This window comes from Nitrosomonas europaea, assembly GCF_900167395.1.
In the GTDB taxonomy this organism is placed as follows: domain Bacteria; phylum Pseudomonadota; class Gammaproteobacteria; order Burkholderiales; family Nitrosomonadaceae; genus Nitrosomonas; species Nitrosomonas europaea.
Genome location: NZ_FUWK01000009.1, coordinates 1 through 57671 on the forward strand (window position 1 = coordinate 1; position 57671 = coordinate 57671).

Here is a 57671-nt window from a genome sequence, read left to right on the forward strand (position 1 = left end):
TACCATCAGGATGGACTTTGACTATCGTACTATCCAGCGACATGTGATCCACTTCCAGCTGTATCAGCTTGTTTTGCTGAAGCGCGAGGAAAACCCGATCCAGGACGCCATTCCTGGCCCAACGGTTGGCGCGCGTGTAAATGCTGTGCCAATTGCCAAATTTCACAGGCAGACCACGCCACTTACAGCCGTGCTCTGCAACATACAGAATCGCGTTGAGCACTTCCAAATTCGAAAGTGTGACGTTACCCCGTTGTATCGGCAGTAGATTTTCAATAAGCTTGAATTGCGATGCGGATATTTCCATTCGGTAATTTTAATACAAATAGTGTTAACAGACCCTAGTCTTGTTCGTGGTGGTGGCCCCTTCATACCCACACCACCGGTTCATCCACTCCGGGACTGGCAACCCCTATCCAAGAGGTCTGGCTGAATCCGCCGAAAGAACATGCTACGTCCGTTGAGAATCTAAGCTACGCCGTGTGAAAAATCGGATATCTTTGTTGACAAATACTGGTTACCTGGATTTATGACGGTGGATCCAGGAGTGCCGGTGTTCGGTGTTCTGGAGGGCTAAAACACATCTATTCCGGATGAAAATTCAACCCTGCGGGCGATGCGTAAATTATGCGGAACATCTCTAAAACCCCGTCAAATCAGGCTGCGACAATATGTCACATTCTCAAGCAGAATGTTTGAGGGCATAATCGACTCATTATCTGTACCACCTCTGACATCCGGATTCATGTTTGCAATATGAAATAGATTCGTGAGAAGGAATGCAGGTTTTTCTTTCGGATCTTGTCTGGATAAGCAGCGTGCTCTACCGGTAAGTAGTTGCTTCCTCCTCTACTTCTGCCTGTCTTTTTACAGCCCTTTTGTAAATTGACAGGCATCCTTTTTTCTACTTTGTCTGGTCTGTATTTCATCGTTTCCCGATGATCGTCATCAAATTTCTGTTAGTTAGGTATTTTCTCTGTGATTTTCAGGAAAGGTTAGTGTAACTGTCAGACCACTATTTGCCGGTCTGGAAAAAGTGATAGTGGCAGCATGCAGATGGGCAATTTCCTGAACGATGGGCAGGCCCAGGCCGCAGCCGCCACTGATCGATCCCGGAATGCGGTAGAAGCGCTCGAATACCTTTTTGTGTTCTTCAGGTGGGATACCGGGCCCGTTATCTTCCACGGCCAGGCAGGGCCGGCTGGAATGGACGCCGCTGCGAACCGTGATCGTGCTACCGGCAGGGCAGTAGCGTAGTGCGTTATCGATCAGATTACCCAGGGCTTCACGCAGCATCCAGGCAATTCCTTCAGCGACTGCCGGTTGGATTTCGAAGCCGAGGTCGATATCTTTGGCAAGGGCACGGTCGATGAAGGTCGAGGCCGCGCTTTCCGCCAGTTCGTGCAGCGCTACCGGGTGGAAAGTCTGGTTGGCGGAAGCTGCCGGCTCAGTCTGGGCATAGATCAGCAACTGAGTAACCAGATGGGCGATACGTTCTGCTGCTTCCTCGATACGCGCCAGCCGTTCATCGTTGCGCACATATTTTCCTTCGGCCGCTACCAGTTCGATCTGGGTTTGTAAACCGGCAAGGGGCGTGCGCAGCTGGTGGGCCGCATCGGCCAGGAAGCGCTGTTGGGCGGCTGCCGCTGTACGCAGCGATTCGAACAGTTCATTGAGCCGGGTAAGCATCGGGCGAATTTCGCGTGGCGCGTGTCCGATGTCGAGCGCACGCAGATCACGGGGTGAGCGGCTGGCGATCTGGTTTTCGACATGTACCAGCGGTGCCAGCCCGCGTCGCACGCCAAAGTAGATCACTAGCAGCGTTGCAGCGATGATGATCAGATTGGGAATGATCGTTGCTGCCAGTATCCGGTTGCTGGCGTGCTCGCGTTCTCGCATGGTTTCAGCCACGGTGATGGTGATCTCATTGGCATCGACCATGATGAGCTGCGTGGTAGCGCGGATTTTTTCGCCTTGGTAGACATCATCGATGAATACCGGTCGTTTGTGGATCGCTCCGGGGTAAGCCGGCAGCTGGGCATCACCGATCAGCAGTTGTTTATTGGAGTCGCGAACAGCGAAGAAGATTTTGTCCACTGCGTCATGACGCAGCATGGCTTCTGCTTCCGGCGTCAGGCGCAGTTTGGGGCTCAACCCGACAGTCTGAATATAAGCCGCAATATCCAGTGCTGCATTATTCAGGGAATGGTCATAGGCGGTATCGGCAGTTTCCTGTGCCAAGCGGTAATCGAACAGGATGCTGCCGATGAAAACCGCGATCAGAGGAAGAAGTATCCATAGCAGCAATCGCTGCCGTAAACCCAGTGGGTGGGAAAAGCCGGATTTCATGAGTGACTCTGGTCGATACGATAGCCGATGCCGCGAACCGTGCGAATTTCGATCCCGCCCGGGGCGATCTTGGCGCGCAGACGTGATACGTGGACTTCGATGGCATTGGGGGTAATGTTCTTGTCCCAGCCTGTCAGGTTCTGCAGTAGTTTGTCCTTGCTGACTACGCGGGGAGAGGCCATCAGCAGGGTTTCGAGGATTGTCCATTCGCGCCGGGTCAGCAAAAGCGGCTGATCGTTCAATGTCGCTGTATAGCTGCCGGTATTGAGAACCAGTCGGTCATGCTGCAATTCGGTACTGGTGATCGAATGGGCGCGGCGGATCAGGGCGCGGATACGGGCGATCAGCTCCGGCAGGCGGAATGGTTTGGTCATATAGTCGTCCGCACCGATATCGAGGCCGGCAATGGTGTCTTCCATGCTGCCGCGTGCCGTCAGCACCAGCACGGGCAGGCACATTTTCCGGTGACGCAGTCGTTGCACGAGGGTCAATCCATCGATATCCGGCAGACCGATGTCTACCACGGCCAGATCAAAATTCTCTTCGCGGAGATGGCGTTCAGCACTTGCGGCGTTTCGTGCCACATCCACGGTATAGCCCGCGTTGGTCAGTCCCTGTTTGATGCCGCTTGCCACCAGAGAATCATCTTCGACAACCAGAATACGCATTGCTTTCCTCCAGTCAGCTCCATGGTAACACCCGATGTTTCCGGCAAACTGTGAAAAAATTGCGCCTGATTTGTCCTGGCCGGTTCCTTAAGGTTGTGTATGTTTGGGCCGTGCCAGCCGGTTGAACATCAGCGGCAGCAGCATCAGCGTGAAGAAAGTGGCGGAAATGATACCGCCGACGATGACGACCGCAAACGGGCGCTGGGTTTCCGAGCCGATGCCGTGAGAAAGTGCTGCTGGCAGCAACCCGAGGCCGGCCATCAGCGCCGTCATCAGAATCGGACGCAAACGCAATACCGCACCCTCCCGTACTGCTTCAGCGAATGATCGTCCTTTATGAAGCAGGCCAACGATTTCTTCGACCATGATCACGCCGTTCTGCACGGCAATACCCGATACCGCAATAAATCCGACGGCAGCCGAGATAGAGAGATGTAACCCCGACAGGGCCAGTCCGGTGAGGCCACCAATCAGCGTGAGCGGGGCGATCAGTAAAATGATGAAGGCCGAGCGCAGCGATTTGAATGCCCAGAACAGTAATACGAAGATGCCAAGCAGACTGGCGGGAACGATGATCATCAGCCGTTTCATCGCGCGCTGCTGGTTCTCGAACTGTCCACCCCAGGTGATGCGATAACCCGGTGGCAGGTGCACATGCTCGGTGACCTTTTTCTGGGCTTCACTGACGAAACTGCCCTGGTCGCGTCCCATCAGATTGGCTTTGACCGAAACGGCACGGCCGCCCGCCTCACGCGCAATACGGGAAGCGCCCTGGCGCACGTCGATACGGGCCAGTTCCCCCAGTGTCAGGAATGCACCGGTACTGCCCGGAATGGCGATCTGCAGGTTGGCAATATCGGTGATGGTGTGCCGATAATCCGGGGCCAGCCGGAGATTGACGTTGAAGCGCCGTTCACCTTCATAAAAACGGGTGATTGCACTGCCACCGAATGCAGTCTGAAAAAGAGTGTTGATTTCTGCGATGCTGATACCGTAACGCGCCAGCTTTTGCCGGTCCGGCGTGACGGTAACCTCGGTCTGGCCACCGACCTTGATGGCTGCTACATCGACTGCGCCACGGATATGATTGAGCAGGGTAACGATCTGTTCAGCCTTATCCTCCAGGATTTCCAGATCAGGGCCGAATACCTTGATGGCGATTTCACCTTTGACGCCGGACAGGGATTCTTCGACGTTATCCTGGATGACTTGTGAAAAATTGGTCGGCAGGCCCGGAATGGCCTTGAGCGAGTGCGACATGTCGGCCACCAGTTTCTCTTTGGAGCTGAAACGCCAGCTGCTGCGAGGATTCAGATCAGCCAGAATTTCCAGATTATTGGCTCCTTTGGGATCGGTGCCATCGTCCGGCCGGCCGACCTGAGCTACGACAGTCTTGACTTCCGGATAGGTGATCAGCTTGGCCCGTATTGCACGCTCTACTTCTTTCGATTGCTCCAGGTGGATGGAAGGAGGGAGTGCGATTGTCAGCCAGATGTTTCCTTCATCGAGCTTAGGCAGGAATTCCGTACCGATCACCGGCAGCAGGGTGAGTGCCCCTGCCAGTGAAGCGATGGTAATTCCGGCCATGATACGGGGACGCGTGTCCGTCCAGTCGAGCAGTTTCCGGTAACCGGTTTTCAGCCGTTCCATCCAGGTGAGGTGGAGTTCGGATATGGAACTGCGCTGCAGCAGGTAGGAGAGCAGCGCGGGAACCAGCGTAAGTGTCAGGATGATGGCGCCGATCAGCGCGAAAGAAAGGGTGAAGGCTACCGGAGAAAAGATTTTGCCTTCCACACGCTGGAAGGTGAATATCGGTACAAAGGCAAGAACGATGATCGCTTTTGAAAAAAGGATGGGCTTACCGAGATTGATGGCGGTCTGCCGCAGCGCATTGATGCGCCATTTGGCGGTATCCTGCCCGGATCCGGGCTCTTGCCGCAGCATCAGCCGTACCATCAGCGCTTCCACCAGCACTACGGCGCTGTCAATGATAATGCCGAAGTCGACTGCACCCAGTGAAATCAGGTTGGCTGATACGCCGCGTGCATTCATCATGATGAAGGCAAACAGCAATGTCAGTGGAATGATGCAGGCAACGATCAGAGAAGTCCGCCAGTCACGCAGGAATACGATCAGTACGGCCACTACCAGCAGTGCACCGAGAAGGAGATTTTCACCGACGGTAGCTACTGTGTGGTCCACCAGCTGGGTACGCTCGTAGATCGGGCGTATGTGCACGCCTTCAGGGAGCTTGGCTTGACTGTTGAGTTCATCTACCCGGGTCTTGAGCGTCTGGATGATCTTGCTTGGATCACTGCCTTTTATCATCAGCACGATCCCTTCGACGATTGAATCCTGGCTCAGGATCTTGCCATTATCGCCCTGTTGAGCGAGGGAAACGATGCCGGAGAGAGGGGTGTGCCCGCTGATTTCGATAGTAGCGACATCGCCCACGGTAATGGCTTTACCCTCGTGTGACATGATGACGGTGGCCGCTACATCTTCGACCGTATGGAAGAGACCGATGGCACGTAGTACCAGCCCTTCACCGCCACGGCGGATGATGCCACCACCGGTATTGGCATTGTTTTCACGGAGTGCCTGGCTGACCTGGTCCAGTGTCAGCCCGAATTTGCGCAGCGCATTCGGATCCACGTCAACCTGGATTTCCTTGACTGATCCACCAAAGCCGACGACATCTGCCACACCCGGTACACGTCTTAATTCCGGCCGGATAATCCAGTCCTGGATCGCACGGACTTCATACAGCGGCAGATTGGGTGGAGCATCTACCACATAGCGGTAAATTTCACCCACGGCAGTGGTAAGTGGCCCCAGAGTGGGCATTACGCCATCCGGCAGGTCGACAGTTTGCAGTTTTTCCAGGACTTGTGCACGTGCAAGACGATCCTCGGTACCATCGGCAAAAATCATGGTGATGACCGATAATCCGGTGATGGAAACCGAACGTAATTGGGTCATTTGAGGGATACCGCTCATTTCCCGTTCGATCGGGATAGTGACGCTGCGTTCGACTTCCTCTGGCGCCTGACCGACAACTTGGGTGATGACCTGAACCTGCACGTCCTGCACATCGGGAAAGGCCTCGATCGGCAGTTCGATGAAGGCTCGTATGCCCGCTATCAGCAGGGCGCCTACCATGACGAGAATGAACAGTCGCTGTTTGATCGAGAATGAAATAAGACGGCTGAGCATGTTAGTTACCGGCGGCAAGTTCAGAAGCAAGCAACATGGCGCCGTCGGTCACGACTTCTTCACCGGCTTGTACGCTGCTATTCTCCGGTTCGAGCCAGACAGATTCGGCATCCTGGAAAGCGATACGGATCTGTCGCTGGACGAATTGACCAGGAGCCGTTTCAATGAAAACCGTAGGATAAATTCCATGGGTGATCACCGATACCGCAGGCAGTCGGATGACATTGACAGCTTGTGAATCGGCCAGTCGGGCGCGGGCAAACATGGCCGGGCGAAGGCGTCCATCCGGGTTGTCGATTTCGGCACGTACCTGGACGCGACGAACATTTGGATCGAGCTGGGGCGCGATGCGAGTGATGGTGGCAAAGAAGGATTCGCCAGGAAATGCATCGAACGAGAGTAATAGTGGATTGTCGGTATGTACCCGGCCAATCAGGTGTTCCGGTACATCGACTTGTACCCACAGGCGGGACAGATTGGAGATGACGAACAGCGGCACACCCTGATCCGGGCGGACTTCCGTGCCCGGGTTGGCCTGGCGCTCGACTACGATGCCTGCAACAGGTGCACGCAATACGAGTTGTTCATTTTGAATTTTACTGTTGGGAGACAGGTTCCTGATTCGTAATCGGGCACGTTCTGTTTCCGCCGCCGCAATCTGCCATTCTGCTCTGGCACTTTCAACGTCACGTCGGGCGATAGCGTCACCCGCCAGCAGTTCTTGTGCTCGCTTGTAGGTAAGATGTTTTCGTAACACATCTGCTTCTGCTTTATGCAGATCGGCAAGGGCGGTACCAAAATCCGGCGAGTCCAGTGTCGCAAGGGGTGCACCCATGCTGACCTGATCACCAATTTCAGCGTGCAGTTGCAAAATACGGCCGGCGACTGCAGGAATGATACGGGCGGTATGATTTTCAGCCAGTGCCAGCCGGGCGGTCAGTGGTTCGCTTGCCGGTAACGGTGAAATGACGGCCCGGCTTGTCTTGACGTAGGCGAGCTGGGGGGCATTGGCTGGAAATACCAGATGGTCGGGATTGTGACTGGAATTGGTATTGTTGGTTTCCGAGTGGACAGCAGCTTGCCGGGAATGAAAATAGCCGGAGATGCCTGCGATTGCACTTCCCAGAATGAGGGCGATAGCAATAATTATTTTTTGATATCTGTGTTTCATCATGTAATTCATTGATGAATTGATTGATCTCGGCCTGGATGCGGGCGCGCCTGGCTGCTGGGCGGTATGACCTGCAAAATGAGGATGAACAGGATTGAACAGCGCATGACAGTCGATCTCCGTATGGGATGAATATAGACCGCCTCGACTTGCGTTTGCCTGACGAACAGCTGAAGTTGCGGTTTTTTTCCTGCTTGTGAGCGGGTTGGCCGGATCGGCCGTTGAATTACTGGAGAACCATCGGATCGATGGATTTATAGATTGGCGATCAAACCGAGTGCAGCAGTACGATCGTAAATGATCGCTTCATGTCTGTATCAGCTTGAGCTTGCCGGCTTCACGCGGATCCAGATTGATGTCATCCAGGCTGTTCCCATCATCGATCGGGTAAGCTGGTTCTGACAGCAGAGTCTGTACAAAAGGGGGCAAATTCAGCAGGGCGTGATGGGTACCGCCGCTGTAGAGTTTCAGATCGATCAGGCCGTTCTGCGTAAGGCGCGCATCGATCTCGGTAGCAGACAACGACAACGGATCTGCAGAATCAGATGCCATCGCCATTGCCCACAGGGTGCCATATAGCGGCACATATTGCAGATACGGACGTACTACACCGAATACATCGCGTAATGATGCCAGCAGGCGTGCCATTATCGGGCTGCGATAGATTGGTGACTGGATATGCAATGACAGGACACCGCCCGGTTTGAGTGCACGCCGGCAGGCACGGTAGAAATCACGTGTATACAGAGATATGGCGGGACCGAAAGGATCCGTGAGGTCCAGCACGATCTGGTCAAACTGGTTTTTACAGTTTCCAGTGAATGCGCGTCCATCCCCCAGATGCAGTTCCAGGCGCGGATCCTCAAAAGCCCCCCGATGCACTTTGGGTAACCATGTACGCGCCATATCGATGACATCACGGTCGAGCTCAGCCAGTACAACGCGCTCCATGTTCGGGTAACGCAGGAGGTTATAGGCTGTCCCCCCATCGCCACCGCCGACGACCAGTGCCTGGCGTGGATCGCCGTGGGTAATGGCTGGCAGGTGTACCATCGGTTCATGGTAAAAGAATTCATCCTGTTCCGAAGTCATGAAGCAGCCATCGATGCGCATGGCGCGCCCGAATAGCGGTGTCTGCACAATTTCGATGTGCTGCACGGGCGAATGACGTTCAGCCAGTAATTCTGTGGTGCGTAAATAAAAACCGAAATCCGGTGAGAGAGGTTCGACAGCAAAATCCTCTGCCATACTGGAAGGCGAGGGAGGTCGTTCAGAGGTGCTCATGCACGTACGACGCGGTGCAGATGGGGATCGGCCGGCTGAAATGCCTGCATCAGTGTTTTAAACAGACACTCGGCCTTGGCAGAATTATCACAGCTGTAACTGCATACGTATACATCGAGAGTGACATAATTATCTTCTGGCCAGGTGTGCAGCGCCAGATGTGATTCAGCCAGCATGATCGTGCCGGTTACTCCTTCACCTGGGCCAAAGCTGTGGAACAGACTGCCGACGGCGGTCAGGCCGGCATCGGCTACGGCTTGTTTACAGAAAGCTTCAAGTGCAGCAGTATCCGTCATCAAATCGGCGCCATTACGACAGCCGAACAGGTCACCGATGAGGTGCAATCCCGGCATTGCGCGTGTCACAAGGTGTTTACCACGCGGCGATACAGTAGCATCAACTACAGAGGTGGAATGGATATAAGGCAGAACACGCATGACGCATCTCCACGAAAAAGTGGTAAACAGGACATACCGTCCGAACAAGCCAGATCGAGGGCGGCTATATGAAAGCCGGCAGCCTGATCCTGACAGTGAAAATCAAATAAAAAGAAAATAAACGTACCTAACTTATCTGAGCGAGAAATCTTGCGGGTACGATCGTATTCGTATCATATCGCAGCAGGTTTGCGGAAAAAGAGGATATTTGAATATAACCTCTAAAAAACCTGGAATTTTAACTTTAATTCATCATGAGGGCAAATTGCCAGACGGAGGTTCCCTAAGGTGAGCAATCAGCGATCAGTATGCCGGGCGTGTTGATCTGGCCGATCGCAAGGCGATTGCCTGGCAGGGCGACAGCGGTTGCTACTGAATGACCATGTTTCCATCCGCCTTCCCATAGTAAGGTAGGTACGGTATCAGGGCCGAGCGACCGGGTATCGATGGCGTAGACGCCGGAAGGGGAGGGAATGTGTGGCGATACCAGCAGGTTCAGTGCGGTGAGATCGACCCGGCGCTGGCCTGCAATAAGGATGCGTTCACCATCGAGCCGGAGATTGTCGGGCCGTATGGGGAGTTCTGCCGAGGCATATTCACCGATTTCACCATTTTCTTTTGAGACGAAGCGGAGTCTGCGTTCCCAGTAGCTGGCAATGACCAGATCGCAACCGGCACAGGGCCGGATGATGCCATTGGCGTTTCTGAAATCCTGAGCCGGGGGAGGCTGGATCACTCCATTGTTGATTCGTACCAGGGCGGGCCAGGGAGTTGGCCTGAATGGCAGCAGGCCATATTCATCAAACCGGGTGATAGTAAGATGAAAACTCCTACTATCATCATTGCGGACGGCCTGAAGGCTGTTGGCTGCGGTAAGTCGGGCGCCGGTCTGGGTATCGGCTGGTGTCGCAAGCGTTGCTTTAGTGATTTCACCGCCGCTGATGTCCAGCTGCCAGATACGTACTGACTGTGGCCGGGCGATGTCGATGACGAATAGTGTACCTTCTCCGGGAGTGTTGCCAGGTACCAGTGACATTCCCAATGGTTCGAAGTCATCTTCGCTGGCATTGTTTCCGGGCCGCCATGCATACCGTGTGGATGCCGGTGTGTTTTCCCGGGAAATATCGACACTGCCCAAACGCCACTGGCCTGTTTTACATTCCGGGTCGCTGCTATCATTGCATCGTTCACGGATGAAAAGCCGGGTGATATTACCGGTCGGGTCCAGTGGCAGCACAGCAATGTCTTCACTGCCTCCTCCCCGGGTTTCGATCGTCATGACCGGTTCGCCGGTGCAGAGTGCGTTACCTTTCACCACGCACCCGGTCAGCAGTATGCTGGCTGGAATGCTCAGGATGAGCAGGCGGATATTGCGGCGGAACGTGAAGGGAGTGAACGTAAAATTCAATACTGTTGTGAAAAATGACTGAATCACAGGAGCAGTAAAGCAGTAATTTTGTTTCCCTGGGAGGACTGAAGTGACCGCATTGCAGAGATACCGATACAACCCGTGCTCATAACGGGAATCGTATGCTGTCAGATTTTGGTATAGTTCCGAAAGGAAGATTTATCAGGAAAGTTTTCCGGTCATTTATTATGACCATTTCTGGTGCCCAGAAGAGGACTCGAACCTCCACACCCGAAGGCACATGGACCTGAACCATGCGCGTCTACCAATTCCGCCATCTGGGCATTATCCTGATCATTACTGTGCTGATCTGCCGTCAGCCGATTCTGTGGGAACCGGGCTAAACAAGGCCGGCGCAGAAAGATCGTAAATTCTATAGGAAACCTTCGATTTGTCAATCAAGAGAAAAAGAAACAAGAAAAATCAGCTTCGTGAACTCGATCCCTTTCTTAAACGTGAGCAGACCCGTTACGGGCAAGCGCTGCCCAGTCGTGAATTCATCCTGGAAGTACTGGATAAACAGGGGGTGCCGATCAGTGAATCCAAACTATTGAAACTGCTGGATATTACATCCGAAGAATCCGAATTCTTTCGTCGCCGGCTGGCTGCGATGATTCGTGAAGGGCAGATCATCTGTAATCGCAAGGGCGATATTTGTGTAACCGAAAAACTGGAACTCGTAAAAGGGGTTGTTCAAGGCCATAGCGATGGTTTTGGTTTTCTGATTCCGGATGATGGCAGCACTGATCTGTTCCTGACTCCCAAAGAGATGCACAAAGTGCTGCATGGTGATCGCGTCATTGCCAGGGTTACCAATATCGTGGATCGGCGGGGGCGGCGGGAATGCAGAATCATCAGAGTTCTGGAGAGCGTCAATACGCAGCTGGTCGGAAGATTATTCGAAGAACACGGTATTTTCTTCGTCGTGGCTGAAGATAAGCGGATCAACCAGGATATTCTCATCCCCAAGGAAAATATCATGGATGCGCATGCCGGGCAGATCGTTGTGGCACGCATCATTCAGCAGCCAAGGGAGCATGCCCAGCCGATTGGACATATTATCGAGATCCTGGGGGATTATGCTGCGCCAGGCATGGAGATCGAAATCGCGTTGCGCAAGTTTGATTTACCCCACGAATTTCCACCGGAAGTTATCTCTGTCAAATTTCCCCAGAAAGTTCTGAAGAAAGATCTCACTAAACGGGAGGATATTCGTCATCTGCCGCTGGTGACGATCGACAGTGAAACAGCGCGGGATTTTGACGATGCTGTTCATTGTTGTCAGGAAGGAAAGGATTATCGGCTATTTGTTGCCATTGCCGATGTCAGCCATTATGTCCGTGATCAGGATGCTCTGGATAAAGAAGCATTCAATCGGGGTAATTCAGTTTATTTCCCGCGGCGGGTCATTCCGATGCTGCCGGAAGTGCTTTCCAATGGATTGTGTTCACTCAATCCGCAGGTAGATCGCCTGTGTATGGTATGTGAAATGCTTTGGACGGCCAGAGGAGAACTGGTCGAATATCGTTTTTATCCGGCAGTGATGCTTTCTCACGCGCGCCTGACGTATAACATCGTTGCCGAACTGCTGGATCAGCCAAAAGGGGCGGTTGCCAAAGAACACAGACAACTGCTGCCACATATTCAATTGTTGTACCGTTTGTTCAAGGTGTTGCACAAATCCCGCGTAAAGCGGGGCGCAATTGATTTCGAAACCATTGAAACAGAAATGGTTTTCAATGATCAGGGCAAGATCGAGCAGATATACCCGGTAAAGCGTAATGATGCTCATCGTCTGATCGAGGAATGTATGCTGGCGGCCAATGTGTGCGCGGCTGATTTTTTGCAGAAGCACGAGCAACCCGTTTTATACCGGATTCATGAAGGGCCGACTGATGAAAAGCTGGTAGCACTGCGGGATTTTCTGAAAGAGTTTGGCCTGCAGTTACGTGGCGGTGAAAAACCCCAGGCCAGAGACTATGCCCGGATACTCGATCGCATCAAGGAGCGGGCAGATGCGCAATTGCTGCAAACGGTGATGTTGAGATCGCTCAGTCAGGCTATGTACAATCCGGATAATATCGGGCATTTTGGTCTGGCCTATGAAATGTATACTCATTTTACTTCACCCATCCGGCGTTATCCGGATCTGCTGGTGCATCGTGCCATCAAGGCAGTACTTGCGGATAAACAGTATGAACCGGGTGATTGGCATGAAATCGGCAAACATTGTTCGCAAACGGAGCGGCGTGCCGATGAAGCTACGCGAGAAGTTCAATCCTGGCTCAAGTGTTTTTACATGCAGGATAAAATTGGCGATTGCTTTGGGGGTGTGGTCACAGGAGTAACTGCCTTTGGACTGTTCGTCACTCTGGATGAGATTTATGTCGAGGGTCTGGTTTATATTTCAGAACTGCCCAGTGATTATTTTCATTATGATGCAGTCAAGCATGTACTGCGCGGCGAGCGGAGTGGAATCAGTTTCCGGTTGGGTGACAGGCTGCAGGTAAAATTGGTCCGGGTCGATCTGGCGACGCGCAAGATCGATTTCATCCTTGCAGATAACAGCGTACGCAAGAAATCCAGCAGGTAACATTCACTCTCCCAATACAGCACATGACCCATTCTCAATATATTTTTGGTTTCCATGCCATTACCAGTCGCTTGCGTCAGCATCCGGACAGCATCAAGGAAATTTATCTGGATACCAATCGGCATGATCAGCGGGCGCGTGATCTGATGAGTCTGGCTGAAACCACTTCTACTCGCCTGATTCTCTGTGAACAGGATCGACTGTGCAAAATGACGGGCACTACTCGCCATCAGGGTGTAGCAGCCCATGTTACGAAGTTGCGCCGGTACGCTACACTCGAAGATTTACTGGAAGGATTGACCGAGCCGGCATTGTTACTGGTGCTGGATGGCGTCAAGGATCCGCACAATCTGGGAGCATGTTTGCGCGTGGCAGATGCATTTGGTGTGCATGCGGTAGTGGTTCCCAAGGATCGGGCGGTCGGTTTGTCAGCAACGGTTCATAAGGTCGCCAGTGGCGCGGTAGATACCGTCCCTTTTTTTGCAGTGACTAATTTGGCCAGAACACTGAGAGAACTGAAAGAGATGGGTCTCTGGATTGTTGGAACTGCTGCTGATGCGCCTGATACCCTCGATTCTGTCACGCTGACAAGGCCTCTCGCCTGGGTATTGGGTGCAGAAGACGGGGGCATGCGCCGCCTGACCCGGGAAGCATGCGATCTGCTGGTGAGCATTCCCATGAGCGGTAGTATCGAAAGCCTGAATGTATCAGTCAGTGCCGGGATTTGCCTGTTTGAAACGTTCCGGCAGCATTCACAAAGAACGGGATCCGGGCTAAATGTCCCGGCTCCGAAAAATGCAGTTTGAATCAGACGTTGCTTGAACTGGTTTCATACCCGGCCCAGCTGTCAAGCATGAGCCAAGTATGAATGATGGCGGGAAGAAACGAAATGCAGAATCTGATGCTGAGGACTGTCAGGGTTGTTGTTCACCAGTCGGATCGGTAACGAAACCGATACGTGCCAGCCCGGCTGAAGCAGCAATACTCATGACCTTGGCTACGAGTTCATAGTGTGTGTCGCGATCAGCACGAATATGTAACTCAGTTTGCTGGGATTGTTCAACTGCCGCGGCAAAACGTGAAGGTAGCTGGTCCAGCGTAACAGGTTCTCCCCCCCAGTAAAAACTGCCATCTGCACGTATGGCAAATTCGATGTGTTCCGGTTGGGTCAGATTGGGAGAGCTGGATGCCTTGGGCAAATCGACTTTGACCGAGTGTGTCAGCAGTGGCGCGGTAATCATGAAGATGATCAACAGTACCAGCATGACATCTACCAACGGTACGACATTGATTTCAGACATGGCGGTCTTGCTCTGATAACGGGATGAATCGCCAAAAGCCATTAGTGTCCCTCTCCACTAGCGATACCTGCTGTTGCATTTGCCAGTCCGGCTGCCGGGGCACTGCGCTGCGAAGTCGTTGTAACGACTTTCAGAGGGGCTTTCTCACTGTTTTCTCCGCCTACTTTGCTGCCCACCGTCAGGATCGTATAAAGATCATGTGCAAAACTGTCCAGTTGGGCCATCCACAAACGATTACGCCGTGTAAAGGCGTTGAAGGCCAGTACCGCCGGGATGGCGACTGCCAGACCCAGTGCCGTCATGATCAGTGCTTCACCTACCGGGCCAGCCACTTTGTCCAGAGTACCCTGGCCAGACAGTCCGATCTGGATCAGGGCATGATAAATTCCCCAGACTGTACCGAACAGACCGATATATGGTGCGGCAGAACCTGCTGAAGCGATGATGGTGAGGCCATTTTCAATACGTGCAGCTTCCTGATCCAGGCTGTTGCGCAGTGAACGGGTGAGCAGCTCGTTGATACCGCCAGCTGCTGCCAGTTTTTCCAGTCCGTGTTTTTGGGAATCCGTTGTAACGCCCAGTGCCGTTTTGGCCAGCTGGATGAATGCATGATTGCCGGTCATGGTTCTGATCTCGGTTTCGAGCTGCGGAATGGTATCAATATTCCAGAAGTGCTTGAGAAAAGCATTTGCACGGCGTGAAGCAATCGTATTGCTGATACTTTTGGTGACGATCAGATACCAGCTTGCTACTGACAAGGCAAGCAGGAGGACCAGCACACACATTCCGACATGATCGATCTGTGTCAGAAAATTAGAGAAACCAAGCGCTTTTTCCATCAATTAACTTCCTTCGATAACAAAATTAAAAGGTTGCAGGGCAACTGCCGGTACAGGGTGGCCATTACGCGTTGCCGGCCGGCAACGCCAGGTTTTGACAGCCGATAGAGCAGCATTATCCAGTCTTGAATAACCGCTGCTTTGGACGATTTTGGCTTTGCCTATCCGTCCCGTTTCATCCAGTTCCACCTGAAGCACCAGTTTTCCTTCCTCACCCAGACGACGGGACAGAGCAGGATAGGCAGGACTGGCCAGATCCGGACAGGACACAGAGAGTTCGGAAGACAGGGTAACGGGACCTGTCGGCATCTGTGCGGGTTTTGCTGCTATGACCGATTCACTGACTGTTTTCTTTTCTGGTTCCGGTTCAGGCTCATGTTCTTCAACAGGGGGAGGGGCAACATATTCCTGTGGCGTAACGGCAGGTGTTTTGGCGACCAGTTGATGCTTGGGCTGCGGCTGTACTTTTTTGACCGGGGGTGTGGGTTTGACCTGGGGAGGCGCGTGCTCCGCTTTCAATTCCACCTTGGGTGCTTTGGCAGCTTCTTCCTGTTTTTCAGGGGGGGCAATGAATTGTGCGTAGAGCGTGATCGTATCCGGGGTCGTGGTGCTGAAGCGATGATGCCACAAGCCGTAGAGTACAGCAGCGTGCGTTGCCACTACAACCAGGAAGCTGACAAGGGAAAGACCGGTAAGGGCCGGTTTATGACGAATTTTAGTCATACGATATATGTGTGTTTATGAGTTACGCGATTTCAGGGTTAACTGATTGAAATTACTGAAACTAAAACGCCTGAATTACTTGGATCAGGGACCCTTGGATACCAACTTTAGAATGCTATCAGAACTGATAACGATTATCAATATCTTGGTCGCTTTGTTCAGAATTTTAGATCAACCCGACACGGTATACAATGCGACATTTTGTCGCAGAGAGAATATTTAAATGAGGATCACGTCGTACTGTTCCTGTGTATAGGACGCGCCTACCTGCAATCCTATCGGCCGGGCAATGAAATCCCCCAGCTGGGCGAGGCTCTGAGATTCTTCATCCAGAAAAAGGTCGATCACCGGTTGTGAGGCCAGGATACGAAACTCCTTGGCATCGAACTGCCGGGATTCTCGCAACAGTTCGCGCAAAATTTCATAGCAGATGGTTTGTGCCGTCCTGATCTCTCCACGTCCCTGGCAGGTGGGGCAGGTTTCGCAAAGAATTTGTGCCAGGCTTTCACGTGTGCGCTTGCGGGTCATTTCGACCAGCCCCAGTGCAGTGAAGCCGTTGACGGTCATTTTGGTCCGGTCTTTCTGCAGGGCTTTGTTGAATTCGGCCAGCACTGCAGCACGGTGTTCCTCACGATCCATATCAATGAAATCGATGATGATGATGCCACCCAGATTGCGTAAGCGCAGCTGCCGTGCAATTACCTGAGCGGCTTCGAGGTTGGTTTTGAATATGGTGTCATCAAAATTCCGTATTCCGACGAATCCACCTGTGTTGACGTCCATCGTAGTCAGCGCTTCGGTCTGATCGATGATGACGTACCCTCCGGATTTCAGATCCACACGCCGTGCCAGTGATTTCTCGATTTCCTGTTCGACACCATATAAATCGAACAATGGCCGTTCCCCGATATAGTGGCTGATTTTTTCCAGATCACTCATCATGTATTCATGGGCAAAAGTGGTCAGTTTCTGGAATGTCTCGCGCGAATCCACCCGGACACGGTAGGTGTCGGCATTGACGAAGTCGCGTAATACCCGGAGGCTCAAATCCAGATCCTGGTAAAGCAGTGAGGGGGAAGAGATGGTAAGCGATTTTTTCTGGATATCCTGCCAGAGCTTGTGCAGATAAACGATGTCGGCCTGTAATTCCGGCTCCTCGGCTGTTTCGGCCATGGTTCGAATGATATAGCCGCCGGTGGAATCGGGTGGAAGGATATTCTGTAATTTCTGGCGTAGCGATTCGCGCTCACTATTGTCCTCGATGCGCTGTGAGACACCAATATAGGATTCCTGTGGCAGGTAGACCAGTAAACGTCCGGCAAGGCTGACCTGAGTGGAGAGCCGCGCTCCTTTCACACCGATTGCATCTTTCACTACCTGCACGAGGATGTTGCTGCCTTCTGAAAGGAGCTGCTCGATCGGTTTGTGATGATCATTCTGGCTGGATTCGTGGATATCCGCTACATGCAGGAAGGCTGCTCGTTCCAGGCCGATATCGATGAAAGCGGACTGCATGCCTGGTAATACGCGGCTGACACGTCCGTTATAAATGTTGCCCACGATGCCTCGGCTGCTGGTACGTTCAATGTGCAATTCCTGGGTGATGCCATGTTCGATGATGGCAACGCGTGTTTCCTGGGGGGGTGACGTTGATGAGAATCTCACTGCTCATATCAGACTGGGGTCCGGTAGTTATGTTTGCTCAAAAAACAGATATTCCTGTTTCTTCCAGTAACTGGGAAGTTTCAAATAGCGGTAACCCGACCACACCGCTGTAACTCCCGTCGATATTGATGATGAAAGCGGCCGCTTTTCCCTGGATGGCATAGGCACCTGCCTTGTCATGGGGCTCGCCACTGGCGATATAGGCCTGAATTTCGCGCGGGCTGATATCGCGGAACCGAACGGTGGTTGTCGATAAGCGCAATCTGGTCTGTCCCTGGAAAGTCAGCCCGACAGCAGTATAAACCTGGTGTTCCTGGCCGGAGAGGGCATGCAGCATCTCTTCTGCATGCCCGATATCCTGCGGTTTTCCCAGGATACGGCCATCCAGTACAACGGTGGTGTCTGCAGCCAGAACGGGCAAAAGGGGCAAGCCGCGCTGCTTCAGCCGTAACCAGCCAGCTTCCGATTTGGTGTGCGTGATTCTGTAGACATAATCCGCCGGAGATTCTTCCGGAAGCGGGGTTTCATCCACATCTGCCGGCCGGGACAAAGCTTCCCGCATGAGCAGTATGTTGTGCCTGATTCCTATTTGCTTGAGCAGATCGCGTCTGCGGGCGCTGCGCGATGCCAGATAAATACAATTGCCAGCTGGGGTAATCATTGTTCAGATCGGATCTAGGCCCTATTTTTGCAGGGGTTCGGTATGAAAAATATCTGTAACCTGAACTCTACCTCAGGATGACGAGTTATGCACGATGGTAGGGGTGATTGCGGTTGATGGAAAATGCGCGGTAAAGCTGTTCCGCCAGTAATACTCTGGCCAGCCCGTGTGGAAGGGTCATGGCGGACAATGCCAGCTTTTCATGGGCCATCTGTTTGATATCCTGATGCAGCCCGTCAGCTCCGCCAATGATGAACGCGACATCCTGGCCGGATCCCATCCAGCGATCCATCATTTCTGCCAGCTTCATGGTCGTGGCCTGCTTGCCTGTTTCATCCAGTACGACGATATGGCATCCAGGTGGCAGAACGGTCCGGATGCGTTCACTTTCAGCCTGCAGCAGTTGCCTGGTATTCTTGCTGCCAACGCGTTTTTCCGGTTTGATTTCCACCAGCAGCAACTCGGCTTCTTTGGGCATGCGCTGGCAGTATTCCGTATACCCTTTCCTGACCCAGTCCGGCATTTTGTTTCCAACGGCCAGGATATGGAATTTCATGTTTCAGATGAGCGCATGCATGAAAATCATCGCAGCGTATCAATCGAAGAAACTGCATGCAACTCTGAAGCAGATCGCACTTTTCACGGTTGTAAATTAGCCGTATACAGCAGAGTTTTCCTGAGGTGACCGCCAGGCCTGTTCCGACCAGAGTCCTTCCAGATCATAATAACTGCGAATGGCCGGCTGCATGATATGGACGATGATGTCTCCCAGATCGACCAGCAGCCACTCCCCTGTTTGTTCGCCTTCTATTCCGTAAACCATGCTGCCGGTTGCTTTTACCTTTTCCTGTACATGGCTGGCCAGTGCTCTGGTCTGGCGTGTGGAATCGGCGCTGGCTACGATCATGGTGGTGCATAACGAAGTCAGCTTGCTGACATCCATCACATGGATATTGCTGGCTTTGAGGTCTTCCAGGGCCATGATTGCCGTTTCCAGCAATTTTTCAGGTGATTTCATTTTCCTCCGGCATAAAAGCCATACTTGTCGATATAGTTGAGTACTGATTCAGGCAGCAGATAACGTGCACTCTTTCCTGAAGCGATGATATTTCTGATTGATGTAGATGAAATATCCAGCAGGGTTGTGGGTGCTGTGAAGATGAGGCCAACGGGAGAATTTTTCAATTCATCGGCCATGGTCGTCCAGCGATCCTGACAGACACCCCGCAATTCATCAGGCAGATCGGATGGATATCTGATCGGAACGGATCCGGGGCGATTGACGATGATGAGGTGGCACAATTCAAATAACTCACGCCAGCGATGCCAGTACGGCAGCTTGATAAAGGCATCGGTACCTGTGATGAAACACAGTGCAACAGACTCGCTTGCTTCGTATTCCTGTCGGATTTCCCGCAGTGACTCGACACTATAGGTTTCTCCGGGGCGCCTGACTTCACGGTCATCTACCGAGAATCGGGTATTCCCGCGAATGGCCTCTTGCAACATGGCAACGCGATGCTCACCAGCTACAAAAGGGGGAGTGCGCAAACGGGGTCGGCCCGCCGGTAAAAAAAACAAGTGGTTCAGCTCCACAATGTCCGCCAGTTCTTCCGCTATTCTCAGATGTCCGTAGTGAATAGGATCAAACGTTCCGCCATAAATTCCAGTGAGTGAGTATCGGGTTATTTCAGCCATTTACCGGTCAATGTGTCATCAGGTGGGCTATGTTGGCCGGTGCGGCAACTCAGAACAGGGCAAGACGCATATCCGCCAGAATACTGGCCAGATGTGCAGTGAAGCGTGCGGCTGATGCACCGTCGATGACCCGGTGGTCGTAGGATAACGAAAGCGGAAGCACCAGGCGCGGAACAAATTGCCCGTTCTGGTAAACCGGTTTCAGACTTGCACGCGAGACACCCAGAATTGCTACTTCTGGTGCGTTGATAATGGGGGTGAAGCCTGTTCCACCGATCCCACCCAGGCTGGAAATGGTAAAACTTGCGCCCTGCATGTCGCCCGGTTTCAATTTGCCTTCACGAGCAAGTGAGGACAGTCTGGTAAGCTCCTCGGCGATACCGATTACTCCTTTCTGATCGGCATCGCGGATGACGGGAACCACTAACCCGTTGGGGGTATCGGCCGCGAAACCCAGGTGGTAGTAGCGCTTGATGATGAGCTGGCTTTCCGTGGTGCTGTTATCCAGAGAGGCGTTGAACTCCGGAAATTTTTTCAGCGCTGCTGTGACTGCTTTGATGAGGAAAGCCAGTATGGTCAGTTTAGTGCCATTGTTTTGCCGGGTTTCATTATGGTTTTTTCTGAGCGCTTCCAGATCGGTGACGTCTGCTTCATCGAACTGCGTGACATGCGGAATCATGACCCAGTTGCGATGCAGATTGGCACCTGAGATCTCCCGGATACGCGACAGCGATTTCAGTTCGATCGGCCCGAATTTGGCAAAATCCACATGTGGCCACGGTAATAAATCGAGTGTGCCTCCCCTGGCATTACGTCCACCCGTCAGAGCTTGTTTAACGAAAGCTTGTACGTCTTCTTTGAGAATGCGCTGCTTGGGGCCGGTTCCCACTACCTTGCTCAGATCCACTCCCAGCTCGCGGGCAAATCGTCTGACCGAAGGGCTTGCATGGGGAATTATCTTATTGTGCTGGTCGATCGTATGATCCGGTATTTGTATGGGAGCAGAGGGGGTGGCCGGCTTCGTTGTCGTAGCAGCAGGTTTGGCTGCCGGCTCCTCTTCGGATTGACCGGCTCCTGTTTCGATCGGCCGGGTTGGTTGTGCAGGCTGTGATCCGGCTGATGGTTGTGGCTGGGAGGAAGTTGTTTTATTGTCGCTTTCTGCAGAGACCACTTCCATGGTCAGGATCTCCGAGTCTTTGGAGACTTTGCTGCCCATTTGCACCCTGATTTCCCGGATGATCCCGGAATAAGGTGAAGGAACCTCGACAGTGGCTTTGTCCGATTCCAGTACGATCAAAGGGTCCTCGACCTGCACACTGTCGCCAGGCTTGACCATGATTTCAATGACCGGAATATCTTCAAAATCCCCGATATCCGGGACCAGAACTTTCTTGACTTCAGCCACTTGCACTCCTTGATTTGCTGCAACACATGCTGTCAGAGGGAATCGACAGGGTTATTCCACCTGCCGTGAACAGAATCAGATCTTGACCGGCTCGGGTTTGTCCGGATCGATCGCAAAGGTACGGATTGCCTTGGTTACTTGTGAAGATGGAATCTTTCCTTCATCTGCCAATGCTTTGAGTGCTGCAATCACGACATAATGGCGATCGACTTCAAAGAATTGTCTCAGTTTCTCGCGGGTATCGGAACGGCCGAACCCATCCGTTCCCAGTACGAAATAACGTCCTGGGATGAATTCCCGGATTTGGTCGGCAACGATCTTCATGTAGTCCGTAGAAGCAATGACAGGTCCTTCCCGGTCTTTCAGACAGGTTTCCACATACGATAATCTGGCCGGTTCATCCGGATGAAGCAGGTTATGGCGTGATACAGCGAGTGCTTCACGCCGTAACTGATTGAAGCTGGTTACGCTCCATATATCTGCCGAGACCTTATAATCTTTTTCCAGAATTTCTGCCGCGGCGATCACTTCCCGTAAAATCGTCCCCGAGCCCAGCAGTTGTACATGCGACTTACTGCGTTGCTTACCGCCGCTACGGAACAGATACATACCCTGCAGAATGCCCTGTTCAGCACCTTTGGGCATTTCCGGGTGCGGATAATTTTCGTTCATCACAGTAATGTAGTAATAAACGTCTTCCTGTTCCTGATACATACGGCGCAGACCGTCCTGCATGATGACTGCCAGCTCATAGGCAAAAGCCGGATCGTAGGATACGCAGTTTGGGATCGTGGAAGCAGCCAGATGGCTGTGACCATCTTCGTGCTGCAATCCCTCACCGTTCAGCGTCGTGCGGCCGGCGGTACCCCCCAGTAGAAAGCCGCGACAGCGCATATCCCCTGCTGCCCAGGCAAGATCACCAATACGCTGGAAGCCGAACATCGAATAGAAAATATAGAATGGAATCATTTGCACACCATGGGTGCTGTAAGCAGTGGCTGCCGCCATCCACGATGCCATGGCGCCTGCTTCGTTGATTCCTTCCTGCAAAATCTGTCCGTTCCGATCTTCTTTGTAATACATCAACTGGTCGGCATCTTCCGGGGTATAAAGCTGCCCCACCGATGACCAGATACCCAGTTGCCGGAACATGCCTTCCATGCCGAATGTACGTGATTCATCCGCCACGATGGGTACTACATGTTTGCCAATATTCTTATCTTTTACCAGGACGTTGAGTATCCTCACAAACGCCATCGTAGTGGAGGATTCACGCCCTTCACCACTGGCTTTGAGCAGTGTCTCAAAAGCGGATAATGGAGGGATCTGCAAGGCAGCAGCTTTGCGACGGCGGTGATGAATGAAACCACCCATTGCCTGTTGCCGCGCACGCATGTAGTTGTATTCAGGTGACCCTTCCTCAAGCTTGAGGTAAGGTATCTCGTCGATTTTGTCATCCGGCACCGGCAGACCAAAGCGATTGCGGAATGCTTTCAGTGAGATCGTGCCCATTTTTTTCTGCTGATGAGTGATGTTCTGTGCCTCACCCGCTTCACCCATACCGTAGCCCTTGATCGTTTTGGCCAGAATCACAGTGGGCTGGCCGGTGTGTTTCATTGCTGTGCTATAGGCAGCATAAACTTTGTGAGGATCGTGGCCGCCGCGATTCAACCGCCAGATATCGTCGTCGGACATGTTGGCGACCATTTCCAGCAATTCCGGATATTTGCCGAAGAAATGCTGGCGTACATAAGCGCCATCACGTGATTTGAAGGTCTGATATTCACCATCGACACATTCCATCATGCGCTGCTGCAGCAATCCTTTGGTATCCTTGGCCAGCAGCGGATCCCAGTAGGAACCCCAGATGACCTTGATCACATTCCAGCCGGCACCGCGGAAAGTGCTCTCCATTTCCTGAATGATCTTGCCATTACCTCGTACCGGTCCGTCGAGGCGCTGCAGATTGCAATTGATGACGAAAATCAGGTTGTCCAGTTTCTCACGTGCGCCCAGAGAAATGGCTCCGAGAGATTCCGGTTCATCCATCTCGCCATCACCCATGAAGGCCCAGACCTTACGCCCCTCGGTTTGAGCAAGTCCGCGTGCACCCAGATATTTCATGAAGCGCGCCTGATAGATCGCCATGAGCGGCCCCAAACCCATCGAAACAGTCGGGAACTGCCAGAAATCCGGCATCAGCCATGGATGAGGGTAGGAAGACAGACCGTTATTACCGACCTCTTGACGAAAATTATCGAGCTGATCGGAAGTCAATTCATCCAGCAGGAAAGCACGTGCATAGATACCGGGAGCAGAATGGCCCTGTACGTAAACCAGGTCTCCGCCCTGATGTTCATTGGCGGCCCGCCAGAAATGGTTGTAGCCGACATCATAGAGCGTGGCCGCCGAGGCGAAACTGGCGATATGGCCGCCAACATTGGTATGACGGTTGGCACGTAACACCATGGCCATCGCATTCCAGCGAATATAGGAACGGATACGATGCTCCAGTGCATGATCACCCGGTGAGCGTTCCTCCTTGCCGGGAGGGATAGTATTGATATAAGCGGTGTTGGCGCTGTAGGGTAGGTATGCGCCGGAACGGCGGGCTTTTTCCACCAGTTTTTCCAGTAGAAAATGGGCACGCTCGGTTCCTTCATTCATCAGAACCGTTTCCAAGGCATCCAGCCATTCCTGCGTTTCCTGCGGATCAATATCCATTGGATCCATGTTCGGGTCTGCTCCCTGTTGACAATTCCAAAATTATTGCACAGAACTGTGCCAGCCACCGGCCAGAGCCACTGCTTTCGCACGTTCGGCAGCTTCGATCGTATTGTTCATCAGCATCACGATAGTCATCGGACCGACTCCACCGGGAACCGGCGTGATATATCCTGCTTTTTCTTTCACTCCTGAAAATTCGACATCTCCGCAAAGCCGCCCGTCCGCCAAACGATTGATTCCCACATCGATGACTGTCGCACCTGTCCTGATCATATCACTTGTCAGCAGATTCGCTTTTCCTGCAGCCATGACGACAATGTCAGCATTACGGGTATGGCTGGCCAGATCTCGTGTCCGTGAGGTACAAACCGTGACCGTTGCACCTTTTTCCAGCAGCATGAGGGCCATCGGTTTCCCGACGATGTTACTGCGGCCGATGATGACTGCATGCTGCCCCTGGAGCGGAATATCATATTCTGCCAGCATTTTCATTACTCCAAAGGGAGTACATGGATGAAACAGGGCGTGACCTGTTACCAATGCACCTACATTACAGGGGTGAAAGCCATCCACATCCTTTCCTATTGCGATGGCAGCAATGACTTCATCGATCCGGATATGGCCAGGCAAAGGCAGTTGTACCAAAATACCGTGAATTTCCGGATTGACATTCAAATCCTGAATTTGCTGTAACAGGGCTTTCTGAGAAATATCACCAGGAAAATTGAAGATTTCGGAGCGGATACCCAATTCCTCACACGTTTTTGCCTTGTTGCGCACATATACGCAAGAGGCAGGATTATCTCCTGCCAGAATTACTGCCAGACCGGGTTGCATCCATGTTTCTGAGAGTATTTTGACGCGTTGCTTCAGTTCTTCGCGAAATTTGCTTGCGATAAGACTGCCGCTGATGATTGTTGCACTCATAAAATTCAGGAAATATCAGGTGAAGCAGGTAAATAACCCATGTGAATCAGCAGGATTGATTTGAAAACTTTTGCTGGAAATACTTCCCGGGTAGTTTTTGTACCATCAGAAAATTACTTTTCGGGTACATACCGGCCCCTGGGTCTTGCCAGCTATTGAGGGGGTGTTGGGGTGCGACTACCTTTCCGGGTCTTGTAACGGTGAATCAGCAGGCCGACCAGAAACACGGGTACTATGAAAAAAAGTGCGGCCAATAATCCAACAGCCAGAATGGTGATATTGTCACTTTCCGGCAGATAGATCGTTACAAACCATATACCAGCCATGGCGAAGAGTAAACCGCCCAGTAATAGAATTTTCTTGCCCTGGTCGTAGAAACGCCAGAGTCCCTTTGAAACTCTGGATTCATTGACGTAATGGTCGAAAACCTCAGCAAGGCTGCGGTCGCCCGGTTTTGATTCATACCCTAACGCCAAGGCCAGTGCCTCATCACCATCATCCAATCTGGACATTTGTCTGATGAATGCAGCCTGGTTTTTTGCCCGCCTGGATTTGACGCCATCTTTGGTCATCATGTAGTACAACGCATGGAATGCTTTTTCCTGAGCATCCGTCGTCGTTGCTTCATACTGATCATAAAACTGCTGCATGACACCCACCAGATAGAGCTGGATGGTCAAATCTCTGAATTGCGGTGCGAAGTCATATTTTTTGTCTTTGACAAGCGGGAGTTGCTCTGCCAGAACTTCTTTTGCGTGACGGATGCAAGCATCGAGTATTTCTTCCTCGAATTTTTCTGCTGTATTTTCCATTTGAGTTGATCAGGGCCTTTACACGGTCATAATACGTTGCATTATATACCGGCTGGATAACACATGAAATCTGCAAATCCTGAAATGTCCATCCAACCCGAAAATACAGGTGATTTTCAGCAAAATTCCGTTGTAGAAAGGTGATCTGGACTGCGCCGGTATCAGATCAGGAATCTTTGCCAGAATCTGCCGGACCGGTTTTCCGGTGCGACTTATACGTCAAAACACGCAAACAAGTTTGCAATCGAGCCGCTATAATGCGGGCTTGCTGAAACACTTTCCTGTCATGGTTACAACGACTCTTCCCGACTTTAAATCACACTGTATTCAATTGCTCGATCAGGCAGCAAGGCAAGTTCTCCCGGATGAAGTAGGGGTTCAAATCGAGTTGCTGCGTCCCAAACTGGCAGATCATGGTGATTATTCCAGCAATCTGGCAATGAAGCTGGCCAGGCGTTTACGCCGGAATCCGCTTGAACTGGCAAAAGCATTGATTGGAGCACTGCCTGATTCTTCCTGCGTGGAAAAAGCCGATGTTGCTGGTGGCGGGTTCATCAATTTTTTTCTGAAGAAAACAGCCAAACAACAGTTTCTGCACGCTGTGCTGCAGGCGGGTGATTCGTTCGGCCACAGCAGGCTGGGAGCAGGGAAAACCATACAGATCGAGTTTGTGTCGGCCAACCCCACCGGTCCGCTGCATGTCGGGCATGGACGAGGGGCAGCGTTTGGTGCCAGCCTGGCCAATATCATGACCGCAGCCGGTTATGCCGTCACGCGCGAATTCTATGTCAACGATGCCGGCCGGCAGATGGATATCCTGACGTTATCGACCTGGTTACGTTACCTCGATCTGTGCGGACTCTCCTTCTCATTCCCTGCCAATGCCTACCGCGGCCAGTATGTTGCTGATATGGCATCGGAAATATACCAGGCACAGGGTGATCGTTACGCCCATCGTTCTGATGCAACGATACGGCAACTGACTGAAATCAGTACGAGTACGACGATTGATAGTGAAGACGAGCGCCTCGACAGACTCATCACTGCAGCAAAATCCATTCTTGATCAGGATTATGCTGATCTGCACAATTTTGTCCTGACAGAACAGTTGGCGGACTGCCGGAATGATCTGATGGAATTCGGTGTCGAGTTTGAGACCTGGTTTTCGGAACAGTCATTGTTCGATAGCGGGATGGTGGCACGTGCCGTACAGCTGCTGGATGATAAAAAACTGCTGTATCGGCAGGATGGCGCGCTCTGGTTCCGTTCCACCGATTTCGGTGATGAGAAAGACCGGGTCGTGCAGCGGGAAAATGGCCTGTATACCTATTTTGCCTCGGATATCGCTTACCATCTCAGCAAGTACGAACGTGGCTTCGATTACCTGCTGAATATCTGGGGGGCGGACCACCATGGTTATATTCCACGGGTGAAAGGTGCCATAGAGGCATTATCGCTCGATCCAGGAAGGCTTGAAATAGCATTGGTCCAGTTTGCGGTGTTGTATCGGGATGGCAAGAAAGTTTCCATGTCCACCCGCTCGGGGGAATTCGTCACATTGCGGCAATTACGCCAGGAAGTGGGCAATGATGCAGCGCGATTTTTTTATGTGCTGCGTAAAAGTGATCAGCACCTGGATTTCGATCTCGATCTGGCCAAATCACAGAGCAATGATAATCCTGTTTATTACGTACAATATGCACACGCCCGTATCTGTAGCGTGCTAGGCCAGTGGGGGGGGGCTGAGGATATACTTGCGCGGGCGGAAACGGAGTTGCTGACTGACCCTGCCGAACTCGTGCTTTTGCAGAAAATGATCGATTTTACGGATACGATTGAAGCTGCGGCAAAAGAACGCGCACCCCATCTCATTGCCTTTTTTCTGCGCGAACTGGCAGGCGAATTTCATAGTTATTACAATTCGACACGTTTTCTCGTTGAAGATGAATCGCTTAAAATAACGAGGCTGGCACTGATTTCAGCCGTTCGCCAGATCTTATCGAAAGGGCTGACGTTATTGGGGGTAACCGCCCCCCGTGAAATGTAGTTGAACGCAATACGGAAAGATTGATGAGTCGGGATTATAAATCCAGAAATTCGGCAAAGACCCATAAAAACGGCAGCCTGCTGTGGCTTGGTCTGTTTGTGGGCTATACCTTGGGTCTGGCAAGTGCAATCGGGGTATGGTTGTACCTCAGCCAGGCTCCCAGTCCGTTTCTGAACGGGGGGAAAGTCGCTCAGAACCAGTCCTCTGAAAAATCATCCGTGCGACAATCACCATCGCAGGAGAAAAAAACTGAATCGAATACGAATCAGACGGGCACAAGTGGATCACGTTTTGATTTCTACAAAATTTTGCCGGGTATCGATGAGCCACCGGGTGAAGATGTATTTGATCTCACACCATTACCGCCTGCTGCAACCGTTACCAGGAAGATCCCTGAAAAAACTGCTGAAAAACCACCTGAGAAGGTTCCTGAACCCAAGAGTCGGTATTATCTTCAGGCGGGTTCCTTCAGAAATTCCAGTGATGCTGAGCGGGTGAAGGCTGAGCTTGCTTTGCTGGGTATCATTGCTTCGGTCCAGACTGGAAGATCTGAAGGCAACGTTCCCGTCCATCGTGTACGAGTCGGCCCGTTTACCCGAATGGAAGAGCTTGATCGGGTTCGTGCTTCATTACAGGAAAACGGGGTAACATCAAGCCTGGTGACGCAGTAAGCACCGGTACAAAGCTCCTGACTGATGTGGCCGAACCCGGTTACAAAGCAACTGGAATTCGAACCGGAACAGATTTACCTTTTCTTTTCCATTGGAAATGTCATTTACGATTTACCAACTTTGAAAGCGAGGAAAAATAGATGACCGTGAGAAAAATGATCTGCTTTCTCTTGAGTTTTATCGTCGTAAACCTGGCGGGAGTGTTGATTGCTCATGCAGAAATCGTTGAAGGCCGGGATTATACGGTACTGTCAGCTCCTCAGCCGACTGAAGGTGATTCAGAACACATTGAAGTCATTGAATTTTTCTGGTATGGCTGTCCTCATTGCAGTGACTTGCATCCCCATCTCAGCCGCTGGCTGGAGAACAAACCGGCGGATGTGGCGTTCCGGTTCGTGCCCGCCATTCTCAGGAATAACTGGGTGCCTGGTGCAAAAACTTTTTATGCGATGGAAAGCCTCGGCCTTACTCAAACACTGCATGACAAGGTCTATCACGCCATTCATCGTGAAAAAACAGATTTGTCGAAAGAAGCGACGCTGTTCGACTGGATCGGAAAACAAGGGGTCGATCGTGACAAGTTTATCGGTGCCTATAACTCATTCACAGTCCAGAATCAGGCAAACCGTTCTGCTCAAATGATACGGCAATACAAGCTGACTGGTGTGCCGGCACTGGTGGTGGATGGCAGATATCTGACCAGTGGTAAAGCAGGTGGTACCCCGCAGGATACGATTTCAGTTCTGAACCAATTGATTGAGAAGGTGCGTGAGGAAAAGAAAAGCCGGTAATGGTGCCGGCGTTTATTCCCAGGATGGGGGTGAAATCCCATAAAGAACGGCAAATTTGATCGCTTTTTCCTCAAAAGCTTCCCTGTCATCGCGGAACCGTTCATAGGCAAACAATACATCCCATATTGCACGAGTTCCGGTACCTGTCTCTGCCTTGTTCTGCAGGCAGGTAATGAAACGATCTGCCTGTCTCAACTTGGGCCTGGTGTTTTCCTGTGCCAGAGAAGAAAAGAGTTGTGCCAGTTTCTTCAACCCGTCATTATCAATTTCCTGTACCTGTGAAAAATCCAGCAGGATGCCACCTGGGGAACATTGCCCACGCTGGATAATGATGCTGTCAGGTAATGCTGCTGCAGTAATTTTCTTCGGGATTTCAAATACTACCGGATGGCTGACAGCTTCACCATTAAACCACTGCGGGTATTTCTGTTTGAGATCTGCTGAAAGAGATACGCCGGTGATGCTTTTGTACTGCTTTTCGATTTTAGCCAGATCGTTTAGCCGGTCGGTTGCCAGATAAAACATTGCCAGCAACCTCCACCCGGTCATATCTTCTATTCGTTCGTTTTCGAGAAGTGATTCGAGTGCCCGCATCGTCGTTTGTGTCTCATCGACCACTCGCCGCACCACCTCGGCAGGATCAGGAGGGATCGCCCCGGGCGAAGTAAAGTCAAGCAACAGATTGTCGGCACTCATTTTTTATAAGGTAGTGGTTTACAGGTTCTTGATACGCCCCATTTTGACTATTTCATCAATGTGCTTCAGCCTGCGGAAAATCTGTGCAAGGTGCTGACGATCTCTGGTCTGCAGGATAAAGCGCATCGTGGTGTAATCTTTGTCATTCTCCAGCGTGATATCGTCAATATTCGAATCTGCTTTAGCGATCTCGGCAGTTACTCTGGCCAATACGCCGCTTTTGTTTACCACCGTCATGAATATACTGACAGGAAAAGTTCGATCGATATCCGTTCCCCAGACGACATCCAGCTGATTTTCCATGTTTTTATGGTCCTTGATCCTGATTACCGCAGGACAGTCTTGCATATGGATCACCAGTCCCTGATCTTTCTTGATCAGACCAACGATACCGTCGCCCGGTATGGGATGACAGCATCGTGCAAATTTGACGGCCATTCCCTCAGTACCCAGGATGGTGATGGAGTTATTGCTCTGTATGTTTGAGACAGATTCACCCGGTACTGCCAGGCGTTTGGCCAGAACGGCTGCAAGCTGTTTTCCCAGGGCAATGTCTGCCAGCAGTGCTTCTTTGGACTTGGCCTTGCTTTCCTTGACCAACTTTTCCCATTGCGATGGCTCGATAGCGTCCGGATTTACGCCAAAAGAATGCAGCGCCTGATTCAGCAGGCGTTCTCCAAGCTTGACTGATTCATTGTATTGAATGGTCCTCAGAAAATAGCGAATACTGGAGCGCGCTCTACCGGTGGCGACATAAGACAGCCAGATGGGGTTCGGCTTGGCTGCAGGGGCAGTGATGATTTCCACGCGATCCCCGCTTTTCAGTCGGGTACGCAACGGGGTGATTTCACCGTTGATTCTGGCCGCTACACAGCAGTTTCCGACGTCAGTATGCACAGCATAGGCGAAATCCACTACTGTTGCGCCTCTTGGTAATGTCAATATCTTGCCTTGAGGAGTGAACACATATACTTCACCAGGGAACAGATCAACCTTGAGGTGCTCCAGAAATTCGAGCGAATCGGAAGAGTCATTCAGGGTTTCCAGCAAACCTTTCATCCACTGATTGGCTTTCATGTGCAGATCATCTATTCCAGCATCAGTGTTCTTGCTTTTGTAAAGCCAGTGTGAAGCTACCCCGGCTTCTGCAATGTGATGCATCTCATGGGTGCGGATCTGTATTTCTATCGGTAATCCGTAAGGTCCAAGCAATGTACTGTGTAACGACTGATAGCCGTTCGGTTTGGGGATGGCAATGTAGTCCTTGAATTTACCAGGGATCGGTTTGTAAAGGCTGTGGAGCGCTCCAAGTGCCACATAGCAGGAAGATACATCTCTGACGATCACCCGAAAACCGTAAATATCCAGTACATCCGAGAAACTGAGGTGTTTCTCGGCCATTTTCTTATAGATACTGTACAAATGTTTTTCACGTCCGGTTACTACAGCATCCAACTCTGCTTCCTGCAGACGCTGCTTGATTGCATCGAGAATTTTTCCGACGACTTCCCGTCGATTTCCCCTGGCTGCTTTGGTTGCTTTGAGCAGGACCTTGTAGCGGGTCGGATAGGAAAAACAGAAACCCAGCTCCTGCAGCTCCTGGTAGATGTTTTCCAGGCCGAGTCGATGAGCAATCGGAGCATAAATTTCCAGAGTTTCCTGGGCGATACGGTGTTGTTTCTCCGGTGACATTACCTCGAGAGTGCGCATGTTATGCAGGCGATCAGCCAGCTTGATCAGTATTACCCGCACATCCTGTGCCATAGCCAGCAGCATTTTGCGGAAATTTTCCGCTTGCATATCCGCCTGTGTCTGGAATCTGATTTTGTCGAGTTTGGAAACCCCATCGACAAGTTCAGCCACGGAAGAACCAAATCTTTCGCTGATTTCCTGCTTCAGGATGCCGGTATCCTCTACCACATCGTGTAACAGTGCTGCAGTGAGTGTGACTGCATCCAGGCGCAGCTCGCCCAGTATTCTGGCTACAGTAATCGGGTGGGAGATGTAAGGTTCACCTGATTTCCTGAACTGTCCGGAGTGTGCCTTTTGGCTGAAGAAATAGGCACTCTTGAGTAATGCCAGATCTTCAGGTTTGAGATATTGGGATACTTCACTGATAAGCAGTTCCGCTTCCGGTGAAATAACCGCAGAATCGTCCGAGTCATTCAAAATAGGATTTTGCATGAAATTCTCAAAATTTTTAAGTATGAAACAATTTTGTTGTTTCTATCTTTTAGCAATGTCTGCCTGGCTTAACCGTTTTCCCGGGTCCTGATGGTGCACTATTCCAGATCAGGTGCGGGTGACATGAAGGCGTCAGCGGAGCACCCGGGAGTGGAAGTAATGACAACTCCAAACAAAAACATATTTTTGCTGAAAATACTAGCTCAGAACCAGGTGACGCACAATCCGGGCATGCAGCACAGCAAGCCGGGTAGAACAGATACCCGTGTTTCATAAAGCATGCTGTGGCTTCTAAACAGCCGGCCGGGATGTGTCGATTTACCGGAAATTTGCTGTTAGTTGCTGTACGGGGTGATTTCAGTGATAATTGCGTTCCTGCCGCAACTTGAAAGCCGGGATGGCGGAATTGGTAGACGCACGGGACTCAAAATCCCGCGATGGTGACATCATGGGGGTTCGATTCCCCCTCCCGGCACCACAAAGAATATTTTAAGCTCCGCTTTACTTCATCAAATTCAAGGCAGTCCGACAATCTGCTGGAAGTCAACTGGTAAGAAAACGGAGCGAAGACTTGTTAGCTTCCTGTTTGTTACTCTTCTGTACTTATCTAACCGAATGGTGCCGGTTTGGTGGTGCTGGTGTCAGCAGTAAAAAATGCACTTGGAGCGTATACAGGTACTGATAAACTTTGCTACTTGGACAATGCTGATTTCTGGTGCTTCTTCGGGCGGCACTCCATTTATATGATCTTTCCGAATCATAATCCAGGTATCTTGTGTCGGGTTGGATCATCCGGGTGCCCCGGGAAGCTCATCATTGATAATTGATCAGGAGGACGAATGAATCTCAAAAAATGGACAGATGAGGAACTGGTATCGACCCGGGATCAGATCGAGGCATGGTGTGCCAAATATGCTCAATCGGTCTGGGATGGACGCAAGGGATACCTAACGGGATTACTGGGTGTATTTGGTATCTCGACTGGCGTTGTATTTTTAATGTTCGATGGGATTGAAGTGGTGAGTTTTGTGCCGATTTTGCTGGGGGTGATCGTCTGCTTTACATGGTGGAAGACAAAACAGCAGCACAAGAAAAACAATGGTTTTCTGGAAGAGATCAAAGAAGAGATCGCACGCCGGGCAAAAAAAATGGAGAAGATCGAGAAAAATAAGCCCCAGTCAAACCATGCTGTATTACCGTAATTCCAGATTGACTGATCTGCTGCTCGATTGATCCGGGAATTGATCGTCGGTAAGTCTGAGCTCATCAATGTAAGTCGAATGACCGGATTAAGGCAGTTTGAGTGTCAGTTGTGAAATATCTGCTTTGGGAATCCGGACGGGTAGTGAAGGCCGCAGAGTATGCAGAACTTTCCGGGCAGTTGCGCGGCAGACAGTCAGTTTTCCCCCATAAATTCCCACAATCCGGGGAGATTCAGGCGAATCACATTGCAGGTGAGTTTCACGCGAGCGACCGAAAGGATTATTGCGCGATACGGGCAGTACGCGCAGGCCGGTAAAGCGTTCCCGTACCGTGGCGCCGTGATCGGGAAAATAATACCGGAAGCAACCCAGCAGGTAGTTTTCTTCGGATACCAGCGGGAGAGCCTTGTCGGGTGCTCCTTCGAATACTGTTTCAGTTGTGCCCAGTAAAATATGCTGTTTCCATGGCAGCGCGAAAATGGCTCTTCGATCCTGTGGTGATTCGAGGTAATAACAGCCTTTATCCAGACTTCCTTCCAGTATCAGATGAGTGCCTTGTACCAGCTCTACCGGGTATGCCGGTGGTGCGGGCGAGATTCGTTCCGCTACCTGACTGACCCATGGGCCGGCAGCATTGACGAGCGAGCTTGCCGTACACTGGTAAGCCTGGTTGTTTTCCAGAAATTCGATTTCACAAATCTCTCCGGAAATTCTGGCGTGGATGAATTCAGCCGGGCAGTGTAATTCCACCCCGAGCGAGGAGGCAGAATGCATGATCGCCCGGGTGAGCGCCTGATCGTCGGTTTGCGCATCCCAATACTGGAAGACATGTCTGAGTCCTCGCGTGGAGAGGCCGTCCAGCTCCCCCCATCTCCTTCTTGGTATGGAATGAAAGCCTGCGCCTTTGCTCAATCCTGCAAGCAGGGCATAGAGACTGAGCCCTGCGCGTATGGTCAGCGTATCGCGTGAAGTCTGATCGTAAATGGGGATATGAAATGGCTGCAATCTGACCAGTGAAGGCGCAAGGCGCAGGAGCGCAGCCCGTTCCTTCAGGCTTTCCCATACCAGTCCGAACTGGCCGCTTTCCAGATAACGCAGACCGCCGTGGATCAGTTTGCTTGAACGGCTCGAAGTTCCTGCAGCCAAAGCAGTTTTTTCCAGCACCAGCACATTGTAGCCAAGTGCAGCGGCAGCCTGTGCAACGGCTGCGCCTTGAATTCCTCCTCCTATGATTACAATGTCGTAGTGGCGGGTTGTAGGCATGGCTTGGTCAGGGAGCGAGCAGCGTGCTGATCGTATCGGTTTCGATCAGTGTAATGCCGGCTTCTGCATAACCGAGTGCCGTAGCGTAATCATCGACTGTATAAATCACCCATTGCCAGGGACCGGGCCAGAGTTGATCGAGTTTTTCGGGAAGACAGCGGATGCTGCTGAACAGATAATCCGGCTGCAAGCGTGCTGCCATGGCCGATTGTTCGTCAGTCCAGTGTTCGATGATCCAGCCGGTTTTGTACATCTGATGCGATTTGATCAGTGCAATCAATTCCCAGTCGAATGAAATCAGGACACATTGTGTGTGCACCACATCAATGACCGGAAGAATTGCATCCATCGTTTTGCTCAGACCAAACCGGGCAATGCTTTCAGATTTGATTTCGACGAAGGTGGTGACTTGGGGATGCTGCGCCAGATAGCGGCAGAATTCTGCCAGACGGGGAATTGGAGCAGGCTCTGTACCGGATGAACACGTGACATCTGGGCAGGAGACGGTCAGTGTATCGATTTCATCGTCTTTCAGTCTGGTCAGATAGGCATTGCGGCCGGTCAATCGCTTCAGATTATCGTCATGACAGAGATAGGGAGTCAGCTGGCGGCTCAGTTGAATGTCAATTTCAACATACCGGGCACCAGCCTGGACTGCAGCCCGAATTCCGACCAGTGAATTTTCCGGATACAATGCGGGATACCCTCGATGGGCAACGAAACAAGGAACACCATGCACCATTACAGAAGAACCACTCCTCTTTTTCCTCGAGTCTACTCTCTATTCCATTGGATTGCGATGTTATCCGGTAATGGAAGGACCGTTCAGGAGCCGTTCAGTTTGAAGGGGGTATGATGTATAAAAGAGATACTCGTTTCAGTATGGTGTTTCCGGCGTTGCTCGCGGTGGTTTTGTTTGTTCCGTTTGTGATGAATTTTCTGGCACATGCGTGGTATGGAGAGAAACATTTTCCACCACTGACGATGATGAAACTGCCGGCTGACAGTTCGGTCATCAGCCTGCCGCAAGAAATAAAACAATACAAACCTTTTGAAATCACATTGCAACTGAATACCAGAGAACTGGCGCGGCGTATCAACGATATCGTCAAGAAATCTCATCCCGGAACCGAGCTGCAAGGTATTCGCAGCGAGGTTTTCCCTGAAATGCGTGCCAGGATAGCCGGAGATGCATTTTCGATCGATCCACCGGAGCCGCAGGTGCAGTTCTTTTCCGGTCAAGGTGAGATGAGCCGGTGGTCCTGGATCATTACTCCAGAAAAGACGGGGCGTCACCACCTGTTGATCGAGCTGCATCTGCAAACGGCTGAAACCACCCGTGAGCATCCGCAAGTTGCGGATCTGGCTGAAATTCAGTTGTTTGTACGAGAAAACCCAGAAGCATGGATGCGGACTCATGGTATCTGGTATGCGCTCTTTACTCTGCTGGCAGCAGGGTGGTGGTGGAAAAAACGTCTAATAAAAAAACGAAAAGCAGCCAAAGAGCAGTAACTGCTCGCTTTATAAAAATACAGCTTTTATCTTCATTTTGTATGCGGAAAATTTTTCTCTGGAGTTTCCTGTCTGGCTTCGCTTTATTTACGGGATCAAATTATCCGGTTCTGGCGGCGGGAGGCGGATATACCGTCACTGATATTCAGCGTATGGGTTTACAGGCCAATGGCTTGCTGCAGGCTGTCCGTTCACAGGTCGAGATAGCCAGGGCAGAGGTTACCAGTGCATCGGCATTTCCCAACCCTGAAGTTACTTTTATGGCTGGCCCTGACAGTAAGCGTTTACCTGAGATTGATACCGGGCCGGCTTCCATGCAACGGCAGGTGACAGTCAGTCAGTCACTGGAAAATCCATTTGTGCGGCGTGCCCGGATCGGTGCGGCAGAGGCCGGGGTGGAAGCCAGTCGCGCAAATCTGGAACAGGCACGGGCAGATCTGGCGGCGCAACTTCGGGTACATATCTATGAATTTCTGTTGCGACGTGGTCTGGCTGAGATGGAATCAGATATTCATGATCTGATGGGGGAAATACAGCGTCGTATCAAGCTGAGCGTTGAATCGGGTGAAACTGCCCGCTTCGAGTTGATTCGTGCCGATACCGAAGTAATGACGGCAGCGAGCAGAAAAGAGGCAGCATTATTGAATACCGAACGGGCACGTATTGCTCTGTTGCAATTGACAGCAGGCGCCTTGCCACCTGAATTCAACGTGACTGCTTCGCTCGGTGATCCGGTCGAATTGCCTTCACTTGAAGCGTTACGTGTTGAGTTATCAACTGTGAATCCGGAAATTCTGCGTTTGGAGGCAGAGCAGAATCGCGCACATCTGCGAATCGACCAGGAGCGTGCTTCTGTACTGCCGTCAGTGAATATTCTTTACAGCAATTACCAGGACAAGCAATTTACATCGAATACCGCTGGATTGAGCGTACGGATTCCACTTTTCTATCAGCGGCGCGGTGAAGTCGATGCAGCGGTTTCAGATGCAGCCAGAGTGCGCGAGACGCTCGATTATCGTCGCTATGAGATCAATCGACTGCTGGAATCCGCCTGGCAGGCGATGGAGATTGCGCGGCGCAGAGTGGAAATGTTTGAAGGCGGTATCGTCAAGGAAGCAGAAGCGGCGCTGCGTGTGGCGGAAGCTGCTTTCCGGCTGGGGGAAAGAGGGTTTATCGAGGTGCTGGATACCCAGCGGGTGTTGCGTAATGCCCGTTCGGAGCTGTTGCAGGCCCAGTTCGAATTACAGTCAGCAGCGGCAGAGATAGATCGGCTGCGAGCGCATTATCCAAAGGAGTAACCTTTTTCAATGAATTTGCAGATACAGATCATTGCTGTTTTTCTTGCATTCGTCACACTGTCTGTTCCGGGTTGCAAGAGCGGAGAGGAACAGGAGCCTCCGGAAAAACACGTCAAGGCAGAAACAGATGATGCCAATACAATTTTTCTCAGGCCGGATTTACGCGAACGGATCAAAACCGGCAAGCCCTTTTATGCCGATATTGCTGAAAAACTGAGCGTCCCCGGGCAGATCAAGGTCAACGAATTGAAGCTCGTTCAGGTCGGGGCGAGCTTTACCGGGCGGATCGTCGAAATTTATGCACATTTGGGGGATAGTGTTTCCGCCGGTACCAAACTGGCCAGGATTTCAAGCCCGGAACTGACCCAGGCTCAACTGGCTTATCTGCGTGCCAATTCTCTGGCAGTACTGGCACAGCGTGCAGCCATGCGCGCACAGCAATTGTTTGAGGAGGATGTCATCAGTGCTGCAGAGCTGCAGCGCCGGGAATCGGAATTACAGGTTTCAAACGCTGAACTGAGTGCGGCGAAGGATCATTTGCGGTTGCTGGGAATGGATAACCAGGCAGTGCAGGATCTGACCAAACGTGGCCAGATCCTGCCTTCCGTGGTCATTACCGCACCGCGCAGCGGTACGGTAATTGCACGCGATGTTGCGCTGGGACAGGTGGTTCAGCCTTCGGATCAGCTATTTACACTGGCTGATTTGTCGGTGCTGTGGGTGGTGGGGGATGTCCCGGAGCATGCTGCCCATTTTGTCGAGCTGGGTCAGCATGTGGAAGTGCGCGTACCTGCATTGGGGGACACGAGTTTCGATGGAACCATCATTTTTGTATCCGACATCGTCAATCCGCTGACACGAACGGTAACTGTCCGCACGGAAGTGGATAATCCTGAACGCAGGTTACGTCCGGATATGCTGACCACAGTGAATATCGATGAACACGCGCGTGAGCGTCTGGTCATCCCGGAAGGGGCGGTGGTACGTGAGAATAATGAGGATCATGTGTTCATTGCCCGGGAAGATGGCGGTTTCACACTGACTCCGGTCAAACTGGATGAAATGATCAATCAGGTAAGACCCGTCCTGGAAGGGTTGACACCGGATCAGCAGATCATCGTCGATGGTGCCTTTCACCTGAATAACGAGCGCAAGCGCAAGGATCTGGAGTAATGATGATTACTTCTCTGGTACGCGCCATGCTGGCGCAGCGGCTGGTGATAGTCGTGCTGACGCTGATTCTGATGGGGTTTGGTCTGCATGCAGCACAACGCTTGTCAGTCGATGCGTTTCCGGATGTCACCAATATTCAGGTGCAGATTGCGACTGAGGCAGTCGGTCGCAGTCCGGAAGAGATAGAACGGCTGGTGACGGTTCCACTGGAAATTGCCATGACCGGATTGCCCGGACTGGAGGAAATGCGTTCACTGAACAAGAGCGGTTTATCCATCATTACCCTGGTTTTTACCGATGAAACCGATGTTTATTTTGCCCGGCAACTGGTCATGGAGCGGCTGCTGGAAGCAGCCAGTAAAATGCCACCGGGAATTATCCCGCGCCTGGGTCCGGTTTCTACGGGCCTGGGAGAGGTTTATCAATACACGATCGATCATCCCAATGATGGTGAGCGGGCACTGACCGTCGAAGAACTGACCGAACGGCGCATCGTGCAGGACTGGATTGTCCGGCCAATGTTGCGATCCATTCCCGGAGTGGCGGAAATCAATTCGCAGGGAGGGTATGTCAAGCAATATCATGTGCTGACGGATCCCAACAAACTGCGTCACTACGATCTGACACTGAACCAGGTAGAGAAGGCCGTTGCAGAAAATAATGCCAATGCCAGCGGCGGTATCCTGCCGACCGGCAGTGAACAGTATCTCGTTCGAGGGGTTGGCCTGATTCGCACCCTGCAGGATATTGGCAATATCGTCCTGTCGGAAGAGCGCGGTGTGCCTGTATTCGTGCGTGACATCGCTGAAGTGAAACTGGGCACGGAGGTCAGGGCAGGGGCCGTCATCAAGGGTGGGTATACCGAATCGGCTTCCGGCATCGTGCTGATGGTCAGAGGCGGGAACGCCAAGGAAATCGTGGAGCGCGTCAAGGTAAAGGTGGCGGAGATCAATGAGCAGAAACTGCTGCCCGGCGGATTACAGATCGTTCCGTATTATGACCGTACCGACCTGGTCGATGCCGCATTGTGGACGGTCAGCAAGGTACTGATGGAAGGTATTTTTCTGGTCATCGTCGTGTTGTTCATCTTTCTGGGGGATGTGCGCTCGAGCCTGATCGTGGTGGCAACACTGGTAGTTACGCCCTTACTGACATTCATGATAATGAATCACCAGGGTATCTCCGCCAATCTGATGTCACTGGGCGGGCTTGCGATCGCGATCGGGCTGATGGTCGATTCCACCGTGGTGGTGGTGGAAAATGTCTTTCATCGCCTGGGCCATAGTGGCAACACGCAGGAATCACGTGCGCGTACCATTATTGAGGCGGTGGGTGAGGTCGGTACACCGGTGATTTTTGGGATTTGCATCATCATTCTGGTGTTTCTGCCACTGATGACGTTACAGGGTATGGAGGGCAAGTTGTTCAGTCCGCTGGCCTTTACGATTGCGATTGCTTTGGCGATTTCCCTGATCGTCTCGCTGACTTTGTCCCCGGTATTGTGTGCCTATATCCTGAAAGGGGGGGCCGATCACGATACGACGATCATTGCCAAACTGAAAGCGGCTTACCATTCCTTGCTCAACACTGCACTCAAGCGGGGAAAACTGACAGTTACCACTGCGCTGGGATTATTGCTGCTGTCTTTTGTGTTGTTTCCATTTCTGGGGAAATCGTTTATTCCAACTTTGAAAGAAGGTGCATTGACTCCCCAGATCAACCGGGTAGCCTCGATTTCCCTGTCCGAAGCCATTGAAATGGAAATGGAAGCCATGAAGGCCGTATCGAAGGTGCCAGGGGTGAAAAGTGTGGTATCCAAACTGGGGCGCGGTGAATCTCCTGCTGACCCGGCCGGGCAGAATGAATCCGATCCGATCGTGATACTCGATCCGGAGTCCGGTCGTACCCAGGATGAAGTGGATGAAGATATCCGCAAATTGCTGGAGGTGCTGCCAGGCGTCAATATCGTTTTGTCACAACCGATTGCCGAAAGAGTGGATGAGATGGTGACTGGTGTACGCTCTGAAATTGCAGTAAAAATTTTCGGGGACGATCTGAATAAATTGCGTGAGCTGTCGGAACAGATCGCACGCATTTTACGCAGCATTCCGGGTGCACAGGATATTCGTATAGAACGTCTGTCCGGCCAGCAATCCCTCACCATCGATGTTGATCGTAATGCCATTGCGCGTAACGGTATCAATGTCGCTGATGTGCATGAACTGATCGAGACTGCTGTCGGCGGTCGTGAAGTCAGTACTTTGTACGAAGGTGAGCGGCGTTTTTCCATCGTGGCACGTTTTCCACAACATTTTCGTGACAGTATCGAAAGCATTCGCAATTTGCTGCTGCGGGCCCCGGATGGCGTAACCGTGCCCTTATATACTGTTGCTAACATTAACATCGTCGATGGTCCCGCCCAGGTTTCACGTGAAAATGCCAAGCGTCGCGTAGTAGTCGGATCGAATGTCGAAGGCCGTGATCTGGGCGGGTTTGTAGCAGAGGTACAGGAGCGGATTGCCAAAGAAGTGAAACTGCCTGACGGTTATTTCTTCGAGTGGGGGGGGCAGTTCGAGAATATGGAGCGTGCTATGGCTACGCTTTCGATCATTGTCCCGATAACGATTTTTGCGATTTTCTTTTTACTGTTCATGTTGTTCAATTCCCTCAGATTGGCTGCTTTGATCATTCTGGTGCTGCCATTTGCATCGATAGGGGGTGTATTTGGCCTGTTTGTCACCGGTGAATATCTATCGGTGCCTGCCTCGGTTGGTTTTATCGCATTGTGGGGAATTGCGGTATTGAACGGAGTGGTGCTGATTTCCTATATTCGCAAATTGCGTGATGAGGGGGTCAGCGTGAAGGATGCCGTCATTAAAGGATGCGAGCAGCGCTTCCGCCCGGTCTTGATGACCGCTACGGTAGCCATGCTCGGGCTGGTTCCGTTTCTGTTCGCGACCGGCCCGGGCTCAGAAGTGCAGCGGCCGCTTGCCATCGTGGTCATCGGCGGGTTGATCACCTCTACGTTGCTGACACTGGTAGTGTTGCCTGTGCTGTATCGCCGGTTTGATCAACCTCCGGTCACACAGCAGCAAATCCTCTGATCGAGATCTTGAACAGGTCCTGAAAGGTGATCCTCAGCCGTTAACAGGTTTCGTCATGGCTGCCAGAGCTATGGTCGAGATGACCCAGAAAACCACCAGACTGATGGTTCCAGAGCCTGGCATAAAGCCCGTTGAGTGACAGCAGCTCGGCGTGGCGCCCCTGCTCGACGATGTGCCCGTTATCCAGCACGATCAGCCGATCCATGGCCGCAATGGTAGAGAGACGGTGGGCAATGGCGATCACGGTTTTGTTTTGCATCAGCTCATGCAGGCTTTGCTGGATACTGGCTTCTATATCAGAATCCAGCGCAGACGTTGCCTCATCCAGAACCAGAATAGGTGCATTTTTGAGCAGTACCCGGGCAATGGCGATACGCTGGCGTTGCCCGCCTGACAGATTGACTCCGCGTTCTCCCACCATGGCGTCGTACCCTCTGCGGCCGTAACTGTCTACCAGTTCCTGGATGAATTCATGCGCATGGGCCCGCTGTGCGGCCAGGATGACTTCTTCTTTGGTGGCATCGGGTCTGCCAAACAGGATATTTTCACGGATGGAACGGTGCAGCAATGAGGTATCCTGAGTAACGATGGCGATGTTGGCACGCAGGCTCTCCTGCGTTACCGTACGAATATCCTGCTGATCGATCTGGATACTGCCCTGCCGGATATCATAAAAACGCAGCAAAAGGTTGATCAGAGTCGATTTTCCGGCACCGGAGGGACCGACAATCCCTACCTTTTCGCCAGAGCTGATATGGAGATCGAGTGCTTTGAAAATCCGGTGATCCTCGTTTTTAATATCGTTATGGTAGGAAAATTCGACCTGGTTATAATCGATTTGTCCCTTCGTGACGAATAGCGGTATGGCATCGGGGGTATCTGTTACTGCATATGGTTTGGCCAGCATGTTCATGCCATCCTGCACGATGCCGATGTTCTCGAATAATTCTCCGACTTCCAGCATGATCCAGTGAGACATCCCGGTCAGGCGGATGGCAAGACTTAGTGCAATGGCAATTGCTCCTGTGCTGATACTTGTATCGAGCCACAACAGGATACCAAGTGTGCCGATCGCAAAAACGGACAGCATGTTATTGATCCAGACACAGGTATTCAGCTGCGTCACCAGACGCATTTGCGGGTGGACGGTATCCAGAAATTCCTGCATACCGTCCCGGGCATAGTCGGATTCCCGCCGGGTGTGGGAGAAGAGCTTGAGGGTGAGAATGTTGGCATAGCTGTCCACGATGCGCCCAGTCATGTTTGAACGGCTATCTGCCTGAATCCGGGAGATGTGCCGGAGTTTGGGTATGAAGTAGCGCAGAATACACAAGTACACTGCCAGCCAGATGATCAGCGGAATACAAAGGCGCAGATCTGCATTGGCAATCAGCAGTAATGCAGTTGCCAGATAGACGGTAACAAACAGCAGAACATCGAGCGTTTTGATGATCGTTTCACGTACAGCCAGTGCCGTTTGCATGACTTTGGTCGCGATACGTCCGCTGAATTCGTTCTGAAAGAAGGCATAACTCTGGTCAAGCAGGTAGCAATGAGATAGCCAGCGAACGACCATGGGAAAATTTCCCATCAGGGACTGGTACAGAATGACTGAATGGAAGAAAACGATCACTGGCATCGCTATCAGGATGAAAAGTGACAATCCCAGCAAGGTTAATCTTTCTTCCTGTAAAAACGCTTGTGGATCTTTCTCAGCCAGCCAGTCTATGATGGTTCCCAGTACACCGAACAGCATGGCTTCACCGACGGCAACACAAAAGGTGGCGATCGCCAGCAAAATGAAATAAATCTCTGCACCTTTCATGTAATGGCGGCAGAACCGGTAGAGCGTAGCAGGAGGTTCGGTCAGTTTGCCGGATGGAAAGGGGTTGATCAGGCGTTCGAAATAACGGAGCATAAAATCGTGTTTCAGAAAAAACAGGTGGTGAGAAATATCAGATGAACCACATTATGGTTGCGGTGTAAATATTGATATCCATCAGAATTCACAAGGATACCGGATTTTGTCAGGTAACTGATTCTGGAAATCCGGCAGATAACCGGGTGGATATTTTCGTTTCGGCCACGGCGACTGGTCTGATCGACCAGCAATGACCGATATGGATGAAGTGTTTCCCGGCACTGCGGGCTACGGGGGAGAGACTAACGGCAGCATGACTGTAAAAATCGTTCCTTTCGATACTTCGCTGGATACATGCAATTTCCCACCGATTTCCTCGACATATTCCCTGCTTTCGAAAACACCGATACCCATCCCTGCTGTTTTGGTCGATTCGAAAGGAGTGAACAGTTTCTCGCGGATGAATTGCTCACTCATACCATGTCCGCTATCTTCGATTTCGATGACTGCCCATCCGGGCTGCTGCTTGAGCCGCACCTCGACATACCCATCTTTGGGAGTCGCCTCGATTGCATTCTGTACCAGATGGCCAAGGACGCGTTCCAGACGTGACAGATCAGCCAGTACATTCAGTTCTGTGTCGAGGATGTCAAGTACCGGCTGAGGTTCATAAAAGGATTTGCTGGCAATGATCCGTTGCAGCAGCTCATTCAGAGACAGGGCATTCTTTTCTTCACGTATGTTTTCACTGCTGAGTTTTTCAAGCATGCGTTTCATTTTATTGACGGATAACGCTACGGTGTCCAGCATATCCTGCTGAAATTCCGGGTTATCCTTATGCTTTTCTGCATTGGTAAGTAACAGCGAAAGCTGAGCGATCAGATTTTTGATGTCATGTACGATGAATGTGGACATGCGATTGAAGGATTCAAATTGCCGGGCCGTGGATAATGCCTGGGCTGCCTCGTACTGCGCCAGATAACTGGCTGCCTGTCTTCCTGCTACTTTCAGTAAATCCCTGACTTCCCAGTTGAACTCGACTGCGCTGCGCGGTTCGGTCAGCACTACGAATCCCAGCAGTTCTCCGTGTAATATCAGTGGTACCACCCAGCGTGCCTTGGGAATGGTGGGCAGCCAGTCGGGTAATATCATGGCCGCGTATTTCTGTGATTCGGAATCATGCTGGTATAAATCGATTACCCAGGAGCTTTCCTGCATGAACTGGCAAAAATAGCTATCTATTGCCACGGAAGCGTCGATATGTGGAATATTCCAGCGGGCAATCGGCAGATAGGCATGGTGTTGTTCCGATTTGAACCATACTCCTCCGGCCGGACTTTCGACGAGCTGTGCGAGTGACTTGATCACCCGAACCCTCAATTCTGTTTCTTCCTCGGACAGAGTGCGTGTAAAGCGCAGCCACTCCTCACGATAGTCATAGTTGTAACTGAAGAAATGTTTACTGATGAACACCTTGAGCCAGGAACGCGTCGTCCCGGAGAACAGTACGACGATCAGCAGAATAATCGCCCCGAACAGGAAAGTGAGCTGGAATATCGTCCCCCAGGTGCCTCCCGAGAATCGGAGGTAATAGCCTGCTGCGGCCATCAGTAACAGGTAAACTGCCGCGCCGAACAATGCGGAAGAGTAAAACAGGATGCGCCTCGAAACCGCAATACCTACCGTCCATTTCGGATTGCGCGCGGCTGAGAGGGCAATCAGCGGAACGATGAGTGTATTGACCCATCCCCGGGCAACCCAGATATCGGCACTGATTTTTCTGAACAAGAGTGCATCGCTGTACAGATAAAAATCGTAGACAAACAGGCCGCCGATACCCAGGCAGATGAATTTGGTTCCCCAGCGCTGTTCACGGGGAGTGTTCCGGTAGTACTGTTCCACCAGGATCATCCCGATGATGGCCATTGCCACCCATATAAGAAAATCCCGGGAAGCACCCGGCTGATCCGGATCGATACCGGTGGTCTGACCAAAAACGACTATCTGAGCCAGGCAAATCAGGTAGAACAGAGCGATGGCAGCGACTGCCGGTCTGATTTTAGGTGATGTGTTATCTGTCTTTCCCGGCTGGAAGGGCCCCAGCAAGGTGATCAGGAAGATGGTCAGGGTAGCGTTGCGCAGCAGTTCCAGTACCTGGATCAACAGAGGATAGGCGTAATCCAGATAGGACAGCCCTGCGATCGTTGCCGCCCATATCGAGGAGGAAAGACAGGCTGCTGCCAGTAATAAACCATAAAGACGTCCCCGCCAGCTGGTAATGAGCAGAATGGATAAAAAGAAAAAGGCTGCTGCTGCTGCTGCGTAGCTCAGGGTTGTCATGGTGGTCAGCACGGGGGGAGGTCGTGACTGCCAAAATTCATCGGCTGCCTTTGCGCAACAGGACGACGCCAACAGTGTCGATCAGAATGACGAAATCGAGAAACAGGCTGTGGTTTTTGACGTAATACAGATCGTACTGGAGCTTCTCGATGGCATCCTCAATCGATGCTCCATAGGGATAGCGTACCTGGGCCCAGCCGGTAATACCCGGCTTGATACTGTGCCGCATGTTGTAATAGGGAACCTGTGCACTCAGCATGTCAACGAAATGAGGCCGTTCGGGCCGCGGACCGACGAAACTCATTTCACCCTTGAGCACATTGATGATCTGCGGTAGTTCGTCGATTCTCAGTTTGCGGATGATTCGCCCCACCCGCGTCGAACGGGGGTCGTCCGTAGTGGCCCATTGTGGTTTTCCGGCTTTTTCCGCATCGTTGAACATGCTGCGGAATTTGATGACCATGTAAGTTTTTCCCGCATCCCCCACTCTTTCCTGACGATAAAATACCGGCCACCCGTCTTCGATCACTATCAGCAGTGCAGTCAGTAACATAATGGGTAATGTAACGATCAGCAGCAACAGGCTGGTGATGATATCGAACATGCGTTTGACCACGGTTCTCAAAGTTCCCTGGTTGAAGCCGCTGCCAAACACCAGCCAGCTGGGATAGAGTGAATCCATTCGCAAGTGGCCGCACTCTCTCTCAAAGAAACCAACCAGATCAGTGACTTTTATACCGCTTATTCTGCATTCCAGCAGCTCCTGAATGGGAAAAGTGCCTCCTCGTCTTTCCTGCGTTGCGACGATGACTTCACTGGCATCATATTGATCGACCAGAGAGGCCAGTGAACCGGCTTTCGGGATGATCATTTCCGCTGGAACATGACGGCTTTCTTTATCGAATGGTACAAATCCAACAATTTTTAAATTAGGCAGAATGGAAGTCTTGTCAATGAGATCGAGCAATTCTCTGGCATTTACCCCGGCACCCAGTACGAGCGCACGGGGGCGTAAACTGTCGAGCCCGGACCACCTGAAAAAAAGCAGTCGGATGATCAATATCAGCAACAAGGCCAGCAGCATTACGATGGCCAGTAGTCCACGACCGAAGTAAAGATCCGGAAACAGATAAAAAATAAGAGTGATGAAACCAAAACCCAGCGCAAGGGAAGGGAGCAGTCTGAGCAGAATCCCTTCGAAATCCTGCCGGCCGTCCAATTGGTACATACCCAGCGCAGCCATGCTGGCGAGGATTACGAAAGTAAAAGTGACCGCTCCAGGTAATTGTGAGATCAGTGATCCCGATACCGGGACATCCCATTGCATGAATCGAATGGCCGCACCGGCAAAAAAACCGCAAGCAATGCAGCAGCCTCGATGCTGGCGAGCAATACGGAAAATCCGGAAATGTAATGATTAGATACCCGAATCAAAGCATACCCCAGCCAGAATGACGTATAAATAAACGGATCGGTAAAAAACGGTAAGATCGATGGCGAGCCATCTCACTGTCATAAAACGATCAGAAGCCACCTTGTTTGAGCAGATCAATAACGTAGTTAGCCGGGATGGCATAGCTGATCCCGCTTGGATCGCTCAGTATAGACTCCTTTTTGCCTTTTATGAAAACCATATTCACCACCCCGTAAACCTCTCCGGTATCCGGGTCATACAATGGGCTTCCGCTGTTGCCCGGATAAGCCGTACCATCGAGCTGAAATATTTTGTAAGCCGATTTTTGCAGTTGTCGAATTTTTGCCGCATCGAGCTGCCTGGCATTTTGTGCAGGCAGGATGACAGGCGTGATTGAAGAAATGGTAGCTCGATGGGTCACCGGGTAGAAGCCGAGTACCATTCCGATGGGAAAGCCGGTAAATGCCAGCAATTTTCCTTCTTTTATCGTGCCGGCATCCCCCAGTTTCATTGCAGGTAATGCTGTTCCCTCGAAACGCAAGAGAGCAAGATCATGTTCTTTATCCAGAGCAATGATCGTGGCATTTCTCAGCTCAGGTTTTTCACCCTTTCCGGTCATGATGATCAATGAGCCTTTGCTGGTATTGCTGGATAAATCAGAAATCACATGGGCATTGGTTATGGCATGTAAACCATCTTCGACCACGAAGCCGGTACCAAGAAAATTGACAGGGGGAGAATGTAATTTCTGGAAAGAGCCTATTCCAACAATTGCCGGTTTGATTCGCTCCACTGTTTTTACGAGATCTGCCTGACAGAATGGAGAATAGAGCAGTACCAGACACACGATAAACAATCGCAGAACGGGAAATGCAGCCGGGTTGAACATGTGGCAGGAGTAAAATGGGTTGAAGAGTGGTGCCCGCAGTGACTGCAGGACACCGTTCAAAAAATTATTCCTGTCATATAAACCGGTCCTTCCATGCCAATGACAAGCTGGCACAGGTTGTTCTGGCGTGACAGAAAAATCTGGTAGGCGGTACTGGAATCGAACCAATGACTTCCACCGTGTGAAGGTGACACTCTACCGCTGAGTTAACCGCCTCTTTGTTGCCTCTTAACGACAGGATTAGACCATAGCCTGTTTATGCCGGTCAATTATTATCGTTCTCCTGAATTCCTGCAAAATAATTGTTTCTGCCCCTAAGGCAAACTCGGCCAATCTGCTATACAATTTCAACCATTGCAATATCAGCCCGCGGCAACAGGCTCCACTCTTAATATCCGGCAAGATTTACCCTATGTTCATCAGCGTACTCGATCTGTTCAAAATTGGTATTGGCCCTTCCAGTTCTCACACCATGGGGCCAATGACGGCAGCAAATGTTTTCCGTGATCATGTCGATCAGTTGGTCTCGCAGACTCCAGACGATCTCAACTATCGTGTCTATTGTGTGCTCAAGGGTTCGCTTGCCTTTACCGGCAGAGGGCATGCAACGGACAGGGCAGTGGCTTTGGGATTGCACGGCCATAGCCCCGTCTCGCTTGCCGGAGAGGATGTCAATGCACTGACGGCAAAACTCTGGGCCACCGATACGTTGCAACTTACCAGCGGGAGAGAGATTGGTTTCAACCCTGAGGATGATATCGTTTTTGATAAATCGGACCCATTGCCGCAACACCCCAATGGCATGATTTTTTATCTGCTGGATGAAGAGGGGAAAAAAATTCTGTCAGAAACCTTTTTTTCCATCGGGGGCGGGTTCATCTGCACCCTGGCAGAAATCAACCAGCTGAATGCTCCGCTCAAAATGGAATCTGCCGGGTTGTATCCCTATCCGTTCGATTCTGCGATCGGCATGCTAGAAATGTCTCAGCAGAGCGGCTTATCCATCGCCGAAATGAAGCGTGCCAATGAGTTGACCAGAATGTCGGCGCAGGAGCTTGAACAAGGGTTGGATAGTATCTGGAAAGCCATGTGTCACTGTGTCGAGCAGGGATTGACGGCAGAAGGCCGTCTCCCGGGCGGGTTGAGTATACGCAGACGTGCAAAAGATTTGTACGAACAACTGCAGATGCATCCGGAAAAGGCCACACTGAACGATTGGTTATGTGCTTACGCTATGGCAGTCAATGAAGAAAATGCTGCAGGGCACATGGTCGTTACAGCACCCACCAACGGTGCTGCCGGGGTTATTCCGGCAGTCATTTACTATCTGCTCAAACATGAAGGCGGTACTGAACAGCAGGTACGGGATCTCCTGCTGACAGCTGCGGCCATTGGCGGGCTGATCAAGCACCTCAGCTCTATTTCCGGTGCCGAAGTAGGTTGCCAGGGAGAAGTAGGTTCAGCAGCAGCCATGGCTGCGGCCGGTCTCTGTGCGGTACGAGGAGGTACTACCGAGCAGGTCGAAAATGCCGCTGAAATTGCGCTGGAACATCACCTGGGTATGACCTGTGACCCGGTCGGTGGGCTGGTTCAGGTGCCTTGCATCGAACGCAATGGCTTTGGCGCAATCAAGGCACACACTGCCGCTGCGCTTGCCTGTCGCGGTACTGGCGAGCATTTCATCCCCCTTGATAACTGTATCAATGCAATGAAGCAGACTGGCCTGGAGATGTCGCACAAATACAAGGAAACTTCACTGGGCGGCCTGGCTGTCAGTGTCAGTATCACTGAATGTTGAGAGCGTTATTTCCTGAAATTCTCGTTGTGAGGGGGCGATAGCCCGGAGAGTCGCATTATTCAAAGTAAGCCTTCTGCTGCATGGCTGCACGACAGAAAATGCGTGCCTGATCGTCATAGGCGATACGCCCGCATCGCATACAGTACAAATATGAACATCTCCAGAGTAATACTGATTCCACGACTGTGGCGGTTTCCTGCCATTGTCCCGTGCGCCTGATCATTACATTGAGTTGCTGATTATCAGATAGTGATACGGGTCTTCTCCCGCTGATCGCTGTCTTACGTGAAAAGACCTGTGTTTTTAATGATCGAATACAGGATTTTCAGATTCCCCATGTACCCCTTACTTGCAAGATTCTTCTCATCGCACCAGCAGGCGCTGGGTGTTCTGTTTGCCTTGCTGTCGGCGATTGGTTTTTCCGCCAAGGCGATTTTCATCAAACTGGCCTATGTCGAGCCTGTGGATGCCGTAACTTTGCTGGCCTTGCGCATGGTGTTTTCCGTGCCATTTTTCGTATTTGCCATGCTGCACGGACGGGCGCAGGCCACACCCATGGCCCGGCACGACTGGCTCGCTGTCCTGCTGCTGGGGCTGGTGGGTTACTATCTGGCAAGTTTTCTTGATTTTCTCGGTCTGCAATACATCAGCGCGGGGCTGGAGCGCATGATTCTGTTTCTGTATCCCACCATGGTGGTGCTTATCAGTGCGCTGGTATTTCGCGCGGCTATCGGGCGCAGGGTCTGGTTCGCCTTGCTGCTCAGTTATGTTGGTATCGGGCTGGTGTTCGTGCATGATTTCCACATCACATCGGATGGTCTGTTCATGGGGAGTAGCCTCGTTTTTGCCAGCGCACTGGCTTATGCCATCTACTTGATTGGTGCCGGACACACCATCGCCCGTATCGGCTCCATGCGCTTTACCGCTTATGCCATGACCGTCGCCTGTCTGGCCTGCATCGCCCAATTCCTGCTCACTCATCCGCTGGATGACTTGCAGCAATCCACCCGTGTCTATGGCCTCAGCATTGGTATGGCGCTGTTCTCCACCGTGATGCCTGCCTTTGCCCTTGCCGCTGCTATGCGACGAATCGGCTCCATGCAAACCTCCATGATAGGTGCACTGGGGCCGGTGGCGACCATTTACCTGGCTTACGTGTTTCTCGCGGAACAACTGTCGCTGACACAGCTGGCAGGCTCGGGGCTGGTGTTGATTGGTGTGATGATGATCAGTATGCGGAAGATGGAATAATGGAGTGGCTCTGGGAAACCTGAACTTGAGCAGAGTGTACACTTAGTAATGATGGCATCCAGGTTATAGAAGCCCATTGCCCGTAAACCATTCACTGATGGTGTGCCTACCTACCTCGAACAACTTGGTCATCACTTCGACCATGAATTCGACAACACTTCCGCTTGCTGTAGCACCAATTCCACTGCCTCCAGCTGCTTGTCGGGCGGGTACTTCCATTTCTGCAAGGTGCGCCGCACCAGAATCCGCAGCTTGGCGCGAACACTCTCACGCACCTGCCAATCCACCGTGGTGCTGTTGCGCAGTTTTTCGGTAATCTCGACGGCGATTTTCTTGAGGGTGTCGTCTCCCAGCTCCCGCACGGCGCTTTCGTTGTTGGCCAGTGCATCATAGAAAGCAATTTCATCGGGATTCAGCCCCAGCGCGGCTTCGCGTTCAAGCGCCGCCTGGAAGTCCTTCGCCATCTGGATCAGTTCCTCGATGATCTGCGCCGTCTCCACCGCCCGGTTGTGGTATTTGCGCAGGGTTTCCAGCAGGCGGTCGCCGTACTTCTTCTCCTGCACCACGTTGTTGCGTGCGCGCGCCTTGATTTCGTCGCTCAGCAGTTTTTCCAGAAGCTCTACCGCCAGGTTGCGGTTCTTCATCTGTCGCACATCTTCCAGGAATTCTTCCGACAACAGCCCGATGTTGGGCTTGTCCAGACCCGCCAGCGCGAAGATATCCGCCACCCCGTCAGCGACGATGGCGTTGTCCAGAATCTGCTTGAGCGCGCTGTTCTTATCTGCGTCGGAACGCTTGCGGTCCACCGTGGTGAACTTGACGATGGCGGCCTTGACGGCGGCGAAGAAGGCAATCTCCGTACGCAAGGCAGCAGTTTCATCCAACGTGCTGCACAGGGAAAATGCCTTGCTCACGGCCAGCATGGCATCGAGGAAGCGCTGCTTGCCGTCCTTCAGCCCCAGGATATGGTTGGCTACCGGCACCAGCAGCTTCATTGCATCGGTCTCGAACCCGCGGTAGTCGAAGCCGTGCATCAGCCCACGCACGATGTCCAGCTTCTCCAGCAGGACTGCCAGAGCTTCGGCCGCGTTGTGCGTCGGGTCGCCCTTGCCCTTGGATTCGGTGTAGGTCTTGAGCGCCGCCTTCAGCTCGTTGGCGATGCCGATGTAATCCACCACCAGCCCGCCGGGCTTGTTGCGGAATACCCGGTTGACGCGGGCAATAGCTTGCATCAGGTTGTGGCCCTTCATGGGCTTGTCCACATACATCGTGTGGCAGCAGGGCGCGTCGAAGCCGGTCAGCCACATATCGCGCACGATCACCAGCTTCAACGGGTCCGCCGGGTCCTTGAAGCGCTTTTCCAGGAGTTTTTTGACCTGCTGGCTGTACAGGTGAGGCTGCAGCAAGGGCTTGTCCGCTGCCGAGCCGGTCATCACTACCTTGATTGCGCCCTTCTCCGGGTCGGCATCGTGCCAGTCCGGGCGCAGGGCGACGGTGGCGTTGTACAGCTCGGCGCAAATGTCCCGGCTCATGCACACGATCATCACCTTGCCTTCCAGAGTGGCTGTGCGCGTCTCGAAGTGCTGCACCAGGTCGGCAGCCACCTGTTCCAGACGCGGCTGCGCGCCGACTAGCTTGGTCAGCGCAGCCCAATCGCTCTTGGTCTTCTCGCGGGCGGTGATGTCTTCCTCGTCCTCGATGACCTCATCTACCTGGGCATTGAGTGCGTCGATCTCGGCCTGGTTCACGTCCAGCTTGGCTAGGCGGCTTTCGTAGAAGATCGGTACCGTGGCGCCATCGTCCACCGCGTCCTGAATGTCGTAGATGCTGACGTAATCGCCGAACACCGCCCGCGTGTCTTTGTCTTCCAGGGCGATGGGGGTGCCGGTGAAGCCGATGAAGGTGGCGTTGGCCAGCGCGTCGCGCATGTGCTTGGCGTAGCCAAATACGTACTTGCCGGTCTTGGTATCCAGTCGCCCTTTCATGCCGTACTGGCTGCGGTGCGCCTCGTCGGAAATCACCACGATATTGCTGCGATCCGACAGCAGCGGGTGCTGTTCTTCGTCGTCCAGCAAGGCGAACTTCTGCACCGTGGTGAAGATGATGCCGCCCGCCTCACGCGAAGCCAGTATTTCGCGCAGCTCCTCGCGGCTGCCGGCCTGCACTGGCGTTTGACGGAGCAAGTCTTCGGCGGCGCAAAAGGTGGCGAACAACTGCCCGTCCAGATCGTTGCGATCGGTCACCACCACCAGGGTGGGGTTCTTCATCTCCGGCTGCTGCAACAGCTTGCCCGCGTAGCAGGCCATAGTGATGCTCTTGCCCGAGCCTTGCGTATGCCACACCACGCCAGCCTTGCGGCTGCCGGGCTGCACTTCCTTACCATAGGTGGCGCGCGGCTCCTGCACTTCCAACAAACCTTTGTTCGGGTTGCTGGCGGCGATCACCGTGGCTTTCACCGCCTCGCGCACCGCATGGAACTGGTGATAGCCCGCGATCTTCTTGATGATCTGATCGGCATCCTGCTCGAACAGAACGAAGTGGCGCACATAGTCGAGAAACAGCGCCGGCTCGAAGAAGCCACGCACCAGCGTTTCCAGCTCGAATTCCAGCAGCGGCCGGTCGTCCTCGTTGGCAATCGCCCGCCAGGGCTGCATGCGCTCCTGATTGGCCGTGAGCGAACCCAACCGCGCCGTGAAGCCATCGCTGACCACCACCGCCACGTTGGTGTTGAACAGGTCGCCAATCTCTTCCTTGTAGGTCTGTATCTGGTTCAAGGCATCCCAGATGTCGGTCTGCTCGTTGGCCGGGTTCTTCAGCTCGATCACCACCAGCGGCAGGCCGTTGACGAAGGCCACCAGATCGGGGCGGCGCGGCTGGCGGGTAGCCCGGACGGTGAACTGGCTGACCAGCAGGAAGTCGTTGTTGCGCGGGTTGGCAAAGTCGATCAGGTTGACCAGATCGCTGCGCTTTTCATCACCCACGGAAAACTCTACGGGGATACCGGACAGCAGCAGCCGATGCACACGGCGATTGCGGGCAATCAACAACGGCTCGCCCACCGTCAACAACTCGTGCGCGGCCTGCTCCAGCGCGGCGGCGGGGATGTGCGGGTTGATGCGTGCCAGTGCGGCCAGCAGGTGTTCTCGCAGCACCACTTGGCGGTAGTCGGTGCGGGCGGGCTGGTCGCCATCGGGGGCGATCTCCGGGCCGTTGGCATGCGGCCAGCCCAGCTCGGCAAACCAGCCAACGGCTGTATCTTCCAGTTTTTGTTCGGTGATCATTCCCCCACCTCCCAGTGACCGCCCTTGTTGGGGCCGATGCGGCGCAAGCGTTTTTGCGCCTTGAGTTTGGCCAGCTGCTTTTCAATCGCTCGGGGCGTGAGTTGCAGACGCCGGGCCAGTGCCGAGGCGGTCAGCGAAGGCTCTTCGCGCAGCAGATGAAGGATCTTTTTGCCCGTTTCTTCCGAACTTTCTTCCGAACTTTCTTCCGAACTTTCGGAAGCCAAAGTCGCCCCCCGCCCCTTCGCCCAGAACATCTCCAGCACCGAATGCTCGTGCGGCTCATAGGATTCGCGCAGATGCAATTCGTGGCCCAGGTCACGCCAGCCATGCACGATGCGGGACATGCCCGAACCCGCACGCTCGCCCAGGCCAATCATCAGGAACATTTGCTGCATGGTGCGGTTGCGGCAGTCGCTCATGCCGCCTTGCAACGCCTGCTGCGCAGGCACCCGCAAGCCGCCGGGGTTGCGCAGCACAAAGCCCGCGGGCTCCTTGACCACCAGCACGGAGATGCGGCCCGTGTAGTCCGCATGCACCAGCGTGTTCACCAACGCCTCGCGCAGCGCCTTGTGCGTGGGCGTATCGTCCTGGCGAATATCGCCCTTGAGCACGAACGGCACCTTGATGTCGGCCGTCAGCTTGCCCACGACGCGGCGGTAGAAGTCGAACACATTGCCTGACCACGTGCCGTCGGGCACGATGCGATCCAGCCATTGCACCGTCGTGGCATAGTCTGCCGGGCGCTCCTGATAGTCCAGAAAGCACAGCGGCACGGCCTCGGTGATCGACGACCACTGCCCGAACATCAGCAGGCCCGCCAGCGTCAGCCCGGCTTCGCCTGTCTCGCGGTGTTGCCGCCAGCCACCGATCTGCCGCAAGAACGCCTGATCTGCCAGCGCATTCCACGGGTGGGAGGGGTCGCGATTGGCAAACAGTTGACGGTACGCGCGCAGGCTTTCCAGGTGCAGGTCATCCAGGCCGTAGCCGGGCAGGATGCGCTCATCCCGGCTGTCTTCCACCTGCTCGGCCAGCATGCGTTTGACGTCTTCGTCCGGCAAGGGCCGGTCACCCTCATGCAGACGGCGGTAGGTATGGCCGCCCAACGGATTGCCCCTCAGGTACACGGGCCGCTGCTGACGCCGCGCTCGCGGAATCTCCACCACCAGCAGCGTCTTGCCCTCTACCGGCCAGGCCCGCACATCCTCATCCCGCAGCAGATTGACGCTGACCTTCTGGCGGTTGTTCAGGTGGTTGAACAACTCGGTGCGCAGCTTGTCCGGGTTTTCAATGCCCGCCACTTCGAACTGCCCCTTGCGCTCACGCACGCCCAGAATCACGATGCCGCCATCGGTATTGGCCATCGCGCTGTAGGTGGGCCAGAAATCATCCGGCAACGCACCCTTGCCATCCCGGCCCTGGGCGAGCTTGCACTCCAGCGAGACGGATTCACGCAGCAGGGAAAGATCGTCCAGCGCGGTAAATTCGATCATGCGGTCGCCGCCTCGGCAGAGGTGTTGTCGACGGACAGCTCGCCGGAGAGGAGTTTTGGGAGGAGGGTGTCGCGGAGTTCGGCCAGCGATTGCCCTGTCGTTTCGTTTGCTTGCATTGTCTTCCTAATCTGCGCAACCAGCCCATCGAAAGCATTCAAAACCGGCGTGGATGGTTTAACCAACTCCAGTCGGTACACGTTCTCCCGATTCAAGCCGGGAACGGCAGCATCGGTATTCATTTTGTTCAACCCAAGTGTTTGCATGGCATAGAAGCAGTACGTCATCGGCACAGCTTTTGGTTTGACGTAAAAGGTTGTGTCGATCGGGTAAAACGGATCGTCTTCCCAGTACAAACTGCCAACTGTTCCTTTGCGGCCAACAATGATCGCTCCATGCGGTACCAATGCTTCATTGTGGCAGCCGGTGATGCCGCCAGAACCGTAAACAGGAACAGCGCCTTCTTGGCGGTCGGTTGATTTGAGAGCTTTGCCGTATGCCAATTCAATCAAATCACCGACGCGCTTTACTTGCCACCCCTTCGGAATCGCCCCCAACTCCGACTCTTGCATGGTATCGGGGAACAGGGCGGCGGTGGCGGCGAGTTGGTCGTGGTGCTCGCGGGGCATCTGGTCGAGCTCAAGGTCGGTCTTGCCGCTGATGGCGCGCATGGCGGCGCGCAGCGGGTCTTGGCCTTGTTCGATGGCGGCGATCCTGGCCTTGACCGGGTCGAAATCGACAAACCAGGATTTGAAGACGGCTTGCGCCATGGCTTCGAGGGTTTGGTTGATGCGGCGATTCGCGCGAATCTTGACATCAAGTGCCTTGATGTTTCGCACGACAACTTGCTGCTCTTCGATTGAGGGAACGGGAACTTCGATTGTTTTCAGGTATGACGAGGGACGTGCGATTGATGGCACACCAACCTGGTTAGCGTTGGCAAGAAGTTTGTGCTGCCCTTCAGGACTTTTGAAATAATAGACAACAAACTCCGGAAGAATAATGCTGGTATCACAGCGTAAATAGAACTGCCGCTGCGAGATAACATATCTCTGATATTTTGAATGATTCGGAATAAACGCCACCTGCCCAATATTTCCAGCATGGGTAAAAATCACATCCCCCCTTTGAACATTGGCATTTTTAAGAGAGTCAGCGTGTTCTTCCGTAATGAAATTGAACTCACTATCTGTTAGTTCTGCATCACGCAGGTGCTGCCCACTTATTATGGGAATACCCGTATCTGTGAATGTTTCAACTTTAATTGATGAGCCAAACGGCCCCATTGCAACCTTCAGGGCAATTTCTTCAACTCGTTTGTAGGGCCACTTACCAGCCATAGCCCAACCCCGCCAAATTCTTCCTGATCTCCGTCTCCAGCCTCGCACTCTCCGCGAACTGTTCCGCCAGTTGCGCGGTCAGGCGCTGCATCTTGTCGGCAAAAGGTTCTCCGTCTTCTTCCTGCTCAGCCGTGCCCACATAGCGCCCCGGTGTTAGCACATGCTCATGCTTGCGCACTTCCTCC

The 57671-nt window shown here is 52.5% G+C and carries 43 protein-coding genes, 3 tRNA genes and 1 pseudogene (1 of these 47 running past the window's edge); 13 read left to right on the forward strand and 34 right to left on the reverse strand.

The genetic code is table 11. The annotated features are described in order from the left end of the window. From B5D58_RS04540 to B5D58_RS04580, 9 genes are all read right to left on the reverse strand, one after another. Positions 1–307 (reverse strand): transposase (locus B5D58_RS04540; protein WP_078737650.1); only part of this gene is annotated, 307 nt, incomplete at its 3' end. Positions 308–963: 656 nt separating this feature from the next. Further along, positions 964–2349 carry a sensor histidine kinase gene (locus B5D58_RS04545; RefSeq protein ID WP_011110978.1) on the reverse strand — a complete coding sequence of 462 codons (1386 nt, stop codon included), beginning with the start codon at positions 2347–2349 and terminating at the stop codon, positions 964–966. Next, the gene (locus B5D58_RS04550; RefSeq protein ID WP_011110979.1) at positions 2346–3017 is read right to left on the reverse strand and encodes a response regulator; all 672 of its coding nucleotides are present in this window, start codon (positions 3015–3017) and stop codon (positions 2346–2348) included. Before B5D58_RS04550 ends, B5D58_RS04545 begins: the two co-directional genes overlap by 4 nt. An 87-nt stretch (positions 3018–3104) precedes the next feature. Then, positions 3105–6233 carry an efflux RND transporter permease subunit gene (locus B5D58_RS04555; RefSeq protein WP_011110980.1) on the reverse strand — a complete coding sequence of 1043 codons (3129 nt, stop codon included), beginning with the start codon at positions 6231–6233 and terminating at the stop codon, positions 3105–3107. A gap of 1 nt (position 6234) precedes the next feature. Further along, a complete protein-coding gene (locus B5D58_RS04560) occupies positions 6235–7404 on the reverse strand; it encodes an efflux RND transporter periplasmic adaptor subunit (protein WP_234988999.1) in 1170 nt (389 codons plus the stop codon). Between the two features lie 306 nt (positions 7405–7710). Beyond that, positions 7711–8688, reverse strand: coding sequence for a polyamine aminopropyltransferase (speE, locus tag B5D58_RS04565; RefSeq protein WP_011110982.1), 978 nt, complete (start codon positions 8686–8688; stop codon positions 7711–7713). Then, entirely contained in the window at positions 8685–9125 is a 441-nt protein-coding gene (gene speD / locus B5D58_RS04570; protein WP_011110983.1) for an adenosylmethionine decarboxylase, read from the reverse strand. Before speD ends, speE begins: the two co-directional genes overlap by 4 nt. 283 nt (positions 9126–9408) lie before the next feature. Next, the gene (locus B5D58_RS04575; RefSeq protein ID WP_143023702.1) at positions 9409–10533 is read right to left on the reverse strand and encodes a hypothetical protein; all 1125 of its coding nucleotides are present in this window, start codon (positions 10531–10533) and stop codon (positions 9409–9411) included. 199 nt (positions 10534–10732) lie between these two features. Beyond that, a tRNA-Leu gene (locus tag B5D58_RS04580) sits at positions 10733–10817 on the reverse strand. A 107-nt stretch (positions 10818–10924) separates the two neighbouring features. Here B5D58_RS04580 and rnr point away from each other — a divergent pair. Then, positions 10925–13126 carry a ribonuclease R gene (gene rnr, locus B5D58_RS04585; RefSeq protein WP_011110985.1) on the forward strand — a complete coding sequence of 734 codons (2202 nt, stop codon included), beginning with the start codon at positions 10925–10927 and terminating at the stop codon, positions 13124–13126. Positions 13127–13149: 23 nt separating this feature from the next. Further along, entirely contained in the window at positions 13150–13932 is a 783-nt protein-coding gene (gene rlmB, locus B5D58_RS04590; protein WP_011110986.1) for a 23S rRNA (guanosine(2251)-2'-O)-methyltransferase RlmB, read from the forward strand. Positions 13933–14040: 108 nt separating this feature from the next. Here rlmB and B5D58_RS04595 read toward each other — a convergent pair whose 3' ends face one another. The 12 genes and pseudogenes from B5D58_RS04595 to B5D58_RS04650 all read right to left on the reverse strand — a co-directional run bounded on the left by B5D58_RS04595 (position 14041) and on the right by B5D58_RS04650 (position 25884). Then, positions 14041–14469 (reverse strand): ExbD/TolR family protein, encoded by a 429-nt coding sequence (locus B5D58_RS04595; protein WP_011110987.1) that lies wholly within the window; start codon positions 14467–14469, stop codon positions 14041–14043. Continuing rightward, positions 14469–15266, reverse strand: coding sequence for a MotA/TolQ/ExbB proton channel family protein (locus tag B5D58_RS04600; RefSeq protein WP_041356396.1), 798 nt, complete (start codon positions 15264–15266; stop codon positions 14469–14471). The genes B5D58_RS04595 and B5D58_RS04600 overlap by 1 nt, the downstream gene beginning before the upstream one ends. Before the next feature lie 3 nt (positions 15267–15269). Then, positions 15270–15989 carry an energy transducer TonB gene (locus tag B5D58_RS04605; protein WP_011110989.1) on the reverse strand — a complete coding sequence of 240 codons (720 nt, stop codon included), beginning with the start codon at positions 15987–15989 and terminating at the stop codon, positions 15270–15272. A 219-nt stretch (positions 15990–16208) separates the two neighbouring features. Continuing rightward, positions 16209–17661, reverse strand: a pseudogene (gene rng, locus B5D58_RS04610) (ribonuclease G). A 30-nt stretch (positions 17662–17691) separates the two neighbouring features. Then, entirely contained in the window at positions 17692–18315 is a 624-nt protein-coding gene (locus B5D58_RS04615; RefSeq protein ID WP_011110991.1) for a Maf family protein, read from the reverse strand. 85 nt (positions 18316–18400) lie between these two features. Beyond that, positions 18401–18871, reverse strand: a complete 471-nt coding sequence (rlmH, locus tag B5D58_RS04620; protein WP_011110992.1) for a 23S rRNA (pseudouridine(1915)-N(3))-methyltransferase RlmH — start codon at positions 18869–18871, stop codon at positions 18401–18403. A 96-nt stretch (positions 18872–18967) separates the two neighbouring features. Next, on the reverse strand, positions 18968–19333 hold the full coding sequence (rsfS, locus tag B5D58_RS04625; RefSeq protein ID WP_011110993.1) for a ribosome silencing factor: 366 nt from the start codon (positions 19331–19333) through the stop codon (positions 18968–18970). After that, complete coding sequence (gene nadD, locus B5D58_RS04630; RefSeq protein WP_011110994.1) at positions 19330–20013, reverse strand: nicotinate-nucleotide adenylyltransferase; 684 nt, start codon at positions 20011–20013, stop codon at positions 19330–19332. The genes rsfS and nadD overlap by 4 nt, the downstream gene beginning before the upstream one ends. 49 nt (positions 20014–20062) lie before the next feature. Beyond that, a complete protein-coding gene (gene aceF / locus B5D58_RS04635) occupies positions 20063–21454 on the reverse strand; it encodes a dihydrolipoyllysine-residue acetyltransferase (protein ID WP_256335803.1) in 1392 nt (463 codons plus the stop codon). A gap of 39 nt (positions 21455–21493) precedes the next feature. Then, the gene (gene aceE / locus B5D58_RS04640) at positions 21494–24151 is read right to left on the reverse strand and encodes a pyruvate dehydrogenase (acetyl-transferring), homodimeric type (RefSeq protein WP_011110996.1); all 2658 of its coding nucleotides are present in this window, start codon (positions 24149–24151) and stop codon (positions 21494–21496) included. Between the two features lie 33 nt (positions 24152–24184). Then, positions 24185–25072, reverse strand: coding sequence for a bifunctional methylenetetrahydrofolate dehydrogenase/methenyltetrahydrofolate cyclohydrolase FolD (gene folD, locus B5D58_RS04645; RefSeq protein WP_011110997.1), 888 nt, complete (start codon positions 25070–25072; stop codon positions 24185–24187). 152 nt (positions 25073–25224) lie between these two features. Then, positions 25225–25884 carry a hypothetical protein gene (locus B5D58_RS04650; RefSeq protein WP_011110998.1) on the reverse strand — a complete coding sequence of 220 codons (660 nt, stop codon included), beginning with the start codon at positions 25882–25884 and terminating at the stop codon, positions 25225–25227. 286 nt (positions 25885–26170) lie between these two features. Here B5D58_RS04650 and argS point away from each other — a divergent pair, with 286 nt between their 5' ends. From argS to B5D58_RS04665, 3 genes are all read left to right on the forward strand, one after another. Continuing rightward, the gene (gene argS, locus B5D58_RS04655; protein ID WP_011110999.1) at positions 26171–27931 is read left to right on the forward strand and encodes an arginine--tRNA ligase; all 1761 of its coding nucleotides are present in this window, start codon (positions 26171–26173) and stop codon (positions 27929–27931) included. Between the two features lie 23 nt (positions 27932–27954). Beyond that, positions 27955–28602 carry an SPOR domain-containing protein gene (locus B5D58_RS04660; protein WP_011111000.1) on the forward strand — a complete coding sequence of 216 codons (648 nt, stop codon included), beginning with the start codon at positions 27955–27957 and terminating at the stop codon, positions 28600–28602. 140 nt (positions 28603–28742) lie between these two features. Further along, positions 28743–29393 carry a thiol:disulfide interchange protein DsbA/DsbL gene (locus B5D58_RS04665; protein ID WP_011111001.1) on the forward strand — a complete coding sequence of 217 codons (651 nt, stop codon included), beginning with the start codon at positions 28743–28745 and terminating at the stop codon, positions 29391–29393. Positions 29394–29405: 12 nt separating this feature from the next. Here the strand turns inward: B5D58_RS04665 and B5D58_RS04670 are convergent, their stop codons facing one another. Both B5D58_RS04670 and B5D58_RS04675 read right to left on the reverse strand, forming a co-directional pair. Further along, a complete protein-coding gene (locus B5D58_RS04670) occupies positions 29406–30089 on the reverse strand; it encodes a hypothetical protein (RefSeq protein ID WP_011111002.1) in 684 nt (227 codons plus the stop codon). Between the two features lie 18 nt (positions 30090–30107). Further along, a complete protein-coding gene (locus tag B5D58_RS04675; RefSeq protein ID WP_011111003.1) occupies positions 30108–32273 on the reverse strand; it encodes a RelA/SpoT family protein in 2166 nt (721 codons plus the stop codon). Positions 32274–32664: 391 nt separating this feature from the next. On the opposite strand from B5D58_RS04675, the gene B5D58_RS04680 reads away from it, so the two are divergent. Together B5D58_RS04680 and B5D58_RS04685 are read left to right on the forward strand one after the other, a co-directional pair. Further along, a tRNA-Leu gene (locus B5D58_RS04680) sits at positions 32665–32751 on the forward strand. 361 nt (positions 32752–33112) lie between these two features. Further along, the gene (locus B5D58_RS04685; protein ID WP_011111004.1) at positions 33113–33475 is read left to right on the forward strand and encodes a hypothetical protein; all 363 of its coding nucleotides are present in this window, start codon (positions 33113–33115) and stop codon (positions 33473–33475) included. An 87-nt stretch (positions 33476–33562) separates the two neighbouring features. On the opposite strand, the gene B5D58_RS04690 is transcribed toward B5D58_RS04685, so the two are convergent. Together B5D58_RS04690 and B5D58_RS04695 are read right to left on the reverse strand one after the other, a co-directional pair. Further along, a complete protein-coding gene (locus B5D58_RS04690) occupies positions 33563–34738 on the reverse strand; it encodes an FAD-dependent oxidoreductase (protein ID WP_011111005.1) in 1176 nt (391 codons plus the stop codon). Between the two features lie 7 nt (positions 34739–34745). Then, positions 34746–35480, reverse strand: coding sequence for a glycerophosphodiester phosphodiesterase family protein (locus B5D58_RS04695; protein ID WP_011111006.1), 735 nt, complete (start codon positions 35478–35480; stop codon positions 34746–34748). A 113-nt stretch (positions 35481–35593) separates the two neighbouring features. Between B5D58_RS04695 and B5D58_RS04700 the strand changes: the two genes are divergently transcribed. Genes B5D58_RS04700 through B5D58_RS04715 form a run of 4 tightly spaced genes read left to right on the forward strand, consistent with a single transcriptional unit; the run spans position 35594 to position 41825 of the window. Further along, on the forward strand, positions 35594–36250 hold the full coding sequence (locus B5D58_RS04700) for a hypothetical protein (RefSeq protein ID WP_011111007.1): 657 nt from the start codon (positions 35594–35596) through the stop codon (positions 36248–36250). 41 nt (positions 36251–36291) lie between these two features. Next, positions 36292–37548 carry a TolC family protein gene (locus B5D58_RS04705; protein WP_011111008.1) on the forward strand — a complete coding sequence of 419 codons (1257 nt, stop codon included), beginning with the start codon at positions 36292–36294 and terminating at the stop codon, positions 37546–37548. A 9-nt stretch (positions 37549–37557) separates the two neighbouring features. Further along, positions 37558–38721 carry an efflux RND transporter periplasmic adaptor subunit gene (locus tag B5D58_RS04710; RefSeq protein ID WP_011111009.1) on the forward strand — a complete coding sequence of 388 codons (1164 nt, stop codon included), beginning with the start codon at positions 37558–37560 and terminating at the stop codon, positions 38719–38721. Between the two features lie 2 nt (positions 38722–38723). Next, positions 38724–41825, forward strand: coding sequence for an efflux RND transporter permease subunit (locus B5D58_RS04715; protein WP_041356988.1), 3102 nt, complete (start codon positions 38724–38726; stop codon positions 41823–41825). A gap of 40 nt (positions 41826–41865) precedes the next feature. On the opposite strand, the gene B5D58_RS04720 is transcribed toward B5D58_RS04715, so the two are convergent. From B5D58_RS04720 to B5D58_RS04745, 5 genes are all read right to left on the reverse strand, one after another. Then, on the reverse strand, positions 41866–43743 hold the full coding sequence (locus B5D58_RS04720) for an ABC transporter ATP-binding protein (RefSeq protein ID WP_011111011.1): 1878 nt from the start codon (positions 43741–43743) through the stop codon (positions 41866–41868). Between the two features lie 231 nt (positions 43744–43974). Then, positions 43975–46026, reverse strand: a complete 2052-nt coding sequence (gene prsK, locus B5D58_RS04730) for an XrtA/PEP-CTERM system histidine kinase PrsK (RefSeq protein ID WP_011111012.1) — start codon at positions 46024–46026, stop codon at positions 43975–43977. A gap of 37 nt (positions 46027–46063) precedes the next feature. After that, positions 46064–47353 (reverse strand): TIGR03013 family XrtA/PEP-CTERM system glycosyltransferase, encoded by a 1290-nt coding sequence (locus B5D58_RS04735; protein WP_011111013.1) that lies wholly within the window; start codon positions 47351–47353, stop codon positions 46064–46066. Between the two features lie 196 nt (positions 47354–47549). Further along, positions 47550–48389, reverse strand: a complete 840-nt coding sequence (locus B5D58_RS04740) for a S1 family peptidase (protein ID WP_011111014.1) — start codon at positions 48387–48389, stop codon at positions 47550–47552. Between the two features lie 81 nt (positions 48390–48470). Then, positions 48471–48545 (reverse strand) — tRNA-Val (locus B5D58_RS04745). A 196-nt stretch (positions 48546–48741) separates the two neighbouring features. On the opposite strand from B5D58_RS04745, the gene B5D58_RS04750 reads away from it, so the two are divergent. Together B5D58_RS04750 and B5D58_RS04755 are read left to right on the forward strand one after the other, a co-directional pair. Then, positions 48742–50127 (forward strand): L-serine ammonia-lyase, encoded by a 1386-nt coding sequence (locus B5D58_RS04750; RefSeq protein WP_011111015.1) that lies wholly within the window; start codon positions 48742–48744, stop codon positions 50125–50127. Between the two features lie 336 nt (positions 50128–50463). Next, on the forward strand, positions 50464–51378 hold the full coding sequence (locus B5D58_RS04755; RefSeq protein WP_041356409.1) for a DMT family transporter: 915 nt from the start codon (positions 50464–50466) through the stop codon (positions 51376–51378). A 131-nt stretch (positions 51379–51509) separates the two neighbouring features. Here B5D58_RS04755 and B5D58_RS04760 read toward each other — a convergent pair whose 3' ends face one another. The 4 genes in view from B5D58_RS04760 to B5D58_RS04775 are tightly spaced (each overlapping or abutting the next) and all read right to left on the reverse strand, a layout consistent with a single transcriptional unit that may run on beyond the window. Next, complete coding sequence (locus tag B5D58_RS04760) at positions 51510–54659, reverse strand: type I restriction endonuclease subunit R (RefSeq protein WP_011111017.1); 3150 nt, start codon at positions 54657–54659, stop codon at positions 51510–51512. After that, positions 54656–56149: an RNA-binding domain-containing protein gene (locus tag B5D58_RS04765; protein ID WP_011111018.1), complete on the reverse strand. Its 1494-nt coding sequence runs from the start codon at positions 56147–56149 to the stop codon at positions 54656–54658. Before B5D58_RS04765 ends, B5D58_RS04760 begins: the two co-directional genes overlap by 4 nt. Continuing rightward, positions 56146–57486, reverse strand: a complete 1341-nt coding sequence (locus tag B5D58_RS04770) for a restriction endonuclease subunit S (protein WP_011111019.1) — start codon at positions 57484–57486, stop codon at positions 56146–56148. Before B5D58_RS04770 ends, B5D58_RS04765 begins: the two co-directional genes overlap by 4 nt. Beyond that, on the reverse strand, positions 57476–57671 hold the 3' portion of the coding sequence (locus B5D58_RS04775) for a class I SAM-dependent DNA methyltransferase (RefSeq protein WP_011111020.1). It continues 1520 nt past the right edge of the window; the window shows 196 of its 1716 coding nt (coding positions 1521–1716); its start codon lies off the right edge, out of view — the gene reads right to left on this strand; its stop codon occupies positions 57476–57478. Before B5D58_RS04775 ends, B5D58_RS04770 begins: the two co-directional genes overlap by 11 nt.

Coding starts and splice junctions, on each gene's coding strand:
- B5D58_RS04545 (WP_011110978.1), bottom strand. CDS start 2,349: ATGAAATCCGGCTTTTCCCACCCACTGGGTTTACGGCAGCGATTGCTG.
- B5D58_RS04550 (WP_011110979.1), bottom strand. CDS start 3,017: ATGCGTATTCTGGTTGTCGAAGATGATTCTCTGGTGGCAAGCGGCATC.
- B5D58_RS04555 (WP_011110980.1), bottom strand. CDS start 6,233: ATGCTCAGCCGTCTTATTTCATTCTCGATCAAACAGCGACTGTTCATT.
- B5D58_RS04560 (WP_234988999.1), bottom strand. CDS start 7,404: ATGAAACACAGATATCAAAAAATAATTATTGCTATCGCCCTCATTCTG.
- speE (WP_011110982.1), bottom strand. CDS start 8,688: ATGAGCACCTCTGAACGACCTCCCTCGCCTTCCAGTATGGCAGAGGAT.
- speD (WP_011110983.1), bottom strand. CDS start 9,125: ATGCGTGTTCTGCCTTATATCCATTCCACCTCTGTAGTTGATGCTACT.
- rlmB (WP_011110986.1), top strand. CDS start 13,150: ATGACCCATTCTCAATATATTTTTGGTTTCCATGCCATTACCAGTCGC.
- B5D58_RS04595 (WP_011110987.1), bottom strand. CDS start 14,469: ATGGCTTTTGGCGATTCATCCCGTTATCAGAGCAAGACCGCCATGTCT.
- B5D58_RS04600 (WP_041356396.1), bottom strand. CDS start 15,266: ATGGAAAAAGCGCTTGGTTTCTCTAATTTTCTGACACAGATCGATCAT.
- B5D58_RS04605 (WP_011110989.1), bottom strand. CDS start 15,989: ATGACTAAAATTCGTCATAAACCGGCCCTTACCGGTCTTTCCCTTGTC.
- B5D58_RS04615 (WP_011110991.1), bottom strand. CDS start 18,315: ATGATTACCCCAGCTGGCAATTGTATTTATCTGGCATCGCGCAGCGCC.
- rlmH (WP_011110992.1), bottom strand. CDS start 18,871: ATGAAATTCCATATCCTGGCCGTTGGAAACAAAATGCCGGACTGGGTC.
- rsfS (WP_011110993.1), bottom strand. CDS start 19,333: ATGAAATCACCTGAAAAATTGCTGGAAACGGCAATCATGGCCCTGGAA.
- nadD (WP_011110994.1), bottom strand. CDS start 20,013: ATGGCTGAAATAACCCGATACTCACTCACTGGAATTTATGGCGGAACG.
- aceE (WP_011110996.1), bottom strand. CDS start 24,151: ATGGATCCAATGGATATTGATCCGCAGGAAACGCAGGAATGGCTGGAT.
- folD (WP_011110997.1), bottom strand. CDS start 25,072: ATGAGTGCAACAATCATCAGCGGCAGTCTTATCGCAAGCAAATTTCGC.
- B5D58_RS04650 (WP_011110998.1), bottom strand. CDS start 25,884: ATGGAAAATACAGCAGAAAAATTCGAGGAAGAAATACTCGATGCTTGC.
- argS (WP_011110999.1), top strand. CDS start 26,171: ATGGTTACAACGACTCTTCCCGACTTTAAATCACACTGTATTCAATTG.
- B5D58_RS04660 (WP_011111000.1), top strand. CDS start 27,955: ATGAGTCGGGATTATAAATCCAGAAATTCGGCAAAGACCCATAAAAAC.
- B5D58_RS04665 (WP_011111001.1), top strand. CDS start 28,743: ATGACCGTGAGAAAAATGATCTGCTTTCTCTTGAGTTTTATCGTCGTA.
- B5D58_RS04670 (WP_011111002.1), bottom strand. CDS start 30,089: ATGAGTGCCGACAATCTGTTGCTTGACTTTACTTCGCCCGGGGCGATC.
- B5D58_RS04675 (WP_011111003.1), bottom strand. CDS start 32,273: ATGCAAAATCCTATTTTGAATGACTCGGACGATTCTGCGGTTATTTCA.
- B5D58_RS04685 (WP_011111004.1), top strand. CDS start 33,113: ATGAATCTCAAAAAATGGACAGATGAGGAACTGGTATCGACCCGGGAT.
- B5D58_RS04690 (WP_011111005.1), bottom strand. CDS start 34,738: ATGCCTACAACCCGCCACTACGACATTGTAATCATAGGAGGAGGAATT.
- B5D58_RS04695 (WP_011111006.1), bottom strand. CDS start 35,480: ATGGTGCATGGTGTTCCTTGTTTCGTTGCCCATCGAGGGTATCCCGCA.
- B5D58_RS04700 (WP_011111007.1), top strand. CDS start 35,594: ATGTATAAAAGAGATACTCGTTTCAGTATGGTGTTTCCGGCGTTGCTC.
- B5D58_RS04705 (WP_011111008.1), top strand. CDS start 36,292: ATGCGGAAAATTTTTCTCTGGAGTTTCCTGTCTGGCTTCGCTTTATTT.
- B5D58_RS04710 (WP_011111009.1), top strand. CDS start 37,558: ATGAATTTGCAGATACAGATCATTGCTGTTTTTCTTGCATTCGTCACA.
- B5D58_RS04715 (WP_041356988.1), top strand. CDS start 38,724: ATGATTACTTCTCTGGTACGCGCCATGCTGGCGCAGCGGCTGGTGATA.
- B5D58_RS04720 (WP_011111011.1), bottom strand. CDS start 43,743: ATGCTCCGTTATTTCGAACGCCTGATCAACCCCTTTCCATCCGGCAAA.
- prsK (WP_011111012.1), bottom strand. CDS start 46,026: ATGACAACCCTGAGCTACGCAGCAGCAGCAGCAGCCTTTTTCTTTTTA.
- B5D58_RS04735 (WP_011111013.1), bottom strand. CDS start 47,353: ATGCAATGGGATGTCCCGGTATCGGGATCACTGATCTCACAATTACCT.
- B5D58_RS04750 (WP_011111015.1), top strand. CDS start 48,742: ATGTTCATCAGCGTACTCGATCTGTTCAAAATTGGTATTGGCCCTTCC.
- B5D58_RS04755 (WP_041356409.1), top strand. CDS start 50,464: ATGTACCCCTTACTTGCAAGATTCTTCTCATCGCACCAGCAGGCGCTG.
- B5D58_RS04760 (WP_011111017.1), bottom strand. CDS start 54,659: ATGATCACCGAACAAAAACTGGAAGATACAGCCGTTGGCTGGTTTGCC.
- B5D58_RS04765 (WP_011111018.1), bottom strand. CDS start 56,149: ATGATCGAATTTACCGCGCTGGACGATCTTTCCCTGCTGCGTGAATCC.
- B5D58_RS04770 (WP_011111019.1), bottom strand. CDS start 57,486: ATGGCTGGTAAGTGGCCCTACAAACGAGTTGAAGAAATTGCCCTGAAG.